This is a genomic window from Kitasatospora purpeofusca (assembly GCF_034043715.1).
Classification (GTDB): domain Bacteria; phylum Actinomycetota; class Actinomycetes; order Streptomycetales; family Streptomycetaceae; genus Kitasatospora; species Kitasatospora purpeofusca_A.
Genome location: NZ_JAXCLC010000025.1, coordinates 1 through 57,671, shown reverse-complemented (window position 1 = coordinate 57,671; position 57,671 = coordinate 1). Strand labels below are relative to the sequence as shown.

Sequence of the window (57,671 nt, the reverse complement as noted above, 5' to 3'; positions counted from 1 at the left end):
CGCCAGATGGGCGGTGATCACCAGGGTGCCCTCGTCCACCTCGTAGTCCAGCGGGGCCGCCAGCCGGCGCATGGTCGCGATCAGCCCGGTGTTGGACGACTGGGTGACCGCGTACACCGTCTCCACCCCGGCCTCCAGGGCCAGTGCGGACATCCGCCGCATGAGGTCCAGGCCCAGTCCGTGCCGCTGCCAGGCGTCCTCGACCAGCACCGCGACCTCGGCACCGTCGTCGTCCCACATCAGGTGCCCGAGGGCGACGATCCGCCCGTCCGCCGTCTCCACCGCCAGGGCCTGCCCGTGCCGGGCGTCCAGCAGGTGGTCCAGGTAGCGGTCGGCGTCCCGGACCGGCCCGTGGTAGCGCTTGCGCAGGGTCTCGGGGGAGCAGCGGTGGTGCATCGCCAGCGCCGCCGCCTTGTCGGCCGCGTCCGCGCGCCGCACGGTCAGCTCGGCGCCGGCCGGCACGCTCGGCCGGGCCCGGACGTCCGGCACCCGGGGGCCGAGCAGGGTGTCCAGCTCGACCAGGGCCTGCGCCCGGGCGAACTCGGTCGGGGTGAACGGCAGCTGCGGGCGGGTGAGCTCGATCAGGCCGCCCGAGGGCACGGGCAGCCGCATCACATGGCCGTCCACCCCGGCGGTGCCACGCGCGGCCGCCCCCGGGTACTGCCGGATGCTGCACTGCCCGAAGAGCCGGCGCAGCGCGATCGGCAGCTCCGCGGCGTCCAGCGCCGTCCGGGTGGCGAGCGCCAGCACATGGGTGGGCACGTCCACCAGGTCGTGCGCGTCGGCCGGGCCGGTCCAGATGTCGTGCCCGCCGGCCCCGGCCACCAGCGCGGTCAGGTCGGCCCGGGTGAGCGAGCGCGGCGCGCGGACGAAGAACTCGTCCACGGCGCCGGTCGGCAGCGGGTGGGACTGCATCGAGACGATGTTCACCTGCCGCCCGGCGAGGGCCGTGCAGACTCGGGCCAGGCTGCCGGGGGAGTCCTGCACGGTGGTGCGGATCCGCCACAGCGCGCTGCCCTCGAAGTCGTGCAGCGGCCCCCGCAGCGGCTCGGCGCCGGGCGCCCCCGGCGGCGCGGGCGCGTCCGGCGCCGGGGGGCCGTGCAACTGGTGGCGGTGTGCCCACCAGGTGTGGAACAGCGCGGTGGCGAGCAGCGCGACGGCGGACGCGGCCAGCACCACCGGTCCGTCCGGCCCGTGCACCACCAGCTTGGCCACCAGGTCGGCGGCGGTCACCGAGAGGAAGACGGCGGAGAGCTCCACCGCGTCGCGCCGCCAGCGGTGGCCGCGGACGCCGCGGCGCTGGGCACGGGAGGGGGTCGTGGTCGGATCGGTCGTGGGCGTCAGCTGCTCCGGGTGCTCCATGCCATCAATCTGCCGCTTCCGTGTTTCACGATCACGAATCCTCCGTGACCCCGCGGTTAATGGTGCCGTGACTCGATCACCGCGGCCGGTCACCCGGTGTGCTCGCGCCCGGCGGCCTTCACTTCGGCGAGGAGGACGGTGAGGTCCTCCTCGGTGGTGGCGGGGTTGAGGAGGCAGGCGCGGAGGATCTCGCGGCCGCCGAGGCGGGCGCCGGTGAGGAAGGCGCGGCCGCGGCGCTGGACGGCGGCGGGGAGCTCGCGGTTGAGGGCGTCGAGGGCGGCCTCGTCGGCCCGGCCGGTCTCGTCGACCGAGCCGGTCCTGCCGGCGGGGCGCAGGCGGAAGGCCACGATGGAGGTCTGCACCTCGGCGAGGAGTTCCAAGTCCGGGTCGGCGGTGACGAGTTCGCCGAGCCGGCGGGCCAGGGCGGTGGTCCGGGCGATGTCGGCGGCCAGCCCCTCCCGGCCCCGGTGGGCGATGGTCGCCCACACCTTGAGGGCGCGGAACGGGCGGGTCTGCTCGGTGCCGTACTCGGAGAACCAGCCGAGTTCGCCGGCCGCCTCGTCGCGCAGGTAGGAGGGCACCAGGCTGAAGGCGGCGCGCAGCTCGGCGGGGTCGCGCACCAGCGCGCAGCCGCAGTCGACCGGGACGCCGAGCCACTTGTGCGGGTCGAGGGCGAGCGAGTCGGCGCGGGCCAGCCCGGCGTAGCGGTGGGCGATCTCCGGGTCCAGGACGCCGAACGCCCCGTAGGCGCCGTCCACGTGCAGCCAGAGCCGCTCCTCGGCGCACAGGTCGGCGATCGGGTCGAAGGCGTCCACCGCCCCGGTGCCGACCGTGCCCGCCGAGGCCACCACCAGGAACGGCAGCAGTCCGGCGGCCCGGTCGCGGGCGATCGCGGCGCGCAGCCCGGCGGGGTCGAGGCGGCCGTCCGGTCCGGCGGCCACGGTGCGCAGGTGCTTGCTGCCGAGTCCCAGCAGCTCGGCGGCCTTGCGGACGCAGGAGTGGGTCTCGCCGGTGACGTAGCCCACCAGCGGCGGCATCCCGGCCAGGCCGTCCTCGCGGACGTCCCACCCGGCGGCGCGGGCCGCGCGGTCACGGGCGGCGGCGAGGCAGACGATGGTCGCCATCGAGGTGCCGGAGGTGAGCAGCCCGCCGCCGGGCGGGTGCGGGAAGCCGACCAGTTCGGCGATCCAGCGGACCACGGCCCGTTCCAGGTGGACGTCCGCGTGGTCGCCGCCGGCCGAGCTGGGGTTCATCGCGGCGGCGGCCAGGGTGGCGAGCACGCCGGCCGGGGCGGGCGCGGAGTTCACCCAGCCGAAGAAGCGCGGGTGGCCGTTGCCCATCGGGTACGGCAGGACGTCGCGGCCGACCGTGGCCAGCAGCTCGTCCAGCGGACGGCCGGCGGTGGGCAGCGGGGCGTCCAGCAGGGTGCGGCGGGCGGCGTCGCCCATCGGCTGCCAGACCGGGCCGGCGGCCAGCCCGGCGAGGTGGTCGGCGGCCAGGTCGGCGGCGGCGTGCGCGGCGGCGCGGAAGTCGTCGGAGGTCATGCGGCGGCTCCAGGTGGTGCGGGGCCCGGTGGCGCGGCGTCCTCGGCGCACCCGAACGCCGCGATCCTACGGAAGCGGGCCCGCGCCGTGCGGCGCGGGCCCGGTATCCGGGATGCCCCCGGCCGTCCCGGTGGAGGGAGCCGGTCGGGGAAGCCGGTGGAGGGAGCCGGTCGGGGAAGCCGGTCGAGGGAGTCAGTCGAGGGAGGCGGAGAGCCCGCCGGCGGAGCGGCAGTAGCCCTGCATCTCCTTGTCGGAGAACTTGGCGCAGAGCCGGCCGGCCGCGCCCGCGTCCGTGTAGTTGACCGTGTAGTAGCTGACCAGCCCCTCGGCGCAGGCCTTGCGCTGCCAGCCGTCCGCGGCGGTGGCGCACTGCTGGGCGGCCCAGTCCTCGCGGTCCAGGTTGTACTTCATGGTGCGCGAGCCGACGCCCCGGCTGCAGTCGACCGCCCCGCCGGACGCTTTGCCGTCGAGGCACCACTTCAGTGCCGCGGCGTACACCTCGGGGTGGTTCGGGTAGTCGTGCGAGGAGAGGTAGAAGGTCGGCGCGTAGAAGAAGCAGGCGGACTGGAACAGCGCCGGCTGGTCCTTGCACGGGTACAGCGGGTCCTGGGCGAGCTTGTCGGCGGGGAGGTTGGCCTTGGCCTTCTCGTCCTCCTCGTCCGGGCCGAAGAGCTGCATGAACAGGCCCTCGGAGCAGCGGATCCGGTTCTGGTCGGTGGTGAACTTGTTGCACAGCTCGCGCGCCTTGGCGACGTCCTGCTTGGCGACGAACATGGTGCCGTGGCCGACGCCGTGGATGCACGGGCCGCTGTTCTTGGGCGCGCAGAGCTTGACCAGGTCGGTCTCCGGCTGGGCGGAGGCGTTGAGCATCTCCTCCACCGCCCCGTGCAGATAGCCGGCCGCACAGGTCTCGTGCGGGAAGGAGATGACCTTCTGGAAGTCGGCGTTGAACCGCTTGACCGCCGCGTGCCCGAGCTCGTGGGCGATCGGGTGGCAGAACCGGACGGTGTACGGCAGCTGCTTGGTGATCCGGTCGAGGTCGGCCAGGGCCACGCCGGGGTCGCTGGCGTCCATCTCGGCCATCAGCTTGTTGCGCAGCGTCGAGCGGGTCCACACCGCCGGGTCCCCGGTCGCGGTGGCCGACGCGGCCGGCTGCCCGCTGCCGGTGGGCGCGGCGCCGGCCGGTCCGGTGCCGCCCTCGGTCCCCGGGACGGCCGCGGCGAGGGCCGCGCGGTCGGCGGCCTGCTGGGGCGTCCAGTCGGTGACGGCCACCGATCCCAGGCCCAGCACCCCGAGCAGCAGGGCGGTGAGAATCGCGAAGGCTCGCGGTTGCATGACGGAGATCCCCCGACGGATCGAGACGGACGGGACGTTCCCCATCCTGACGGCACGGGTCTCGGATTCCGTGTTTTCGGCCGCCATTCGGGAGGTGTCGGCGACGCTATCGCACGTCCCGACCGGTCAACGACGCGGGTTCGCGGCGGGTCACGCTCCCCCGGGTGGCGCAACGGCGCACCACCCGGGGCACCGGGGTCAGAGTTCCAGCGACACCTGGTACTCCGTCAGCCAGGCGTTCAGGTCCAGGGCCAGATCGGCCGCCAGCCGGACCGTCTGCGGGTCGGTGTCCGGGGCGAGCGCGTCGGCGAGCGCGCGGCGGTCGAGCAGGGCGAGGGCGGGGGAGCCGGGGTCGGCGGCCAGTGCGGCGAGTTCACGGCGGAGCAGCTCCGGGTAGCGCGGGTCCTGGACGATCGGGTACGGGCTCTTCATCCGGTCGGCGATCTCGGCCGGCAGCACGTCCCGGACGGCGGCGCGCAGCAGGCTCTTCTCCCGGCCGTCGAAGGACTTCATCGTCCACGGCGTGTTGAAGACGTACTGCACCAGCCGGTGGTCGCAGAACGGCACCCGCACCTCCAGCCCGTTGGCCATGCTCATCCGGTCCTTGCGGTCCAGCAGGATCCGGACGAAGCGGGTCAGGTTGAGGTACGACACCTCCCGCATCCGCCGCTCGAACGGGTCGGTGTCCGGCAGGTGCGGCACCTCGGTGAGCGCCTCCCGGTACCGGGCGCGCCGGTAGCCGGGGAGGTCGAGCTTGGCGAGCAGCTCCCGGTCCAGCAGCTGCTCGCGCGGGCCGGTGCCCGCGCCGCCGAAGCCGCTGATCGCGGCCGCCCACGGGAAGTCCTCGGCCTCGAGGGCCTTCGGGTCGTGGAACCAGCGGTAGCCGCCGAACAGCTCGTCCGCGGACTCGCCGGACAGGGCGACCGTCGAATGCTCGCGCACCCCGCGGAAGAGCAGCAGCAGCGAGGTGTCCATGTCGCCGACGCCGCCCGGCAGGTCCCGGGCGCGCAGGGTGGCGAGCCGCTGCGCCGGGTCGGTGAGGGCGGCGCTGTCCAGCTCGATCACCGAGTGGTCGGCGCCCACGTGCCGGGCGAGCAGCTCCGCGTACGGCCGGTCCGGGGTGGAGCGGATCGCGTCCGGGTGGAAGTGCTCGCTCTGCCCGGTGAAGTCGACCGCGAAGGAGCGGATCGGTCCGGCGCCCGCCGCGTCCAGGCTGCGGGCGGCCAGGGCGGTGACCGCGCTGGAGTCGAGGCCGCCGGAGAGCAGCGAGCAGAGCGGCACGTCCGCCTCCAACTGGCGGTGGACGATGTCCTCCAGCAGGGCCCGGACGGTGCCGATCGTGGTCGCGAGGTCCTGGGTGTGCCGGCGTGCCTCCAGCGCCCAGTAGCGGTGGACCGAGACGCCGCCGCGCCGCACCCGCACCAGGTGGCCGGGCTGCACCTCGGCGATGCCCCGGTACGGGGTGAGGCCCGGGGTGCGGGTCATGGCGATCAGCTCGCGCAGCCCGTCCAGGTCGACCACCGCGCGCACCGCGGGGTGGGCGAGCAGCGACTTGGGTTCCGAGCCGAAGACCACGCCGTCCGGAGTGGGGTGGTAGTGCAGCGGTTTGACGCCCATCCGGTCGCGGACCAGCAGCAGTTGCTCGCTGCGGGCGTCCCAGACCGCGAAGGCGAACATGCCGTTGAGCCGCTCGGCGACGCGCTCGCCCCACTCCAGGTAGCCGCGCAGGACCACCTCGGTGTCGCCGCGGGTGCGGAAGCGGTGGCCGGCCGCCACCAGCTCGGCGCGCAGCTCGTGGTGGTTGTAGACCTCGCCGTTGTAGCTGAGGGCGGCCAGCAGCCGGCCGTCGTGCTCGGCCGTCATCGGCTGGGCGCCGCCCTCGGGATCGAGCACGGCGAGGCGCCGGTGGCCGAGGGCGGCGTGCCGCTCCAGGTGGGCCCCGCCGTCGTCCGGCCCGCGGCAGAGCTGGGTGGCCGTCATGGCGTCGAGCACCTCGCGTTCGAGGGTCAGGTCGCGGTCGTAGGCGACCCATCCGGTGATCCCGCACATCAGCAAGCCTCCGGTTCTTCCGACACTCTTCCGATGCTCCCGCCCCCCTGGTCACCCCGTGGTCCCCCCGGTGTGTGAGCAGGTCATCACGCTACGTGGTGGCCCCGGTGCGGACAAGACCCCGAGGCTGCGCCGACTACCGCCGAATCCTGCCCGATTTCGGGCAGGATCTTTGATCTTTCCCGGAAAGGCCGCCTAGGCTCACCGACTGTGTCCAGCTCGACAGGTTCCTCGCACCCTCACGAAGACCTCCTCGCCCACCTCACCCGGACCAGCCCGCTCGGGCCCCGGGAGGCGGCGCGGGTGGTGGCGGAGGTGCTGGCGTACTTCTCCGAGACCACCGAGGAGTACGTCCGCCGTCGCCACGGCGAGCTGCAGGCGCGCGGCCTGACCAACGAGAAGATCTTCGCCCGGCTCGCCGAGGAGCTGCCCGCCCGCCGGGTCGCGGCTCCGGAGCTGTCGGCCCGCCAGCTCCGCCGGATCGTCTACGGCTGACCGGCCGCGGCCGGAACGCCCAGTAGCGGAACCAAGGAACCAAGGAACCAAGGAGTCCACCACCATGTGCGGAATCGTGGCCTACATCGGCCCCAAGGACGCGACCCCCTTCCTGCTGGAGGGCCTCGCCCGACTGGAGTACCGAGGCTACGACTCGGCCGGCGTCGCCGTCGCCGGACGCACCGGCGGCCTCAAGGTCCGCAAGGTCAAGGGCCGGGTCGCCGACCTCGCCGCCGCCGTCCCCGCCCGGTTCAAGGGCGCCACCGGCATCGGCCACACCCGCTGGGCCACCCACGGCGTCCCCAGCGACGCCAACGCCCACCCGCACCTCGACAACGCCGAGCGCATCGCCGTCGTCCACAACGGCATCATCGAGAACGCCGACGAACTGCGGGCCAAGCTCGCCGCCGACGGCGCGGTCTTCCGCTCCGAGACCGACACCGAGGTGCTCGGCCACCTGATCGCCGCCCACGCCGCCGAGGGGGTCGAGCTGGAGGAGGCCGTGCGCGCCGCCCTCGGCAAGGTCGTCGGCACCTACGGCATCGCCGTCCTCGACGCCGAGCAGCCCGACCGGATCGTGGTCGCCCGCAACGGCAGCCCGATCGTGCTCGGCATCGGCGAGAAGGAGATGTTCGTCGCCTCCGACGTCTCCGCCCTGGTCCGCTACACCCGCCAGGTGGTCCACCTGGAGGACGGCGAGCTGGCCACCGTCCGCTCCGACGGCTTCCGCACCTTCACCGAGGACGCCCGCACCACCCACCGCCAGCCGTCCACCGTGGACTGGGAGATCGACTCCTACGACACCGGCGGCTACGAGCACTTCCTGCTCAAGGAGATCCACGAGCAGCCCGGTTCGGTCGAGCGCACCCTCGGCGGGCGCCTCGACGAGCGGTTCGCCACCGCCCACCTCGGCGGCCTCAACCTGGACGCCCGCGAACTGCGCGAGATCCGCCGGGTCAAGATCCTCGGCTGCGGCTCCGCCTACTACGCCGGCGAGATGGGCGCCCAGCTGATCGAGGAGCTGGCCCGGATCCCCGCGCACAGCGAGCCCGCCTCGGAGTTCCGCTACCGCAACCCGGTGATCGAGGCCGACACCCTCTACATCGCGGTCAGCCAGTCCGGCGAGACCTACGACACGCTCGCCGCCGTCCAGGAGGTCAAGCGCAAGGGCGGCCGGGTGCTCGGTGTCGTCAACACCGTCGGCAGCGCGATCGCCCGGGAGTGCGACGGCGGCATCTACCTGCACGCCGGCCCGGAGATCTCGGTCGCCTCCACCAAGGCGTTCACCTCCACCGTCGTCGCCTTCGCGCTGATCGCCCTGCACTTCGGCCGGATCCACGACCTCTCGCCCGCCGACGGCCGCCGGATCGTCTCCGCGCTCAAGGCGCTGCCCGACCAGATCCGCGAAGTCCTCGCCCAGAGCGACGCCATCGCCGAACTCGCCGCCGAGTACGCCGGATCCGAGGGCATGATGTTCATCGGCCGGGTGCGCGGCTACCCCGTCGCCCGGGAGGGCGCGCAGAAGCTCAAGGAGATCTCCTACGTCCACGCCGAGGCCTATCCGGCGAGCGAGCTGAAGCACGGCCCGCTGGCGCTGATCAGCCCCGAGCTGCCCACCATCGCCCTCGTCCCGGACGACGAGCTGCTCGACAAGAACCTCACCACCCTCGGCGAGATCAAGGCCCGCTCCGGCCGCGTCCTCGCCGTCGCCCACCGCCGGCCCGAGGCCAAGCTCGCGGACCACTGCGTCCTGGTGCCCAAGAGCGAGCCCGAGCTGGACCCGCTGCTGCTCAACATCCCGCTCCAACTGCTCGCTTACCACGCGGCGGTGGCGCTGGGGCGCGACGTCGACAAGCCGCGCAACCTCGCCAAGAGCGTCACCGTCGAGTAGTCGCGGACGCCCCCCGGGACCGGCCGTGCTCCACGGCCGGTCCCGGGGCGCGTTCCGGGGCGCGTTCCGGGCGCCGTCGCGGGCGCCGTCGTGGGCCCGAAGGCCGGACGGTCAGCCGGCCGTCCCGCGCACCGCCCCGGCGGCGCGGACGACGGCCTCGGCCAGCCGGTGGTTCTCCGGGCCGAGCGGGAGGGAGCTGAACCGGCGCCGGGTGTACCCGTAGGCGACGCCGCTGCGCGGATCGGCGAAGGACTGCGCGCCCACCGCGCCGCTGTGACCGAAGGCCTCCGCCCCGAGGAACGGGAAGCGGGTGCTCTGCGCCTCGAAGCCGAGGCCGAAGTGGTCCACCTCGCCGGTCACCACGTCGGTGCCGTGCGTGCGGACCGGACCGAACTCGGCGATCGTGGCCGGTGCCAGGAACGGCGTCCGCCCGTCCAGCCCCTGCGCCGCCGCCGCGTACAGCGCCGCCAGGCCGCGGGCGTTGCCGAAGCTGCCGGTCGAGGCCGGGCCCTGCGCCTGCACCGAGCGGAGGTTGCCGAAGCCCGTCAGGTCGGTGGGCGGGGAGGCGTTCAGGTTGAAGGCGATCCCCGTCAGGCTGTCGGGTGCCGGCGGCTCGCCCTGCTGACCGGGGAGGGGGACCGGCGGAAGCACCGGCAGGTACCGCGACTCCAGCTCCGCGGGCAGGCCGAGGAAGAAGTCCAGCCCGTACGGGGCCCGGATCCGCTCCTCGAACAGCTCCTGCACCGTGCGGCCGGTCCGGCGGCGGACCACCTCGCCGGTCAGCGCGCCGATCACGTAGGCGTGGTAGCCGTAGGCCGTCCCGGGCTCCCAGTAGGGCTTCTGGCCGGCCAGCCGGTCCGCGATCCGCCGGTCGTCCGCCAGCTCCTCCGTCGTGAAGCCGCCGTCGACGCCGATCAGCCCCGCCCGGTGCTCCAGCAGCTGCCGAAAGGTGAGTGCGCCCTTGCCCTCGGCCGCGAACTCCGGCCAGTAGTGGGCCACTTCCTCGTCCAGGTCGAGCACGCCCTCCTGCACCAGCAGGGCCGTCACCAGGTGCGCCGCCCCCTTGGCGGAGGAGTAGAGCGCGAACAGCGACTCGCCGGAGACCCCCTCGCCGGCCCAGAGGTCCACCACCCGCCGCCCGTCCAGGTGCACGGCCAACTGCGCGCCACCGCCCGCCGGCTCCTCCGCCACCACGGCGGCGAACTCCTCCCGCACCGCCTCGAAGCCCGGTGCCACGCTTCCGCCGACGACGTCACTGCTGGACATGCTTCCCCCTGTATGCGCTCCTGCGGCCTTGATCACCGGCCTGCCGGGGCGTCAACCCGGCCCAGCGCCGGAGTATTCCGGCGCCGGGCGGGCAGTGGGCGGCAGTGGGCGGGGAGCGGGCGGGCCGGTGTCAGTAGTCCGCGCTGGGTGCGCGGGTGGTGGGGCCGAGGTCAGGCTCGTCGCGGATCTCCAGGGCCCCGGCGTGGCGGTCCAGTTCGAGCACCACGAGGGTGTTGCGGCCCGCCAGCCAGAGCGGCCCCGGCGCGTACAGGGTGCGCTGCGGCCCCTCGTCGGTGTAGCGGCCGAGCAGGAAGCCGTTGAGCCAGAGCAGGCCCCGGCCCCAGCCGGGGAGTGCGAGGAAGGCGTCCGCCGGTGCGTCGACCTCGGTCTCGAACCGGTGGAAGACGGGGTCGCCCTCGGCGGCGCCGACATCCTCGCGGAAGGCCAGGGCGGAGAGGTCGGCGAGCGGCAGCGGCCGGATCTCCCAGCCGTGCAGCCGCTGGCGCTCGTGCGAGACACCGCGCCGGATGCCCTTGCGATCGTCCAGCTGGGGGCCGTAGTTGGCGCGGCCCAGAGCCTCGACCAGGATGTCCAGGGTGACCCCGGCCGGGCCCACCGCCAGCGGCAGGGTGCCGCCCGGGGCGTTGCGGTCCAGCACGCCGAGCGGGCGGCCGTCCGCGAAGACCTGCGCGCGGTCCCCGATGCCGTCGATCCGCAGCGGCATCTCCGGGCGCGGCCCGGGGACATAGGTGCGGTAGTGGATCAGGCCGAGCGACTGGCCCACCCGCTCCATCGGCTCGGTGGTCGGCCGGTGGACGGGCGTCGACAGCGCGTCCAGGGAGTCCAGCAGCCGTGCCCGGCCGGTCGCCCGCTCCAGCCGGCGGGGCTCCAGCCGCGGCGGCCGGCCCGGGAGTTCGCCCTCGGGGAGGGGCACGTACTTGCCGATGACGGCCCGCAGGGCGTGGAACTTCTCGGTCAGCTCGCCCGCCTCGCCGATCGGCGCGTCGTAGTCGTAACTGGTCACGGTCGGCTCGTAGCCGGCCGTGTCGGGCCCGGTCCCCGAGTGGTTGGCACCCGCCCAGAAGCCGAAGTTGGTACCGCCGTGCGCCATGTAGAGGTTGACCGAGGCCCCGGTCGCGAGCAGCTCGTCGAGCGAGGCCGCCGCCTCCCCGGCGTCCCGGACGTGGTGCGGCTCGCCGATCCGGTCGAACCAGCCGATCCAGAACTCCATCGCCGCCAGCGGCCCCTTGGGCTGCTGCCGCCGCAGCACCTCGAAGCGCTCCGGCGCCCGCGAGCCGAAGGTGCCGGTGGCCAGCAGACCCGGGATCGCCCCGCCCTGCTGCATGAAGTCCTCGGAACCGTCGGTGGTGAACAGCAGGCAGTCCACGCCGCGCGCCACCAGCCCGTCCCGCAGATGCGCCAGGTAGGCGGCGTCGTTGCCGTAGCTCCCGTACTCGTTCTCCACCTGCACCGCCACCACTGGCCCGCCCCGGCTGCCCAGCAGCGGCAGCAGCTCCGGGACCACGGCGTCGAACCAGCCGTCCACCTCGGCGAGGAACGCCGGGTCCGAGCTGCGCAGCCCCATCCCGTCGGCGGCGAGCAGCCGGGCCGGCAGGCCGCCGGACTCCCACTCGGCGCAGATGTAGGGACCCGGGCGCAGGATGACGTCCAACCCGTGCCGCCCGGCGGTCCGGACGAACCGGGCGATGTCCCGCCAGCCGGTGAAGTCGGTCACACCGGAGGGGAGTTCGTGGAAGTTCCAGGGAATGTAGGTGTCGACGGTGTTGGCGCCCAGCGCGCGCAGCCGGCGAAGTCGGTCGTCCCACAGCTCCGGGTGCACCCGGAAGTAGTGCAGCGCGCCGGAGACGATCCGGTGCGGCGCGCCGTTGCGGCGGAAGCCGTCGTCGTCGAAGTCGAGCTCGATCATGCGGACCAGCTTTCGGTTGACGCGGTCGTCGGTCGGGTACTGCTGCGTCGGAACCGGCCCGGGGGTGTCGGCCCACCGGGCCTGCCCTCGTCCAGCCAGCGTATACGAGCTGTGTACGCGCCCCACCTACGTTTCGGCGGGCACGCAACACTCCGTAGGAAGGCGAGGTCGCCGACGCCCATGCGCCGGGATTCCCTCAGAAACAAGACGCGGTCCCTGGTGGCCGCGATGATCGCGGGGGTGATGGCGGTCCCCCTCGTGGGCGCCGTGTCACCGGCCGCCCACGCGGCGGAGGCGCCGCCGTACCTGCACCCCTGTTTCAACACCAACCGCGCTGTTCCCAAGGTGGTCTACCGGGGATCTTCGGAGTGGGTGATGCCCGCTCGGTTGATCCAGAAGGACGACGGTAAGTGGGAGTATCAGAAAGACAGGGACGGCAATGACATCGTCGGCACGAGGATTGAGAACCGGGGGATCGACCCGACCTTCGCCAACGGATTCTCTGCGGCCGGCGGCGACTACCACGTCCGAGCGCTGTTGGACCAACGGGGTGGTTGGCAGAGGACCGGCTATGTGAGCACCACGACCGACGAACTGGTGGCGCTGAAGTTCGCTTTCCAGAGCCCTTCGACGGTCAGGACGAACACGTCCAAGGAGATGGAGTACACCTTCGAGGGGACCATCTACTCGATCAGTGGCAACCCCAAGAACATGTTCTACGTGGACGACCAGCTGAGGACGGTCCCGCCGGATCCCTTGCACTCCTTCGAGCCGCAGAAGGAGTGGGCGGCGATCAAGAAGATCAATCCGAAGAGTGTCGTCTCCGCGCGGTCGTACACCTGGGTCATCTACCGGAAGCCGGGCAACCCGAAGGGCGAGTACTACACCCTCAATGGCACTCCGCTCAAGTACGCGGATGACGGCACGGAGTTCTATCCTGGCGCGCTTGCACTGAACTCCACCCGGATCACCATGCAGCAACTGCACGACTGGGGTATGACCACTGGTGAGACCACGACCAACCGCTTCAAGGAGGGAACGGACTACGACCCGGACTCCGACCCGACCTCGGGTTGGAGCAGGAACGTGCTTGTCGGTACTCGGGCCGACGTGCCCGCCGAACCGCAGAACTGCGGGCCGCAGGGCGAGGACCCCGGGAAGTTCCCGCTCTCCTGCGATCTGCCGCCGGCCACCACCACGGCCGCCGTCCGGCGCACGGTACTGGCCGCGCCGCCGGTGTCGACGGTTTCGGCCGCGGCGCAGCGGCCGGGCGACGGTGAGACGTACCAGTTGAGTGCGACCGCCTCCGTCGGCGGTGCGGTCCACGACCTCGATGTCCGTGGCGGGAAATCGACCGACGGCACGGTCGTCCAGTCCTATCCGCGCAACTGCACAGCGTCCCAGGACTGGACGCTGCGCGCGGCCGAGGGTGGGACCTTCGCGCTCGAGAGCGCCCTGGCCAAGGACAAGGTGCTGCAACAGGACATCTACTCCCATGCGACGATCCTCTGGCCGGTCCAGAAGGACGGCGCAGGCCGATCGGCCGCAGGCCCCGGTCAGCGCTGGACGCTGCGGGACAGCGGCGGCGGCACGTACAACCTGGTGAGCGCCGCCGACCAGCGCTGCCTCACCATGGCGGGCACCCCGTCCGCCGGACTCTCGGCCGAAGCCTGCGACGGCGGCACGGCCCAGCGATGGCAGTTGTCCGTTCCCTGCACGCCACGGTCGTCGGGCGCCAAGCAGGTGCCCGGATTCCCCGGCCTGACCTGGCCGACGCTGCCCCGCTACCCCGAGGTCGCCTGGCCGTCCGTCCCCGGTCGGCCGGACATCCCGTGGCCGAACATCCCCGGCCAGCCCGGAATCCCGTGGCCGGGGGCCGAGGGAGTTCCGACGATCCCGTGGGAGGGATATCCGAAGCTGCCCTCCGCTCCCGTCATGGCCGGGCACCCCGACCTTCCCTGGCCCCGTCTGCCCGGTGACGCCGGCATTCCCTGGCCGGCGATGCCGGGTGCGCCTGGGGTGCCGTGGCCGGTCCTGCCAGCCGAAGGGTCCGAGGCCCCCTCGGCCGTCGTGTCCGTACCCGGACTGCCGGTCATCACCTGGCCGGTCATCGGCAACCACCCGGAGACCCGGTGGCCTTCGGTTCCCGGACGTACTGACGTGCCGTGGCCCGCGCTTCCCAGTCACCCGAACATCCCTTGGCCGGGGCTGCCCGGTCTGCCGGATGCGCAGTGGCCGGGAGCCCCGGCGGTTCCGGCCTTCGACTGGCCCGTACTGCCGGGCGGCAAGGGCACTTGGCCGTCGGTCCCTGGACGTTCCGACATCCCGTGGCCGTCGCTGCCCGGATTCGACAGCGTGCCGTGGCCCTCGGTCGACGGCGTGCCGGGCACGCCCGCGCCGGAGCAGCCGCGGCCGGCCGACCGCTGCGGCGTGGACACGAAGCCGACTGACCCGGGTACCAACCCCACTGACCCGGGCACCAACCCGACCGACCCCGGTGGTGGCGACAACGGCGGGACCCCCGGCGGGCCCGTGCCCTCGCTGCCCGGGATCAGGCTGCCCAACTTCCCCTTCCGCCCCCTCCTCCCGCCGTGGGGCTGGCTGTTCTCCAGCGGACCCAGCGGACCCAGCGGGCCGAGTGGCCCCGGCAGCGGGCAGAAGCCCGATCCGGTGCAGGGCATCGGCCTGGTCTCGGCCGCGGACCCGCAGCTGGTGCCGGACGTCACCGGCGGGGTGCCCGCCAACGGGACGGCCGTGCAAGCGTGGACGCCGAACGAGACCGACTCGCAGCGGTGGGCGTTCTGGGACCGTGGCAACGGCAACTGGCTGATCGAGACCCGGCTGACCTACGGCGGTGCCGACCCCGGCGCCCGGCTCGTCCTCGGGCAGGACCTCGCCACGCACCGCACCGCGCTCCAGCCCGCTGCCGCCAACCGCACCGAGCAGCAGTGGCGGTTCGGCGACGCCGGTGACGGCCGGACGACGATCGCCAACGGCGACGGCGGCGGCTGTCTGACGCTCGCCGCCAAGGGCCAGCCGCTGACCGTCGCTCCTTGCGACGGTTCCGACCGGCAGAAGTGGCGGCTCAACGGTGTGTTGGCCGGCGGCGACGGCGACACCGGCGGTGCCTCCCTGTACTCGGCCTTCCCCGGCAGGTGCGCGGACGTCACCGGCGGCAACACAGCCGACCGCACCCCGATCGACCTCTACGACTGCAACGGGACGCCCTCCCAGCGCTGGACGGCGTCCGCGAGTACCGGCGTGTTCGCCCTGAAGGCGTTCGGCAAGTGCCTGGACGTCTCCGGTGGCCTCACCGCGCACGGCACCCGGGTCGGCCTCTACGCCTGCAACGACTCGCCGGCGCAGCGCTGGCAGAAGGGTCCGGACTCCTCGCTGGTCAACCCGAACTCCGGGCTGTGCCTGGACGTGACCGGTGGCGTCAACGTCAACGGGACCGTCCTGCAGATCTGGGACTGCAACGCCAGCGACTCCCAGCGCTGGGGCCTGGGCACCGTCCCGCCGCGTGCGCCGGTGACTCCGACCCCGACCCCGCCGCCGGGCACCGGAGCGGTGGTCAACCCGGGGATCGGCACCTCCCAGGTGTCCACGCTCGTCTCCGCGAACAACGGGATGGTGGCCGACCTGGACGGGTCGAGCACCGCCTCCGGCACGTCGGTCAAGGCGCTGGCGCCGAACGGCAACGACGCGCAGCGCTGGGCGTTCTGGACCACTGCGAACGGTCGGTGGATCATCGAGACGCTGCTCACGGACGGGAGGACGGCGTCCGGTCAGGGCATGGTCATGGACCACGACCCGGGCCCGCACCGCACCCACCTCATCCGCACCATGGACGGGAACGCCAATCAGCACTGGGCGTTCCGCGACGCGGGCGGCGGCTGGTTCTGGGTGACCAGTGACACCGACAACGGCTGTCTGACGGCCGACAACGCCGGTGAGGCCCTGGCGGTCTCCGCCTGCGACGGCGGCCAGCGGCAGAAGTGGCGGCTCGGTGACGTGACCGACGGCCCGGCGCAGCCCGGCCAGCCGCAGCCGAACCGGCCGGACCCGGCGACCAATCCGGCGGTCACCCCCGGCGGCGTCCGCAACAACCAGGTGGCGGTGCTGCGTTCCGCGAACAACGGGATGGTGGCGGACCTGGACCGGTCGAACACCGGCTCCGGCACGTCGATCAAGGCACTCGCTCCGAACGGCGGCGACGCGCAGCGCTGGGCGTTCTGGGACGCCGGCAACGGCCGGTGGATCCTGGAGACGCTGCTCACGGACGGGAGGACGGCGTCCGGTCAGGGCATGGTGATGGACCACGATCCGGGGACGCACCGGACGCATCTGATCCGGACCATGGACGGGAACGCCAATCAGCACTGGGCGTTCCGCGACGCGGGCGGCGGCTGGTTCTGGGTGACCAGTGACACCGACAACGGCTGCCTGACCGCCAACAGCGCCGGTGAGGCGCTCGCGGTCTCCGCCTGTGACGGCGGCGACCGGCAGAAGTGGCGGCTCGACGGTCTCACCCAGGGACCGAACCCGCCGAATCCGGCCACCGGCACGGTGGTCAACCCCGGGGTCGCGAACAACCGGGTCGCCACGCTGCGTTCCGCGAACAACGGGATGGTGGCCGACCTCGACGGTGGGACGACCAACTCCGGCACCTCGGTCAAGGCGCTGGCGCCGAACGGCAACGACGCGCAGAAGTGGGCGTTCTGGAGCACCGCGAACGGCCGGTGGATCCTGGAGACGCTGCTCACCGACGGCAAGGCCGTGGCCGGTCAGGGCATGGTGATGGACCACGATCCGGGGACGCACCGGACGCATCTGATCCGGACCATGGACGGGAACGCCAATCAGCACTGGGCGTTCCGGGACGCGGGCGGCGGCTGGTTCTGGGTGACCAGTGACACCGACAACGGCTGCCTGACCGCCAACAGCGCCGGTGAGGCGCTCGCCGTCTCCGCCTGCGACGGCAACGACCGGCAGAAGTGGCGGCTCGACAACGTCACGGACGGTCCGGCCGTCCCGCAGCAGCCCCAGCCGGGCAACGGCGGGTCCGGCGGCTCCGGCGGTTCGGGCGGCTCCGGCGGGTCAGGTGGCGGCGGCCCGGTCGTCCGTCCGGCCGTGGGGAACAGCCAGGTCGCGACCCTGCGGTCGAACAACAACGGCCTGGTCGCCGACCTCGATGCCGTCAGCACCGCCTCCGGCACCTCGATCAAGGCGCTCGGCGGCAACGGCAACCCCGCCCAGCGGTGGGCGTTCTGGGACGCCGGAAACGGCAGCTGGATCCTGGAGACCCTGCTCACGGACGGCAAGTCCGCCCCGGGCCAGGGCATGGTGATGGACCACAACCCGAGTGCGCACCGGACCCACCTGACGCAGAACCAGGCGGGCAACGCCAACCAGCGGTGGTCGTTCCGCGACGCCGGGAACGGCTGGTACTGGCTCGTCAGTGCCACCGACGGCGGCTGCCTGACCGCGAACAACGCAGGTGAGCAGCTCGGCGTCTGGCGCTGCGACGGCTCGGACAAGCAGCGCTGGCGGCTGGACAACGTCCAGACCGGCCCGACCCCGGGCGCCGGTTCCGGCGGCGGTGGGAACACCGGCGGCGGTGGCACAGGAGGTGGCGGCGGTAGCACTGGTGGCGGCGGTGGTGGCACCGGCGGTAGCACTGGTGGCGGTGGGGGCAGCTCCGGCGGCGATCGTATCCGGCCCAGTGGTGACGGCTGTGAGTTCCAGACGCCGGACGCCGAACACCGGGGCGGCTGGATCTGGAAGGGCTGGAACCTGTGCCGCAACACCGAGATCAGCGACTCCGACAGCGAGCAGTCGACCACGTTCCGGATGCGGGGCGACGGCACGCTGGAACTCGTCTACTCCTGGTTCAGCGACATCACCAGCCGGTGGAACACGGTCGTCAGCTGGACGGCTCCGAACAGCACCGGGTGCGGCCGCTGGGCGTCCATGCAGATGGACGGAAACTTCGTGGTCTACGGCGAGGGCTCCAAGGTCTGCTGGGCCAGCGGAACGGGCGGCCACGACTCGGCCTGGATGGAGGTCAACCGGAGCGGCACGCTGACGATCTGGTGGGTCGACGACAACGAGTTCCAGCGGGCACGCGCGCAGGCCGGCCGCCCCGGCCCGGGCCTCGGCGGCAGCTTTCTGGATGCGGTGATCGCGATCGCCTACCTGATCCCGCGCCGGGAGTGGGGGGTGGGAACGCAGCACCGGATCTCGACGCCGAACTGCGGGAAGATCCACTGCACCTGACGCGGTAGCGCTCCGCAGGACGGAGGACCGTCCGGGCACCCCGCCCGGGCGGTCCTTCCGCGTCCGGAACCCGGGGTGTTCCACGTGCCGCTCCGGCCCTAGACTGCTCAGCTCGCGCGGCATTACCGACGGGTAGGTACGTATCCGCGGGCGCCGCCACCGACTGGCAGGGATGGGGAGTCCGGATGGCCGACGAGCGGGTGCACGCGTACACGGACGACGCGCTGGGGGAGCACGACGCGGTGGCGCTGGCCGCCCTGGTGCGGGCCGGTGAGGTCGGCCCCGCCGAGCTGGCGGCAGCCGCGGCGGCGCGGGCCGAACGGGTCGACGCGGCGCTCGCCCCCGTCGCCTTCGCCGCGTACGGGCGGTCGCGCGGGGCGGAGGGCAGCGCCAAGGACGGCAGCGCGAAAGGCGGCGGCGCCGAGGACGCCCCGCTGTACGGCGTGCCCAGCTATCTGAAGGACAACACCGACCTGCGCGGGATGCCGACCGGCCAGGGCAGTTCGGCCTACCGGGCCAGGCCCGCCCGCCGCAGCGCGGGCTTCGCCGAGCAGTTCCTCGGCACCGGCCTGGGTGTCCTCGGCAAGACCAGGCTGCCGGAGTTCGGGCTCAACGCCTCCACCGAGTTCGCCTCCGCCCGCCCCGTCCGCAACCCCTGGCGGACCTCGCACTCCCCGGGCGCCTCCTCGGGCGGCGCGGCCGCCCTGGTCGCCTCGGGCGTCGTCCCGATCGCGCACGCCAACGACGGCGGCGGCTCGATCCGGATCCCGGCCGCCTGCTGCGGGCTGGTCGGGCTCAAGCCCACCCGGGGCCGGGTGGTGCCCAACGCCCAGGGCCGCCGGCTGCCGGTGGACCTGGTGACGGACGGCGTGCTGACCCGCTCCGTCCGCGACACCGCCGCGTTCTTCGCCGCCGCCGAACGCCACTACCGCAACCCCGCGCTGCCCCCGCTCGGCCTGGTCGAGGGCCCGGGCGCGCGCCGGCTGCGGATCGGCCTGGTGGTGGACTCGCCGGTCGCGCCCAGCGACGCGGCGACCCGGGCGGCGGTCGAGGAGACGGCCGCCCGGCTGGAGGCCCTGGGGCACGAGGTGACCCCGGCCGTGATGCCGTTCGGCGAGGAGTTCTCCCGGGACTTCGTCCTCTACTGGGGCTACATCGCCTTCCTGATCGCCACCACCGGCCGGCTGACCATCGACCCCGGCTTCCGGGCGAGCCGTCTCGACGGGCTGACCACCGGGCTGCGGCGGCTCTTCCACCAGGAGTTCCGGCGCGTACCGGGGGTGGTCGGGCGGCTGCGGCGCGCGGAGGAGACGTACGCGGCGATGTTCCGGACCCACGACGCGGTCCTGTCACCGGTGCTGGCGCACGTCACGCCGCCGATCGGGTACCTGAGCCCGAACATCGCCTTCGACGAGCTGATCGACCGGCTCACCCGGTATGTGGCGATCACACCGGTCAACAACGTCACCGGTGGCCCGGCGATCGCGCTGCCGACCGGTGCGAGCGCCGACGGCCTGCCGGTCGGCGTCCACCTGTCGGCGGCGCACGGGGAGGAGCGGGTGCTGCTGGAGCTGGCGTTCGCCCTGGAGGCGGACCGGCCCTGGCGGCGGATACAGGACTGAGGGCGGTCGCCAGGCTGCGGACCGGGGTGGTCGTTCAGCCGAGGACCGGGGAGGCGATGGCGCAGGCGGCCCGGACCTCGCTGCGCAGCGGGCCGAGCACGTCGGGGCCGCTCGCCCCGGTCGCCCCGGTCGCCCCGCTCGCCCCGGTCGCCCCGGCGTCCGTGGGCCGGCCGGCCGCGTCCCCGTCCGGCCTCGGCAGCGGAGTGCCGGTGCGCAGCGCCCCGGCCAGGGCGGACAGGTCCGCCGCGATGGCGGCGACCTCGCCCGGCGGCGGCGCCGGTTCCCCGTGCTCGACCCGGACCCGGGTGGCGGTGGTGGCCTCCACCACCCGTTCCACCGCGATCACCAGCGGCCACCACGCCGCCGCCCGCGGTCCGGTCGGCGGCGGTTCGGTGAGCGCGCGCTGGAATTCGGAGCGGACCGCCGAGAGGTCCCGGTAGAGGCGCCGGCGCCGGAGCGGCCGGGCCGGCCGGTCCTGGCCGGGGGCGCCGGCGAAGGCCAGCGCCACGTACGCGGAGGCGTCCGCCACGGCGTCGGCCAGCCGGTCGCCGATCCGGGTGTGCCAGGACTCCGGCCAGCACAGGTACCCGGCGACCAGGGCGATCCCGCAGCCGATCAGCGAATCGTAGAGCCGGGGCAGGACGAGTCCGAAGCCCTGGTGGTTGAGCAGGTCGGACAGCAGCAGGATGACCGGGGTGATGGCCGCCGTCTGGAACGCGTACCCCTTGGCGGAGAAGGCCGGGATCAGCGCGGCCAGCACCGCGACGGTCGGCACGTCCCACCAGCCGCGCGGCACCTCGGCGAGCACCGGCACGGCGAGCAGCAGCCCGCCGGCGGTGCCGAGGGCGCGCAGCACGGCCCGTGAGAACACCGAGCCGAAGTCCGGTTTGAGGACGAAGGTGACGGTCAGCGCGACCCAGTAGGAGCGGGGCACGGGCAGCACCGACACCACCACCTGCGCCAGGCCGATGCACAGCGCGAGCCGCAGGCCGTAGCGCCAGGACGCGCCGGAGACCAGCGCCGCCCTGGCCGCGCGCCGGGTCCGCACCCAGGGGGCGGCGGGGCGGCCGAGCCGGTCGGGGGCGGCGGCCTGCGCGTGGTCGGGCTCGGCGCCGACGGCGGCCGCGTAGCCCAGCGCCTGGTGCAGGGCGCGTTCCGAGGGCCCGGTCGGCGCGGGCAGGTCCAGCGCGGCGGTGCCGGTCCGGGAGCCGTCCTCGATGCTGTCGGCGAGTGCGAGGACGGCCGCCGGCCAGGCTTCCGGCAGTGGGCCGAGCCGGGCCGGGCGCAGTTTGGCGGCGGAGGCCGCCTCGACGATCGGGATCAGCGCGTTGAGCCGGGCGATCAGCCGGGTCAGCCCGGGGGAGCGGCCGTGCCGGCGGGTGCGGTGGGCGAGCAGCAGGTCGTACGAGGCGTTGAGCGACTGGGTGACGGCCTGTCGCCGTTCGTCGTGTTCGGAGGTGCCGGCGGCCCGGACGAACGCGGCGACCGAGCGGTAGGAGGCGGCGACCGCCGCCCGTTCGGGGACGCCGCCGCGCAGCGGCCAGCCGAACAGGGTGAGCAGCAGCACCACCGCCCCGCCGGCGGTGAGCAGCAGCGGCGCCGTCCACCACGGGCGGGGCATCGGCAGCCCGGCTCCGACGACGGCGTTGAGGAGGAGCAGGAGCCCGGAGACGGAGGCGACCGAGCCGATCGAGGAGATCATCCCGGAGACCAGCGCCACCAGGGTGAGGACGGCGACGGCGGTCCAGTCGCGGCCGTACACCAGGGTGCCGAGGGTGACGCCGACGGCGCCGAAGAGCTGGGGGACGGCGATGTTGAAGAACCGCATCCGGTAGGCGTCGGCGGTGTCGCCGATCACGCCGGACAGGGCGCCCATCGAGACCAGCGCGCCGTACGCGGGCCGCCCGGCGGCGAGGCCGACGGCCAGCGGCGCGGAGAGCGCGACCGAGGCGCGGGCCACCGCCGCCCACGGCACCGGCGCGGGTTGGGGCCGCAGCCCGGCCGTCAACCAGGTCGGCGGCGAGAGCCGGGCGCCGTGTGCGTGCTGTGCCATGGGCCCAACCTACGGCGCCCGCCGGTACGGCCCCTGGCGCGGCGCGCACGGGCGGGCCGGGCCGGGCCGAGCCGCAGGTGAGGGCAGGTCAGGCGGTCGCGGCGGTGGTGGTGCCGGGCGCGGGCGCCGGTGCCGGGTCGGCCGGGCGGCGGGCGGTGGGGAGGTCGCGGACCCGGCCCACGGGGGAGAGCAGGAGGACGAGCGCCGCCAGCGGCACCCCGGCCGTGGTGACCCACATCGCCGGGCGCAGGCCCACCGCGGTGCCGAGGACACCGGCGAGCAGGGCGCCCACCGGGATGGTGCCGAAGTTGAGGACGGCGGCACTCGCGGTGATCCGGCCGAGCAGCTCGGGCGGGCAGTAGTGCTGCTGGAAGCCGGACTTGATGACGTTCCCGGCCACCACCCCGGCCGAGACCCCGAACCCGCCGACGGCGTAGCAGAGCACGCCCGCGCCGGTCCCGGTGAGCGGGATCAGCAGGGCGAGCGCGGGCAGGCCCAGCACGAAGAGGATCAGAGCGCGCGCCGTGCCGACCCGGGCGGCGACCCGCCGGGCGGCGAACGCGCCGAGGACACCACCGCTGCCGGCCGCCGCTATCAGCCCGCCGACGGTGCCGGAGGCGAGTCCGACCTCGCGGACCAGGAAGGCGACCAGGATCGACTGGTAGCCCATCAGCGCCAGGTTGCAGGTGGCGCCGTAGAGGGTGAGGGAGCGCAGCCAGCGGTCCCGGGCGACCAGCCGCAGGCCCTCGCCGATCTCGCGCCGCAGCGCCCGGTCGGCGCGGCGCCCGCCGTGGTTCGTGCCGTTCCCGTGGTGGTTCGTGCCGCGCCCGTCGTGGTCGGTGCCGCGCCCACTGCGGCCGGTGGGCGTTTCGCGGTGCCGGATCCGGCCCAGGCAGAGCAGCGAGACCAGGAAGGTCGCGGCGTTGGCGAGCATGCCGTTGGCGGCCCCGGCGAGCTGGGCGACCAGGCCGCCGGAGCCGAGGCCGACGATCTGGGCGGCGGAGGCGCTGCCGTGCAGCTTGGCGTTGCCCTCGGGCTGGTCGGCGGGGGCGAGCAGGTCGGGCAGGTAGGCGGTGTACGCGGTCTGGAAGAACACGGCCGAGGTGCCGGTGAGCAGGGCGACCGCCAGCAGCAGACCGGTGCTCAGCCGCCCGGCCCAGGCGGCGGCGGGGACGGCGGTGAACAGGACGAGCGAGACGGCGGCGGCCACCAGCATCACGGTCCGGCGGGGTAAGCGGTCCACCCAGACGCCGGCCGGCAGGCCCATGACCAGCCAGGGTGCCCAGGAGGCGGCGCTGAGCAGGCCGACCTGGAAGGTGGAGGCGTGCAGCTCGGAGACGGCGATGAGCGGCATCGCGACGCCGGTCACGGAGGCGCCGAACTTGCCGGCGGTCTCGCCGCACCAGAGCAGCCGGAAGTCCCGGTGGCGGCGGAGCAGGCTGGGGCGGGGGTCGTCGCGCGTCACTCGGCGCTCCCGGGCGTGTCGGTGCGGGAGCGCCGCGGGAAGGACTGGAGCTGGACGACGATCGGCAGCGCCGCCGGGTCGGCCGCGGCGTCCGGGGCCGGGGTGTGGCGCTCGACGACGGCGAAGATCTCGTCGTTGAGCGCCTGGAGCTGGGCCGGGTTCAGCCGCAGCCGGCGCCAGTCCGAGATGGTGCCGACGTTGCGCCACTCGTCCGGCCAGTCCTCGGTGATGTAGTCGTTGACCCGGTTGAAGTACTGCTGGACCAGCTGGTGCAGGTAGAGCGAGACCGCGCCGCGGCTGTCCGGGTCGTGGCGGAAGTCGGCGGTGTCGAGCCGGTTGGACACCTCCACCCGCCGCCACCAGCGCTCCCGCTTGGTGCCGCGCCCGGTCTCCTCCTCGATGAACCCGTGCTCCGCGAGGTGGCGCAGGTGCCAGCTGACGGTGCCGGTGTTCTCGCCGAGCCGCTCGGCGAGCCGGGTCGCGGTCGCGGGTCCGTCGAGGTTGAGGAGCTCGAAGATCTCCATCCGCAGCGGGTGCGCGAGCCCGCGCAGGCTGCGGGCGTCGAGGCGGCGCTGCGGCGGTCCGGGCGGCCCGGGCGGCCCGGGCGCGGGTTCGGACGCGGCGGGTGGTTCGGGCGCGGTGGCGGCGTCGGGCGTGGCGGAGGTGTCGGGGCGCTCGGTGGTCATGCCGGCAGCCTAGATTGCAGAGGATCCTCTGCATAGACCTGTCTGCAGAGCATCCTCTGCATGTTCGCGTTGTCCCGAATCGCCTCCCGGAGGGTCCGATGATCTTCTAGAGTCGCGTCCGGTAGGACCGTACGACCGCACGGCGCGCCCCACCCGGCGCACCGGTCCCAGGGAGAGGCAGCACCATGACCGAGCCGCAGCCGAAGCCGTTCGAGCACGTCGACGAGGACTGGCAGAGCGCCCTCGTGGTCGTCGCCCACCCCGACGACATGGAGTACGGCGGGGCCGCCGCCGTCGCCCGCTGGACGGACCAGGGCAAGAAGGTCGTCTATGTGATGGCCACCAGCGGCGAGGCCGGGATCGACAGCATGGACCCGGAGCAGTGCGGCCCGCTGCGCGAGGCCGAGCAGATCGCCTCCGCCGCCGTGGTCGGCGTCGACACCGTCGAGTTCCTCGGCCACCCGGACGGCACCGTCGAGAACGGCCTGCCGTTGCGCCGGGACATCGCGCGCGCCGTCCGCCGCCACCGCCCGGACATCGTCATCACCATCAACTTCCACGACACCTGGGGTGGGGCGTTCCTCAACCAGGCCGACCACATCGCGGTCGGCCGGGCCCTGCTCGACGGGGTGCGGGACGCGGGCAACCGCTGGATCTTCCGCGAGCTGACGGCGGAGGGCCACGAGCCGTGGAACGGTGTGCGGGAGATCTGGGTCTCCGGCTCGCCGGAGGCCGGGCACGCGGTCGACATCACCGAGCACTTCGACCGGGGCGTGGCCTCGCTGGAGCAGCACAAGGCGTACCTGGCCGGCCTCGGCGGCGCGATGGCGGACGCGCGCGGCTTCCTGGAGGGCTTCGGCCGCGAGGCGGGCACCCGGCTCGGCACCCGCTTCGCCGTCCCGTTCGAGGTCTTCCCGCTCGGCTGAGGTCGTCCGGGCCCGTTTCCGGGCCCCGTTCCGGGGTCAGTTTCCGGGCCACCGGCGGGGGCGGCCTCCGAGACCGGGTCGGGGCGCCGTCCTCAGCCGTCCTCCGGCCGCCGCTCCCGTTCCTGGTCCCGTTCCCGTTCCGGGTCCCGCTTCCGCTCCGGTCCCCGCAGTCGACGACGGCGCAGCAGTTGCCGGACGGCGAGTGCGGCGGCCAGGACGCCGAGTGCGGCCAGCAGCCAGAGCTGGTAGCGCACCGCCGTCCGCCAGACCGCGCCGACGTTGGCGCCCGCGACATAGCCGAAGGTCGCCCACACCCCGACCCAGAGCGCCGCGCCGAGCACGTTGAACACCTGGAAGCGGGGCCAGGGCATGCCGGTCGTCCCGGCGATGATGCCGCTGGTCTGCCGCAGGCCGTCGACGAACCGGGCCACCGTCACCACCTTGCCGCCGTGCCGGGCGAAGAAGACCTCCGCGCGGGCCGCCCGTTCCGGGGTGAGCAGCACGTACCGGCCCCAGCGGTGGACGAAGGCCCGGCCTCCGGTGGAGCCGATCAGATGGCCGAGGGTGTTGCCGAGCACCGCCGCCGTGAAGGCGATCGCCACCACGGCGGCGAGGTTCAGGTGCCCGGTGCCCGCGTAGACGGCGGCCAGCACCAGCACGGTCTGGCCGGGCGCGGGGACGGCGCAGTTGTCGAGCAGTACGAACAGCGCCACCAGCGCGTAGCCGTACTGCTGCAGCAGCGGCGCGAGCGCGGCGAGCGGCCCCGGCAGTTCGGGCGCGGTCGCGGCGAGGAACCGCGCGGTCCAGGGTGCGGGGGACACGGCTCACCGCCCCGGGCCGAACGGGCGCGGGGCGGTGAGCGGTGGCGTCAGCGGGTCGCCTCGCGGGGTTCGATGTTGCAGTCCGGGCCCGGGTAGACCAGGCCCGTGTGGCCGTCCTCGAAGCGGACCACGTACGGCGGCGAGCCGTCCTGGCCGCGCACCTCGACGATCTCGCCCTTCTGGTCGACCATGCCCACCGCCCGGCTGTGGACGTGGAGCTGGTCACCTACCGCTGCGTGCATGGTCGTGCTCCTCGGGTGTGTGCGGACGTCGGCGGCCGACGGACCGCCCGGCTCCCCGTCCGCTGTCTCCACTCTGCTGCGGGCGCGCACCGCCCGCAACGGCGCGCCCGTGCGCCCGTGCGCCCGGCGGGAAGGAGGCGGCTCAGCGCGGCCCGAGCAGGTCGGCCAGGTAGCACCGGACCAGCCGCTTGCACTCGGTGATCATCGCCGGGTCGCCGTCCCGGTCGCCGCGGAAGGCGAGCTTGAGTACCGCGTCGGCCGCTTCCAGCGCCACCCGCAGGGCGAGGGTCAGCGCGCCGGGGTCGGTCGTGCCGAACAGGTCGCCGCCGAGGGCCTGGAGCCGCAGCGCGACCGCCGTGTTGTTGTCCAGCTCGGCGTCCAGCAGGTGCCGGTCGTCGTGGACGCGGCCCGGCGCGGCCGGTCCGGAGAGCCCGAAGTCCACCTGGCCGAAACCGGGGACGGTCCGCTTCATCGCGACGAACTCGTCCACCGCGAGATCGGTGAACCCGGCCGGCCCGCTGGGGGCCCCGGCGCGCAGCCGGTCGTCGAGCCGGTGCAGATAGCGGTCGAGGTTGCGGCCGGCCAGCGCGGCGAGCAGGTCCTCCTTGCCCGCGAAGAACTGGTACAGGGTGCCGATCGGCACCTGGGCGCGCTGGGCCACCTCCTTGGTGGTGAGCGCGGCGGGCCCGGCCTCGTCGAGCAGCGCGGCGCAGGCGTCCAGGATCCTTCCGTAGCGTTCCTGGCTGCGCTGCTGCACCGGCTGTCGCCGCCCGGGGCCCGTCCACCCCGCCGTTCGGTGACTCCTCGTGTCCGCGCTCATGTGGCCACTGTGCCGCATCCGCCGTTCGGCGGGCCAATCCCCGGAGGGACAGGCCGTAGGCTCTCTGCGCTGATCATCAGGGGCAGGAGAGGAAGCCATGGGGCAGAAGATCATCCGGTTCTCGGACCTGACCGGCAGGCACGCGGAGGACGAGGACCAGCTGGTGCGGGTCGTGGTCCGCGCCCACCCGGAACTCGCGGACGGACCGGTCGCGATCGAGGCGCTCGCCGGGGAGCTGGCCGAGGTGCGGGGGCTGGCGCTCGACCTGGTGACGATCGAGCTCCACCGCCCGGACGCGGAGGAGCCGGAGACCGTCGTCATGACCGCCGAGGCCTTCGACCGGCTGGCCACGGTGACGCCGATGGCCGAGGTGCTGCGCGGCGCCGAGCGGGTCGCGGCCCGGGCGGTGCCGGCGCAGGCCGCGACCGCCGGGGCGGGCCGGGAGCGGGTCAACTACGCGAGCCCGGAGCACGCCGGCCGTCCGCACAAGGGCCGCACCACCGACGCCGAGAAGCAGGTCGTCCGGCAGCACCTGGACGAGATCAACGAGCGGCTGGCCGCCGAGGGCGTCCGCACCGTCGACCTGGCCAACCCGGAGCACGTCGCCCGGTACGGCCTGGAGGAGCTGGCCGCCGAGCGCGGCGTCACCCTCGGCTGATCCGGCTGATCCGGCGGGGCCGTCCCCGGGAGCGCGGTGTCCGCGTTCCCGGGGCCGGGGTGGAAGGACAAGGCGCGAAGGGTTCTCGGCGCTTCGGATGGGTCTCAGCGGAACGCCGGTGCGGTGCGGGCGGCCCAGTCGGCGAAGGTGCGCGGTGCGCGGCCGAGGACGCGCTCGACGTCCGGGCCCGGCGTCCGCTCGGCGGGCAGCGGCAGGCCGAGGATGGCGAGGGTGCCCTCCACCACCGGCTCCGGCATGAACGCCAGCAGCTGGGCGCGCGCCTCGTCGCGGGTCTGCTCGACGAACCGCACCGGGCTGCCCAGTGCGGCGCCGATCGCCTCGGCCCGTTCGCGCGGGGTGACCGGGGCCGGGCCGGTGAGCTCGTACGTCCGGCCGGTGTGGCCGTCCTCGCGCAGGGTGGCGGCGGCGACCGCGGCGACGTCCGCCGGGTCGACGGTGGGCAGTCCGACCTCGCCGAACGGCGCGGCCGCCGTGCGGTCGGCGCGGATCGATTCGGCCCAGGCGAAGGCGTTCGAGTTCAGGCCGCCGGAGCGCAGCACCGTCCAGTCGAGGCCGGAGTCGCGAACGGCCTCCTCGAACCCGGCGGCGTGACGGTAGACCTCGGGCCGCGTCCCGACGCCCTGGGAGGAGAGCAGGACGACCCGGCGCACCCCGGCCGTCCGGGCCAGCCGGAGGATCTCCCGCGGTTCCTCGCCGGCCACCAGCAGGAACAGGGCCGTCGCGCCGTCGAGGGCGGGGCGCAGGCTCTCCGGGTCGGCGAGGTCCGCCGGTACGTGCCGGACGCCGGCCGGGAGCGGCCCCGGCCGACGGGAGACGGCGGTCACCTGCTCGCCGGCGTCGACCAGTGCCCGGACCAGCTCGCGGCCGACGTTCCCGGTCGCACCCGTGACAACAATCATCGTGAAACCCCCTGTGGGGAGCGGCGGTCGGCCGCCCCGATTGAGTTAGTCAGTTGGCTGACTGAGAAGGACAGTAGCCGATGCCTCGTCAGGCGTCTACTCTTAGTCAGGTGACTGACTCAAAGACCTCGAAGACCGCGAAGACCTCGAAGACCGTGACGACCTCGAAGGCTGTGAAAACCGAGAAGGCCGAGAAGGCGGCGAAGACCGTGAAGGGCACCGGCCGTGCCCCGGGCAAGCGCGAGCGGCTGGCCGCCGCAGCCGCGCGGGTCCTGCACGAGAAGGGCGTGGAGCAGACCACGCTCGCCGACATCGCGCAGGCGGCGGACGTCCCGGTCGGGAACGTCTACTACTACTTCAAGACCAAGAACGAGCTGGTCGAGGCCGCGATCCAGGCCCACGGAAGCGGGCTGGAGGAGCTGATCGGGCAGCTGGACGCGCTCCCCGCCCCCCAGGAACGGCTGAAGGCGCTGCTGGCCGGCTGGGTCGGGCAGCGCGAACTCACCGCCCGGTACGGCTGCCCCACCGGCAGCCTGGCCTCGGAGCTGGACAAGCGCGCCGACGGCCTCGACGTCGCCGTCGCGGAGGTCATGCGCAGGCTCCTCGACTGGGTCGAGGCGCAGTTCGCGGAGATGGGGCGCGAGGACTCCCGCGAGCTGGCCGTGGCACTGGTCGCCGCCTACCAGGGGATCTCGCTGCTCACCAACACCCTCCGCGAGCCCGGGCTGATGCTCGCCGAGGGGGACCGGCTGGAGCGCTGGATCGACTCGCTGGGCTGACGTCGGCCTCGACCGTCGGTGTCCGGAACGTGCCGGGGGCGGAACGGGGACGGGAGCGGACCGCCGGACTCCGCCGCCGAGTCGGTGCACGTCGTCCGCGAGGTCACGGGGGAGTTCGAACGGCCGGTGATCCTGTTCTCCGGCGGCGAGGACTTCATCGTCATGCTGCACCTGGCGCTGAGCGGAGGCGCACGGCTGGGACTTCCAGGACATGTCTCCCATCGGGCGGTGTCCATTTCAACTTTCTTTCGGCCAACCGTGCGAGAGGTCTGTTCGAGGCCGCAGCACCCCCCTAGAGTGGACCGCGCTCGTCCACAAGTGACCTTTCCGGCACAGCAGTTCACTGCTTCCTCGAACGTTCGGCGCAGCCTGTTCGCACCATCGAGCCGGAAGGGCGGGTCCGTGACGCAGGCGTTCCAGTCCCCGGGCTTCGCCGCACTCGCGGCGGGCCGCGCGGTCGAGACGCGGCTCGTCGAGGAGCGCTGGCAGGCGGTGGCCTGGGACCTCGGGACGGACCGGCGCCGGGTGGTCACCGACCGGCCCGGCGGCGTCCACCTGAGCGAGATCGAGCCGGACGGCGACGCCATCTGGTGGTTCGACGCCGACAGCGACGAGCGGGGCCGGTGGCGGCGGGAGCCGTTCGCCGGCGGGCCGGCCGGCGAGGCGCTGCGCGGGGTGCCGCCCGGGCGTCCGTACGGCGTCGCCTTCGACCGGACGGGCGCGCTCGCGGCGGTCGCCCTCGGCGTCGACGGGGCCTCGCACTGCTATGTCGGGCCGCCCGCGGGCGAGGCGCGGCTGGTCGGTTCCGCGCCGGGGTACCTGAGTCTGGCCGACCTGTCGCCGGACGGCCGGCTGCTCGCCCTCGGCGGGCGGCCCGACGGGGAGGACGCGGTGCTCCTGTGGCCGACGGACGGCCGCGCGGACGGCCGCGTGTACGGCCGCGCGGGCGCCCGCGCCGACGGCCCGGTGCTGCTCGCCGGGGGCGGCGGGCTGCGGCTCTGGCCGATCGAGTTCAACCCGCTCGCGGTCCTCGGCCCGGAACTGCTGCTGGTGGTCGAGGAGGACGAGCGGTACACCGTCGCGACCTGGCGGGCGGACACCGGGCTGCGCGGGTACCCGGGCCTTTCGTTCGACGCGCAGATATCGGCGGGCTGGTACCGGGGGCCGCGCGGGGTGCTGATCCAGCACGAGCGGGCCGGGCGGAGCCGACTGCTGCTCGCCGACCTCGACCCGTCGCCCGTCGTCCGGGAGCTCGGCACGCCCGGCGGCACCATCCACGACCTGTCCTGCGCCCCGGACGGCACCCTGCACTGCGTCTGGAGCCGGGAGTCCACCCCGCCCCGCCCGCTGGTCCTGCGCCCGGAGACGGCCGCCGCCGCGGGCCCGGAGGCCGCGGGAGCGGAGCACCCCGAACCGGGCCACCCCGAACCGGAGCACCCCGATCCGGACCACCCCGGCCTGGATCTGGACGGCACCTCCCGAGGCCGCCGCTGGACGCCCCGCCCGTACGGGCGGATCCACAGCTTCGTCAGCACCCCGCCCGGCCGGGGCCCCTGGCCGACGCTGTTCCTGGTGCACGGCGGCCCCGCCACCCACGACCGGGACTCCTACGACCCCCGGGTGAACATCCTGGTCGGCCACGGCTACGCGGTGGTGCGCACCAACTACCGGGGCTCCACCGGCTACGGCGCCCGCTGGCAGCACGAGTACGACCACCGGGTCGGGCTGGCCCAGATCGAGGACCTCGCCGCCGTCCGCGCGGAGCTGGTCGCCGACGGCACGGCGCTCGCGGAGCGCACCGGCCTCTGCGGGTTCTCCTGGGGCGGCTATCTGACCCTGCTGGCGATGGGCGCCCAGCCGGAGCTGTGGTCGCTCGGCATGGCCGCCCAGCCGATCGCGGACTACCCGGCCACCTACCGCGGCACCACCCCGGCCCTGCGCGAGCTCGACTGGCAGCTCTTCGGCGGCAGCCCCGACGAGGTGCCCGAGCGCTACCGCGCGGCCGACCCCCGCTCGTACGTGCACCGGGTCCGCTCGCCCGTCCTGCTGGTCGTCTCGCGGGACGACGAGCGGTGCCCGCCCGAGCAGGTGGCCCGCTACGCCGCGGACCTGCGCCGACTGGCGGTGCCGCACGAACTGCTCCGGGTGGACGGCGGCCACTACAGCCGCCGGACCGCCGACCACCGGTCCGTGCTGGCCGCGATGGTCCGGTTCGCCGGACAGGCCTGGCCGGCACCGCCCCACCGACCACCCCGGGGCGACCGCTCCGGGGGACCCACCGAGCCGATGGAAGGAGGTGAACAGCCATGAAGCGTCGCAGCATCCAGAACGACCCGATCGGTACCCCGGAGCGGGACCGGGGCGCGGTGATCGTCCAGAACTTCGCGCTCGACATCACCAAGGCCGCACCGGTCGCGCCTGCCCTCAAGGGGCAGCCGAAGCCGAAGGCGGAGTCCAAGGGCAAGTGATGCCCGGTCGCTCCGGGGCGCCTCGGCGCTCCGGAGCGACACCCCGTCCGCCGCCCGGGTCCACGGCCCCCGCCCACCGTCCGCGCACGACAGAAGTGGCCATCATGCGTATCGTCCTGCTGCACATGCCCTGGGGTGCGATCGACGTGCCGTCGCTGGCGCTCGGGATCCTGCACACCGCCGCCGCCCGCGCCGGCCACGAGGTCGAAGTGCGGTACGCCAACCTGGACTTCGTGGACTGGGCGGCCGAGACCGCCGGGTTCGGCGTGAACGACTACGAGTACTTCTCCGAGAAGTCCTACTTCCAGGGCGCGGGCGACTGGGCGTTCGCCGGCGCGCTGTACGGTGACGACGACCCGGCTTCCGGGGCCGGTGCCACGGGCGGCGCCGACTCCGAGCGCTACTTCGAGTACCTGGCCGCCAACGGCGCGAGCGAGCAGGAGATGGCCCTCACCCGGGCCACCCGCGCGATCGCCCCCGAGTTCATCGCGCGACTGGTCGGGGAACTCGCCGCCGACCCGCCGGACCTGGTCGGCTTCACCACCACCTTCCAGCAGAACACGGCGAGCCTCGCCGCCGCGCGGCTCCTCAAGCAGCGGTGCCCGCAGGTGCGCACGGTGTTCGGCGGCGCGAACTGCGACGGCCCGCAGGGTGCCGCGCTGCACCGCAACTTCCCCTTCCTGGACTACGTGGTGCGCGGCGAGGGCGAGGCGGCCTTCCCGGCGCTGCTGGCGGGCGGCGACCTCGCGGCCGTCCCCGGCCTGTGCTGGCGGGACGAGTCGGGGAAGTCGACGGCCAACGGGATGTCGACGCGCCCGCTGCCGCCCGCTGCGATCCTGACCCCACGCTACGACGGCTTCTACGAGCGGCTGGACGCCTCCGTCGCGGCCGGCTGGGTCGACCCCAAGCTCGTCCTCGAAGGCTCCCGGGGCTGCTGGTGGGGGGAGAAGCACCACTGCACCTTCTGCGGTCTCAACGGCTCCTCGATGGAGTTCCGCTCCAAGCCGCCGGCGGACTTCCTCGCCGAGGTGCTCACCCTCGCCGAGCGCCACCAGCTGCTGGACGTCTACGTGGTCGACAACATCCTGGACATGGGCTACTTCGACACCGTCCTGAAGTCGCTGGCGGAACTGCCCGTCGACCTGCGGCTGCACTTCGAGATCAAGGCGAATCTGCGCCGCCACCAGTTCCAGCTCCTCGGCGACTCCGGCGCGGCCCAGGTGCAGCCCGGCATCGAGAACCTGAGCACCCGGGTCCTGAAGATCATGGACAAGGGGGTGACGGGCTGCCAGAACGTCCGGGCGCTGCGCGACGCGCAGAGCGCGGGCGTCTCGGTGACCTGGAACTACCTCTACGGCTTCCCGGGCGAGCAGCCGGACGACTACGAGTCGGTGATCCGCCAACTGCCCGTGCTGCACCACCTGGACCCGCCGACCGGCGCCGGGCGGATCGCGATCGAGCGGTTCAGCCCGTACTTCGACCGCCCGGAACTGGGCTTCGCGATCACCCGCCCGGCCTTCCAGTACCGCGCGACCTACCGGCTGCCGGAGAGCGAACTCGCCGAACTGGCCTATGTCTTCACCGCGCCGCCGCGGGGGATCGGCGGGGAGGTCGCGGAGCGGCTGGGCGCGGCGGTGGACACCTGGCTCGCCCGGTTCCCCGACAGCCGGCTCACCTACCGGGAGGCGGGCGGGCGGATCGTGCTCGTCAACACCCGGCCCGGGTACGACTGGAGGGTGGTCGAGCTGACCGACCCGGTGGACATCGCGGCCTTCCGGCTGCTGGGCCAGCCCCGCTCGCCCGCCACGCTGGCCGCGAAGCTCCCCGGCGGTGCGGCGGCGGTCGAACCGGTGCTGGCACGGTTCACCGCGCTGGGCCTGCTGTTCCACGACGGGGACAGCTACCTCCAGGTCGCCGTCGAGTCCGACAACCAGGTGCTGATGCGGATGCGGCACCGGCACGGCCCCGCCGCCGTCCGTCCCCGCACCGCGACCGAGGAGGTGCTGGATGCCGTCCCGATCGGCTGAGCGGACCGACGCCGGGGTGTGGCGCGAGGCCGGCCCGGAGGCCGAGCTCTGGCTCGACTACGACCCCGCCGTCCGGGAGCTGCCGGGCATCGGGCTCGGCCGCCGGACCCTGACCGGACCGGCGGGGGCGGAGGTCACCGAGCTGCACCGGGCCGGGGTCCGCTGCCTGCGGCTGACCGAGCCGGTGCGGCTGTGCGCCGACGCGCCGGCGGCCTCGGCGCGGGCCCTGATGCTGCTGCGCGAGGCGACCGGGCAGGGGCTGGCCGTGCTCTGGCACGCGGTCTGCACCGACGGCTGCGCGCAGCGGCGTCGCTTCCACCACCTGTTCCCGCCGGAGGAGTTGACCGGCGCGGCGGCGGAGGTCGCCGCCGACTGGCGCGCGAGCTACTTCCCGAGCAAGTGCGTCTACCGGCGCGGCCCCGGCTTCGTCGAGGTGCGCGACCGCCGCTTCGGGACGCTGGAGCTGTTCACCATCGACGAGCCCGGCCACCTGGCCCGACTGGACGAGCTGGCCGAGGGCGTCGAGGTCGGGCTGCTCCCCGAGGCCGTCCACCGGGATCTGACCGAGGCCGGTCTGATCGCCGAACAGGCCGGGCGGGCCTGGTTCCTGCCCATGAGGGTGCGCCGCTGGCCCTTCCCGTCCCTGACCGTCTGACCGTCTTGACCGTCCGACCAGCCAGGCCGGCCCGACCCGGTCCGGCCTGTCCGACCCGCCCGACCCGCCCGACCCGTCCGAGGAGAGAAGCATGAGCACCGCGGTCGACGACGCCGCCGCGCGGATGTCCGCGTTCATCCGCGACCCCTACCCCACGCTGGCCCGGATCCGCGAGGCCGGCGCGGTCTCCGTCGTGGAGTTCGGCGAGGGCCTGCCGGTCTACCTGGTGACGCGGTACGAGGACGTCCGGACCGCGCTGATGGACCCGCGGTTCGGACAGGACGTCCGCCGCAGCCAGGCCATCGCGAGCGGACGGGGCGCCGGCCTGACCCTCGGTTCGGACGTCGTCCACATGCTCAACAGCGACCCGCCGGACCACACCAGGCTGCGCCGGCTGATCCAGGGCGTCTTCACCCGCCGTCGGGTGGACCTGATGCGGCCGCTGGTCGAGCGCATCTCCGGCGGACTGCTGGACGGGCTGCGCGGGCGGGGGACGGCCGACCTGGTGACGGACTTCGCCTTCCCGCTGCCGATCATGGTCATCTGCGAGCTGCTGGGCTTCCCCCCGGAGGACATGAAGGACTTCCGCACCTGGTCGACGGCGATCCTGACCCAGGGCGGCGAAATGACCTTCGACCAGGCCACCGGCGAACTCAACGACTACCTGCGGGAGTTGATGAAGGCCCGGCGCTCGTCCCCGCGCACCGACATCCTCACCGACCTGGTCCAGGCCAGCGACGCCGGTGAACTCACCGAGCGGGAGGTGTTCTCGATGGTCTTCCTGCTGCTGATCGGCGGCCACGAGACCACCGTCAACCTGCTCGGCACCGCCACCCTGGCCCTGCTCCACCACCCGGACCAACTGGCCTGGCTGCGCGCGAACCCGGCGGCGATGCCGGTCGCGATCGACGAGTTCCTGCGCTACGAGTCCCCGGTGAGCATGGCCACGATGCGGTTCACCAACGCCGAGGTGACGGTCGACGACGTGGAGATCCCGGCGGACGAGCTGGTCCTGCTCTCGCTGGGCGCGGCCAACCGGGACCCGGCCCGCTTCACCGACCCGGACCGGCTGGTCCTGGACCGGAACGACCCGGGTCACCTGGCCTTCGGCCAGGGCCTGCACCGGTGCCTCGGCTCGTTCCTCGGCAAGCTGGAGAGCGAGGTGGCGCTGACCGGCCTGCTGGAGCGCTTCACCCGGATCGAGCTGGCCGCCGCGGAGGAGACCCTGCCCTGGCGCAACACGATCATGCTGCGTGGTCTGGAGTCGCTCCCGGTCTCGCTCGATGGCTAGCAGCACGGGCACGGGCGGCAGCACGGGCACGGGCGGCGGCCCGAAGCCGGGCGGCGGTACCGGCACGGACAGCGCCCCGAAGCCGGGGGGACTGCTGCGCTTCCGCCCCCGGATCGGCCTCGCGCCGCTGCGCTCGCGCGGCTACCGGCTGCTGGTGATCGGCCAGGGCACCTCGGAGTTCGGCAACGCGTTCCAACTGGTCGCCCTGCCGCTGCTGGTCCACTCCCTCGGCGGCGGCGCCCGCCAGTTGAGCCTGGTGGTCGCCGCCTACGGCGCGGGACGGCTGGCCGCGACCCCGCTCGGCGGGATGTTCGCCGACCGGTTCGGCGCCTGGCGGGTGATGATGACCGCCGACCTCGGCCGGCTGCTCGCCACCGCCGGGCTGTGCGCGACCGCCGCCGGCGGTGCGGGGAACTTCTGGCTGATCGGCACGCTCGCGCTGCTGATCGGCCTCGGGGCGGGGGTGTTCCTGCCGGCCGCCTGGGCGGTCACCCCGACCCTGCTGCCCGCCGAGGACCTGCACGCGGGCAACGCGCTCAACAGCACGGTGACCTTCGGCGCCGGCCTGCTCGGTCCCGCGGCGGCCGGCCCCCTGGTCGCCTGGCTGAACCCGGCCGTCGCCCTGGGCCTGGACGCGGCGACCTTCGCCGTGTCGGCGGTGACGCTGCTGCTGATCGGTCGCGGCAGCCTGGTCGCAGCACCCCGCCCGATCTCCGAACGGGCCTCCGTGCCGAGGAACTTCCGCGCCCTGCTGCGGGAGTCGCCGCTGCTGCGCGCGGTGCTGACGGTGACGGTGATCGCGAACCTGACGGTCGGCGGCGCCACCAGGGTCGCCCTGCCGACCCTGGCCACCGACGGCTTCGCCGCCGGAGCCGTCGGCCTCGGTCTGCTGCTGGCCGCCTTCACCGGCGGGGCGCTGGTCGGCGGCCTGTTCGCGGCCGGTCTCACGGCGGTGCGCTCGCGAGGCCGCACGGCCATGCTCTCCGGCCTGGTGATGGGCGCGGCGATCGGCCTGGTGCCGTTCACCGGACTCGTCGGCGCGGTGCTGCTGCTCGTCGTCGCCGGGGGCGCCGGCACGGTGACCAACGTCCTGGTCGTCACCGGCATTCAGAAGAGCACCCCGCCCGTCCTCCTGGCCCGGGTGATGGCGGCGGTCACCTTCTGCGGGCTGGGCGTCTTCCCGGTCTCCGTGATCGCGGCCGGTGCGGCGGTCGACGCCTTCGGGAGCAGCGGCGTCCTCGCCACCACCGGCCTCTGCCTGCTCGGTGCCTTCGGCTACGCCCTGACCCGGCCCGAGATCCGCGATCTGTGAGCCCGGCCCACCGCCCTCAGCAGGCGCAGGAGACGCCCGGGCGCGGGGCCGTCAGGTCGTCGACCGGCCGCCGCTCGGTGCCGTCGGCCGTCTCGAAGCCGAAGCCGAAGCCGAAGCCGAAGGCGAAGCCGGGCACGGTGCCGAAGCACCGTGCCCGGCTGTCTCCGCCTCCGCCGCGGCGGGGCCAGGATCCGGTGCGGTCGGGTCAGGATCCGGCGCGGCGCTTGTTGTAGACGTCGAAGCCGACGGCCGCGAGCAGCACCAGGCCCTTGATCACCTGCTGGTAGTCGGTGCCGACGCCGACCAGCGACATGCCGTTGTTCAGCACGCCCAGGACCAGGCCGCCGATGATCGCGCCGAGGACGGTGCCCACCCCGCCGCTGGCGGAGGCGCCGCCGATGAACGCGGCGGCGATCGCCTCCAGTTCGAAGTTGATGCCGGCCTGCGGTGTGCCGGCGTTGAGGCGCGCGGCGAAGACCATGCCCGCGAGCGCCGCGAGGACGCCCATGTTGGTGAAGGCGAGGAAGACCACCCGCTTGCTCTTCACCCCGGACAGCTTGGCCGCCGGCTCGTTCCCGCCGACGGCGTAGGTGTGCCGTCCGATGATCGAGTTGCGCATCAGGTAGCCGAAGCCGACCAGCAGGGCGCCGAGGATCAGCAGCACGATCGGCACGCCGCGGTAGCTGGCCAGCAGCAGGGTGAAGACCAGCACGGCCGCGGTGATCACGGCGAGCTTGGCCAGGAACAGCCCGAGCGGGAGCAGCTCCAGCCCGTACGAGGCGGCCTGCCGCCGGCCGCGCACCTCCTGGAGCACCGCGACGGCCAGCACCGCGAGGCCCAGCAGCAGGGTGAGGTTGTGGTAGTCGGTGTGCGGTCCGACCTCGGGGAGGAAGCCGCTGCTGATGCTCTGGAAGCCCTTGGGGAACGGGGCCACCGACTGGCCCTGGAGGATGATCTGGGTGCCGCCGCGGAACAGCAGCATGCCCGCCAGGGTGACGATGAACGACGGGATCCCCAGGTAGGCGATCCAGAAGCCCTGCCAGGCGCCGGCGAGGGCGCCGATCACCAGCGCGACCGCCATGGCCACGGGCCACGACACCTGGTGGTCGACCATCATCACCGCGGCGGCGGCCCCGACGAAGGCGGCCAGGGAGCCGACCGAGAGGTCGATGTGCCCGGCGATGATGACGATCATCATGCCGATCGCCAGGATGAGGATGTAGCCGTTCTGCTGGATCAGGTTGGTGATGTTGAGCGGCTGGAGCAGGATGCCGTCCGTCCAGACCTGGAACAGCAGGACGATCAGCGCGAGCGCGATCAGCATGCCGTACTGGCGCACGTTGCCGCGCAGCGCGCGGGCCAGCACGCCGCCGACGGAGGGGCTCGGGCCGGCCTGCGGTGCCTTGGTGGACGAATCCGGGATGATCTCGGTCGGGGCCATGCCTCACACCTGCTCGTTGCTGGATGCGGTGCTCATGGTCATGAGCCGCATGAGGGATTCCTGGGTGGCGTCGGCGCGGGCCACCTCGCCGCTGATCCGGCCTTCGGCCATGGTGTAGATCCGGTCGCACAGGCCCAGGAGCTCGGGGAGTTCGGACGAGATGACGAGCACGGCGCGGCCCTGGGCGGCGAGTTCGGCGATGACGGTGTAGATCTCCGCCTTCGCGCCGATGTCGATGCCGCGGGTGGGCTCGTCGAGGATCAGCACCTCCGGCTCGGCGAAGATCCACTTGCTCAGGACGACCTTCTGCTGGTTGCCGCCGCTGAGCGTGCCGGTCCGGGTGAACACCGTAGGGGCCTTGATGTTCATGGTCCGCCTGAACGACTCGGCGACCCGGGTCTCCTCGTGCCGGTCGACCCGGCCGTACCGGGCGACCTTGCCGAGCGCGCTCAGCGAGATGTTCCGGCTGATGTCGTCGAGGAGGTTGAGGCCGAGCCGCTTGCGGTCCTCGGTGACGTACGCGATGCCGTGCCCGATCGTCTCCGGCACCGTCCGGGTGCGGATCTCCCGGCCGTGCAGCAGTACCCGGCCGGCGGTCCGGCGCCCGTAGGAGCGGCCGAAGACGCTCATCGCCAGCTCGGTGCGCCCGGCCCCCATCAGTCCGGCGATGCCGACGATCTCGCCGCGCCGTACGTTCAGCGAGGCCCCGTCCACCACCGTGCGCTGCTGGTCGACGGGGTGCCGGACGGTCCAGTCCTGGATCTCGAAGGCGACCTCGCCGATGTCCCGGGTGCGCTCCGGGTAGCGGTGCTCCAGGTCGCGGCCGACCATGCAGCGGATGATCCGGTCCTCGGAGATGCCCTCGGAGCCGATCGCGATGGTCTCGATGGTCCGCCCGTCGCGCAGGATGGTGACGGAGTCGGCGACCCGGGCGATCTCGTTCAGCTTGTGGGAGATGATGATGCAGGCGATGCCCTGCGCCTTGAGTTCGAGGATCAGGTCGAGCAGCTTGCGGCTGTCCTCGTCGTTCAGCGCGGCGGTCGGCTCGTCCAGGATGAGCAGCTTCACCTTCTTGGCGAGCGCTTTGGCGATCTCGACCAACTGCTGCTTGCCCACGCCGAGGTCGACGACCCTCGTGTGCGGGCTCTCGTCGAGGCCGACCTGGCGGAGCAGCTCGGCGGCGTGGGTGAGCGTCCGGTGCCAGCTGATGACGCCCCGGACGGCGTGCTCGTTGCCGAGGAAGATGTTCTCGGCGATGGACAGGTACGGCACCAGCGCCAGTTCCTGGTGGATGATGACGATTCCGCGCTGCTCGCTGGCCCGGATGTCCTTGAACCGGCAGGGCTCGCCCTCGAAGAGGATCTCGCCCTCGTAGCCGCCGTGCGGGTGGACCCCGCTGAGCACCTTCATCAGGGTGGACTTGCCGGCGCCGTTCTCGCCGCAGACGGCGTGCACCTCGCCGGCGGCGACGGTCAGGTTCACGGCGGAGAGCGCCTTGACGCCGGGGAACGACTTGCTGATCGACCGCATTTCGAGCACGGGTCCAGCCATGGGTTGCGCGTCCGTATCGTTCGGGGCGGTGCGGTGCGGGAGCCGCGGGCTCCCGGGCCCTCGTCGGAGGAACCCGGCCGCCGCACCGCCGGTTCGGCACAGGGCCCGCCGAGCGGGCCCCGCGGGCTACTTGAGCTGGTCCGCGGTGTACTGGCCGCCGTCGACCAGGACCGTCCGGTAGTTGTCCTTGTCGACGCTGACCGGCTGGAGCAGCTGCGCCGGGACGGTCTTGACGCCGTTGTCGTACTGGGTGGTGTCGTTGACCTCGGGCTTGCCCCCGGTCAGCAGCGCGTCGCCCATCTGGACCGTGACCTTGGCCAGTTGGCGGGTGTCCTTGTAGACGGTCTGGGTCTGCTCGCCCGCGATGACGGACTTCACCGAGGCCAGCTCCGCGTCCTGGCCGGTGACGACGGGAAGCGACTTCCCGCTGCCGTAGCCGACGCCCTTCAACGAGGAGATGATGCCGATCGAGATGCCGTCGTACGGCGAGAGGACGGCGTCGAGGTGCGCGGAGGTGTAGGACTTGCTCGACAGGTTGTCCATCCGGGACTGGGCGACCCCGCCGTCCCAGCGCAGGGTCGCGACCTGGTTGAACTCGGTCTGGCCGCTCTGCACGACCAGCTTCTTCTCGTCGAGGTACGGCTTGAGGACGCTCATCGTGCCCTTGAAGAAGAAGGTGGCGTTGTTGTCGTCCGGCGAGCCGGCGAACAGCTCGATGTTGAACGGGCCCTTGCCGTCCTTGAGGCCGAGCTTGTCGACGATGTAGCCGCCCTGGAGGACGCCGACCTTGTAGTTGTCGAAGGTCGCGTAGTAGTCCACGTTGGCCGTGCCGCGGATCAGCCGGTCGTAGGAGATCACCGGGATGTGGGCGTCGGCGGCCTTCTGCAGCACGTTGGTGAGGGAGGAGCCGTCGATGGCGGCGATCACCAGCAGCCTGGCGCCCTTGGTGATCATGTTCTCCAGCTGGGAGACCTGGTTCTCCACCACGTTGTCGCCGTACTGCAGGTCGGTCCGGTAGCCCTTGGCCCGGAACTCCTTGACCATGTTGTCGCCGTCGTTGATCCAGCGCTCCGACGCCTTGGTCGGCATGGCGATGCCGATCAGGCCGCCCTTGGCGTCCCCCTTGGCCGCGCCGTACCCGACGCCGTTGGCACTCTGGCCGCAGGCCGCCAACGAGAGCACCAGGCCCGCGCCGACAAGGCCGGCCGAAATCTTCCGCACAGTTCCTCCAGTGATGTTCCGCGACCGGTACAGAGCGCCTCCTGACTGGGCGACTGGGAGCGGTCGGGCGGGGCCGGCCGGGAGTGGTCCCTCGAACTGCGGAAAGTCGGGGCGGCGAGGCTCCGGCCTGGCGTGACAAGAGTGTTAACGCTCACAATCGAACCGTCAAGAGCCTTGGACCACGGTTCGGTGCCCGATCTGCCGAAGTCTCGGCGGGCGAGCGGTTCCCGGTCGGATCCCGTGGGCCGCGCTCCGGTTCGGAGCCGGTCGCGTACTGTGGCCCAAAATCAAGGAGGGAGCTTCTCGTGGGAACCGAGGACACCGGGACGGAGCAGCGCCAGCCCGTCATGGCGGACGTGGCCAAACTGGCGGGGGTGTCCCACCAGACGGTGTCCCGGGTGCTCAACGGCGCCCCGCACGTGCGGCCCGACACCCGGGACCGGGTGCTGGCCGCCATACGGGAACTCGACTACCGGCCCAACTCCGCCGCCCGCGCCCTGGTCACCCGCCGGTCGCAGACCCTGGGGGTGGTGAGCTTCGACTCGACCCTCTACGGTCCCGCCGCGATGCTGGACGGCATCGAGCGGGCCGCGCGCGGCGCCGGGTACTTCGTCAGCGTGACCAGCCTGCGCTCGCTCGACGGCCGTTCGGTCCAGGAGGCCGTCGACCGGCTGCGCGACCAGGGGGTGGACGGCATCGTCGTGATCGCGCCGCAGACCTCCGCCGTCAGCGCGGTGGCCCGGATCTCCAGCTCCGTGCCGCTGGTCGCGGTCGGCTCGGGCAACCAGGCCCAGGTGCCCATGGTCTCGGTGGGCAACCGCTCGGGCGCCGAGGCCGCCGCCCGGCACCTGCTGGACCTGGGGCACCGCACCGTGCACCACCTGGCGGGCCCGGCCAACTGGCTGGAGAGCCAGGACCGGGAGGAGGGCTGGCGCCGCACGCTGGAGCAGGCGGGAGCCCCGGTGCCGAGCGTCGAGCGGGGTGACTGGAGCGCACGGTCCGGCTACCGGGCGGGCCTGCGGATCGCGGAGCTGAGCGACGTCACGGCCGTGTTCTGCGCGAACGACCAGATGGCCCTCGGCCTGCTGTGCGCGCTCCACGAGACCGGCCGCCCGATCCCCGGTGACATCAGCGTGGTCGGGTTCGACGACATCCCCGAGGCCGCCTACTTCACCCCGCCGCTGACCACGGTGCGGCAGGACTTCGGCGAGCTCGGCCGCCGCGCCCTGGAGCTGCTCGTCGAGGAGTTGGGGGGCCTCGCGCACGCCGGCACCCACGACTTCATCGCGCCGGAACTGGTGCTGCGCCGCAGCTCGGGTCCGGCCGTCCGCCGCTGAGCCGACGCCACGTCACGCCGGACCTGATCCGGCGCGGACGATTCCTTGACAGGTCGATTGTTAGCGCTAACAATTCCTGTGAGCGTTGACAGGACGCCTCCCGCTCCGTCGGCGGGCGCGGGCACCCGCTTCTCCGCGCCCGCCGGCGGCCACTCGTTCCGACCTCTTGAGGGAGAGGCGAGGAACGGCCCCCGCCGCCGGTGCGCTCCACCCGCCCGGACCGGATCCGCACCGGCGGCGGGCGACCACGCCGCCCCACGAACGATGAGGAAACGACCGTGATCCCTGCCGCCCCGGACCCGGAGTCCGCGAGATACGTCGTCGGCGTCGACTTCGGCACCCTCTCCGGCCGCGCCGTGGTCGTCCGCGTGCGCGACGGCGAGGAGGTCGGCACCGCCGTCCACCACTACCCGCACGCGGTCATCGAGCGCGAACTGCCCGGCACCGGCCGCCCGCTCCCGCCCGACTGGGCGCTGCAGCACCCCGCCGACTGGCGCGAGGTGCTGCGCACCGCCGTCCCGGCCGCGCTCGCCGCATCCGGCGTCGACCCCGCCGACGTCATCGGCATCGCCACCGACTTCACCGCCTGCACCGTCCTGCCGACACTCGCCGACGGAACCCCGCTCGCGGAGACGGCCGCGTGGGCCGAACGCCCGCACGCCTGGCCCAAGCTCTGGAAGCACCACGCCGCCCAGGGCCAGGCGGACCGGATCAACGCCCTCGCGCACGCCCGGGGCGAGAAGTGGATCGCCCGGTACGGCGGCCGGATCTCCGCCGAGTGGCAGTACGCCAAGGCGCTCCAGGTCCTGGAGGAGGACCCGGCCGCGTACGCCGCGTGCGAACGCTGGATCGAGGCCGCCGACTGGATCGTCTGGCAGCTCACCGGCACCGAGAGCCGCAACACGTGCACCGCCGGGTACAAGGGCATCCACCAGGACGGCGGGTATCCGAGCGAGGACTACCTCGCCGCGCTCCACCCGGACTTCGCCGACTTCGCCCGCACCCGTCTGGAGCACCCGCTCTCCCCGCTCGGCTCCCGGGTCGGCTCGCTCACCGCGCGCGCGGCGGAGTGGACCGGACTCCCCGAGGGCATCGCCGTGGCCGCCGGCAACGTCGACGCCCACGTCGCCGCGCCCGCCGCCCAGGCCGTCGAGAACGGCCGGCTCCTCGCCATCATGGGCACCTCCACCTGCCACGTCGTCAACGGCGCCACCCTCGCCGACGTCCCCGGCATCTGCGGCGTGGTCGAGGACGGCATCGTCGCCGGCGCCTACGGCTACGAGGCCGGTCAGAGCGCCGTCGGCGACATCTTCGCCTGGTGGCTGCGCCAGGGCGTGCCCGCCGACTACCTGGCCGAGGCCGAGGCGAACGGCGAGGACCTGCACCAGCTGCTCAGCCGCAAGAGCGCCGACCAACCCGTCGGCGCGCACGGCCTCGTGGCACTCGACTGGATGAACGGCAACCGCTCCACCCTGGTCGACCACCACCTCTCCGGCGTGATCGTCGGCCTCACCCTCGCCACCCGCCCCGAGGAGGTCTACCGCGCCCTGCTGGAGGCCACCGCCTTCGGCACCCGCGTCATCGTCGAGGCCCTGGAGCAGGGCGGCGTCCCCGTCACCGAGTTCGTCGTCACCGGCGGACTCAAGAAGAACGCCCTGCTGATGCGGATCCACGCCGACGTGCTGCGCCGCCCGGTCTCGGTCGCCGAGTCCGAGCAGGGCCCGGCGCTCGGCTCGGCGATCCACGCCGCCGTCGCCGCCGGCGCGTACCCGGACGTGCGGACCGCGTCCGCCGCGATGGGCCGGGTGGACCGGGGCGCCTACCAGCCGGACCCGGCCGCCGCCGACGCGTACGACCGGCTCTTCGCCGAGTACCGCGCACTGCACGACCACTTCGGCCTCGGCGCCGACAAGCTCCTGCACCGCCTGCGCGACCTCCGCAACGCCGCCCTGACCACGACCAGTGAGGCCCCGTGAACGCCACCACCGACCGGATCCGCCGCCAGGTCAGCGACCTGCACCACCAACTCGTCCGCTACGGGCTGGTGGTGTGGACCGCGGGCAACGTCTCCGGCCGCGTCCCCGGCGAGGAGCTGTTCGTGATCAAGCCGAGCGGCGTCCCCTACGACGAGCTGACGCCCGGGAACATGATCCTCTGCGATCTGGACGGGAACGTGGTGGAGGGCGAACACGCGCCCTCCTCCGACACCGCCGCGCACGCGTACGTCTACCGCCACCTGCCCGAGGTCGGGGGAGTGGTCCACACCCACTCCACCTACGCCTGCGCCTGGGCGGCCCGCGGCGAGGCCGTACCCTGCGTCCTCACCGCGATGGCCGACGAGTTCGGCGCCGAGATCCCGGTCGGCCCCTTCGCCCTGATCGGCGACGACTCGATCGGCCGGGGCATCGTGGAGACCCTCCGGGGGCACCGCTCGCCCGCCGTGCTGATGCAGAGCCACGGCGTCTTCACCATCGGCAGGGACGCCGAGGCCGCGGTCAAGGCCGCCGTGATGTGCGAGGACGTGGCCCGCACCGTCCACCTCTCCCGCCAGCTCGGCGAGCCGCTGCCGATCGCCCAGGCCGACATCGACCGCCTGAACCACCGCTACCAGAACGTCTACGGCCAGAAGTCCGTGGACCGGTAAAGGAGTCACCCCATGATCACGCCGCCGCTCCCGGGACGTGCAGTCTGGTTCCTGACGGGCAGTCAGGCCCTCTACGGCGAGGACACCCTGCGCCAGGTCGCCGACCAGTCCCGGCAGATCGCCGAGGCGATCGACGCGGCCGGCCCGGTCCCGGTCGCGGTGGCCTGGAAGCCGGTGCTCACGGACGCCGACGCGATCCGCCGGATCTGCCTGGAGGCCAACGCCGACGACCGCTGCATCGGCCTGATCGCCTGGATGCACACCTTCTCCCCGGCGAAGATGTGGATCGCCGGCCTGGACGCCCTGCAGAAGCCGCTGCTCCACCTGCACACCCAGGCCAACGTCGGACTGCCCTGGCAGACCATCGACATGGACTTCATGAACCTCAACCAGGCCGCCCACGGCGACCGCGAGTTCGGCTACATCCAGTCCCGCCTCGGTGTCGCCCGCAAGACCGTCGCCGGGCACGTCACCGACCCGGCCGTGGCCGAACGGATCGCCTCCTGGGCCCGCGCCGCCGCCGCCCGCGCCGAACTGCGGGGCCTCAGGCTGGCGCGCTTCGGCGACAACATGCGCGACGTCGCCGTCACCGAGGGCGACAAGGTCGAGGCCCAGCGCCGCTTCGGCGTCTCCGTCAACACCTACGGGGTCAACGACCTCGTCGCCGCCGTGGACGCCACCGCCGACGGCGACGTCACCGAGCTGGTCGAGGAGTACGAGGACAGCTACCGCCTCGCGCCCGAGCTGCGGGCCGACGGGGAACTCCACGCCTCGCTGCGCTACGCGGCACGGATCGAACTCGGCCTGCGCGGCTTCCTGGAGCAGGGCGGGTTCGGCGCCTTCACCACCAACTTCGAGGACCTCGGCGGCCTGCGCCAGCTGCCCGGCCTGGCCGTCCAGCGGCTGATGGCCGACGGCTACGGCTTCGGCGGCGAGGGCGACTGGAAGACCGCCACCCTGCTGCGCACGCTCAAGGTGGCCGCCACCGGCCTGGCCGGCGGCACCTCCTTCATGGAGGACTACACCTACCACCTGGAGCCCGGCCGCGAGCTGATCCTGGGCGCGCACATGCTGGAAGTCTGCCCGAGCATCGCGGCCGGCACCCCGTCCTGCGAGATCCACCCCCTGGGCATCGGCGGCCGGGAGGACCCGGTCCGCCTGGTCTTCGACGCCGAACCCGGCCCGGCGGTGGTGGTCGGGCTCGCGGACATGGGCGACCGCTTCCGGCTGGTCGCCAACGAGATCGACGTGGTCGCGCCCCCGGCCCCGCTGCCCCGCCTGCCCGTCGCCCGCGCCGTCTGGAAGCCGCGCCCGGACCTGCGCACCTCCACCGAGGCCTGGCTGACCGCCGGTGCGCCGCACCACACGGTGCTCTCCAGTGCCGTCGGCGCCGGGGAACTCGACGACCTCGCCGAGATGCTCGGTGTGGAACTCCTGCTGATCGACGCCGACACGACCGTCCGCCGGTTCACCAAGGAGCTGCGCTGGAACCAGGCCTACTACCGGCTGGCCCAGTCGCTGTGACCCCGGACCCATGACGCTCACTCCACGGTGGGCGTCGCCCGGTGTACCGCTTCGGCGCGGAGTAGTGAAGCAGGGGGCGGCGGTCCGGCGGGTCCGCCGCCCCCGTCGTCCCTCGTGCGGTAGCCGCCGGTCGGACGCGCGGCGGACGCGAGGCGGGCAGGCGGCGGCGGGCACGCGTCGGAACGCGGGCGGCCGAAAGCTCTCGAAACTTTCGGTCCGCCCCCGCTGGCCCTTTCGGGCCCCGAAACCGGTCCGACGGTCCGTCAACCAGTCGCGGGCGGAGCGGTGCTGCCGCGCTCCACCAGGCTGGTGGCCAGGTCCACCCGCAGATTGCCGGGCCGCCCCCCGCGGGCCAGGTCGATCACCAGGCGGGCCGCGGTCTCGGCCATCTCGGTCAGCGGCTGGCGCACGGTGGTCAGCGGCGGGCCCACCCAGCGGGCCAGCGGGAGGTCGTCGAACCCGACCACGCTGAGGTCCTCGGGGATGCGCAGCCCCAGCTCACGCGCGGCCTCGTACAGCCCGAGCGCCTGGAGGTCGTTCCCGGCGAAGACGGCGGTCGGCCGGTCGGGCAGGGTCAGCAGCTCCAGGCCGGCCCGGCGCCCGGACTCGTGGTGGAAGTCGCCCGCCCGCACCAGCTCCGGGTCGTACGGGACACCCGCGATGTCGAGCGCCGCCCGGTAGCCGTCGGTCCGGGCCCGGCTGCACATCATCCGGGCGGGGCCGCCGATCAGGCCGATCCGGCGGTGGCCGAGGTCGAGCAGGTGCCGGGTGGCGGCCAGGCCGCCGTCCCAGTTGGTGGTGCCGACCGCGGGTACGTCCCGGCCGGGGTCGCCGGCCGGGTCCATCACCACGAACGGGATGCCCCGGCCGGCCAGTTGCTCCCGCTGGGAACGGTCCAGGCCGGACAGGACCAGCACCACGCCGGTCGGGCGACGGGCGAGCACCCCGTCCACCCAGGACTGGCCGGGGCTGAGCCGCCCGGCGGACTCGGAGAGCACGATGCTCAGACCCTCCTCGCGCGCGGCGTTCTCGACACCGCGGATCACCTCCACCGCCCAGGCGCTCTCCAGTTCGTGGAAGACCAGCTCCAGCAGCGGACTCACCCGGCCGCCGCCGCGCCGCCGGTAGCCGTGCCGGAGCAGCAGCCCCTCCACCCGCTCCCGGGTGGCCGGGGCGACATCGGCCCGTCCGTTCAGGACCTTCGAAACCGTCGGCGCGGAGACCCCGGCCTCCTGCGCGATCTCGGCGAGCGTCGCCGCTCTGGTCACGACTTCCTCCTGCACTGCCCCTGCTGGGCGAGTTCCGTCGCGGTGGTCACAAAAGGCCGTCCTACGCACGGATGCTAGCCCGCCGACGGGCCGGATCCGATCCCGCCGGAACACTTGACGGAACGTCAGGACGGCTCTACGTTTCCCAACAACATTCGGCAACTCGCTCGAAACATTCGAGAGTCGAGGGCAGGACATGCGAATGAGATTCACCGAAAGGAAAGTGAACGACCGCCGGAACAACGACCGCCGGAACACCGACCGCCGGAACACCGCGCCCCTGCCCGCCTGGCGGGACACCGCGCTCACCCCGGAGGCCAGGGCGGACGCCCTGATCGCGGCGATGACCCTGCGGGAGAAGACCGCCCAACTGGTCGGCCTCTGGGTGGGCGCCGACGCCGGGGGCGGCGAAGTCACCCCGCACCAGCAGGAGATGGCGCAGGCCCCGGACCTCGACACCCTCCTGCCGCACGGGCTCGGCCAGCTGACCCGCCCGTTCGGCACCGCCCCGGTCGACCCGGCGCTCGGCGCGCTGTCCCTGCTGCGCACCCAACGGCGGATCGCCGCCGCCAACCGCTTCGGCATCCCGGCCCTGGCCCACGAGGAGTGCCTCGCCGGATTCACCGCCTGGGGCGCCACCGCCTACCCCGTGCCGCTCTCCTGGGGCGCCGCCTTCAACCCCGGGCTGGTACGGACGATGGCCGCCGCCATCGGGCGCGACCTGCGGGCCGTCGGTGTGCACCAGGGCCTCGCGCCCGTGCTCGACGTGGTCCGCGACGCCCGCTGGGGCCGGGTCGAGGAGACCATCGGCGAGGACCCGTACCTGGTCGGCACCATCGCCACCGCCTACGTCCAGGGCCTGGAGTCGGCCGGGATCGTCGCCACCCTCAAGCACTTCGCCGGGTACTCGGCGTCCCGTGCCGGACGCAACCTCGCCCCCGTCTCCATGGGCCCGCGCGAGCGCGCCGACGTCATCCTGCCGCCGTTCGAGATGGCCGTCCGTGAAGGCCGCCCCCGCTCGGTCATGCCCGCCTACACCGACACCGACGGCCTGCCCTCCGCCGCCGACGGGGACCTGCTCGACGGACTGCTCCGGGACACCTGGGGATTCGCCGGCACAGTCGTCGCCGACTACTTCGGCATCGCCTTCCTCGCGACCCTGCACGGCGTCGCCGAGGACTGGTCCGACGCCGCCCGACTGGCTCTGGCCAGCGGCGTCGACGTCGAGCTGCCGACCGTGAAGACCTTCGGGCAGCCGCTGCTCGACGCGGTCGAGGCGGGCACCGTCCCGGGCGGGCTGGTCGACCGGGCACTGCGCCGCGTCCTGGTGCAGAAGGCCCAACTGGGGCTGCTGGACCCGGACTGGAGCCCGGTGCCCGCCGCCCTCGCCGGCACCGGCCCGGGCGAACCCGACGCACTGCGCGGCCTGGTCGACCTCGACCGGCCCGCCAACCGCGCGCTCGCCGCCGAACTCGCCGAACAGGCGGTGGTGCTGCTGCGCAACGACGGCCTGCTGCCGCTGCGCGCCCCCGCCAGGATCGCGCTGATCGGCCCGAACGCCGACGAACCCACGGCCGTGCTCGGCTGCTACTCGTTCCCCGTGCACGTCGGCACCCGGCACCCGGCGGCCCCGGTCGGGATCGAACTCCCCACCCTGCGCGAGGCGCTGGCCGCCGAGTTCCCCGGCAGCGAGCTGTGCACGGTGCGCGGCGTGACGGTCGACGGCGAGGACACCGGCGGCATCGCCGAAGCGGTCCGGGCCGCCCGGCGGGCCGACGTCGTGGTGCTCGCCCTCGGTGACCGGGCCGGACTCTTCGGGCGCGGCACCAGCGGCGAGGGCTGCGATGCGGCGACGCTGGAACTGCCGGGCAAGCAGCGGGAGTTGTTGGATGCACTGCTGGACGCCGGGACGCCGGTGGTGCTCACCCTGCTGGCCGGACGACCCTACGCGCTCGGCCGCGCGACCACCGGGGCGGCGGGGATCGTCCAGTGCTTCTTCCCCGGCGAGGAGGGCACCCGGGCGCTCGCGGGCGTGCTCAGCGGGCGGGTCGCACCGTCCGGGCGGCTGCCCGTCTCCGTCCCCGCACACCCGGGCGTCCAGCCGTCCACGTACCTGGCCGCCCGGCCGGCCCGGGCCGGAGACGTCTCCGGCACCGACCCGACACCCGCCTACGGCTTCGGACACGGGCTCGGCTACACCGAGTTCGGGTGGTCCGGCCTCGCGGTGGAGGTGGCCGAGACCGGGACCGACGGCGAGTTCCGGCTCGCCTTCGACCTGCACAACACCGGTGCGCTGGCGGGCACCGAGGTCGTGCAGCTCTACCTGCACGACCCGGTGGCCACCGTGGTCCAGCCCGTTCAGCGGCTGGTCGGCTACCGGCGGATCCCGCTGGCCGCCGGATCCGGCCGCAGGGTGGGGCTGACCCTCCCCGCCGACCTGGCCTCGTTCACCGGCCGGGACGGCCACCGGATCGTCGAACCCGGCGCGCTGGAACTGCGGATCTCCGCCTCCAGCACCGACGCCCGCCTCACCGTGCCGCTGCGCCTCACCGGCCCCGTCCGCCCGCTCGACCACACCCGCCGACTGCACCCCACCTTCACCGTCCAGGAACTCCCGCCCACACCCACCCCCACCCCGTAGCGGAGGAATCCCCCATGCGTCGATCGAGCCGCCGGCTGTCCCTGCTCATGGCACCCGCGCTGACCGCCCTCCTGGTCGCGGTCCACCCCGGGACCGCCCACGCCGCCGACCCCACCCTCATGACCAACGGCTTCTACACCGACCCCGACTCCAGTGCGCGGCAGTGGGCCGACGCCAACCCCGGCGACGGCCGCGCCCCCGCGATCCGGGCCTCGATCGCCGACGTGCCGACGGCGCGCTGGTTCGGCAACTGGAGCGGGGCCGTCGGCACGGCGACCCGGGCCTACACCGGCGCGGCGGCGGCCGGCGGCAAACTGCCGATCCTGGTGGCGTACAACATCCCCGACCGGGACATCTGCGCCGGTCACTCCGGCGGAGGGGCGGGCAGCGCCGCCGAGTACCGGGCCTGGATCTCCGACTTCGCCGGCGGCATCGGCAACCGGCCGGCGGTGGTCGTCCTCGAACCCGACTCGCTCGGCCACGAGAGCTGCATGACCCCGGCCCAGGTGGCCGAGCGCAACGCGCTGCTGAGCGACGCGATCGCGCGGTTCAACGCCAAGGCGCCGAACACCTGGGTCTACCTGGACGCCGGCAACCCCGCCTGGCTGGGCGCCGACACCATGGCCCGGCTCCTGGCGACCGCCGGGGTGGCCGGCGCCCACGGCTTCTCCCTGAACGTGTCGAACTACACCACCACCGCGGAGAACACCGCCTACGGCAACGCCGTCAACGCGGCCCTGAGGTCGACGAAGGGCTTCACCAAGCCGTTCGTCGTCGACACCAGCCGCAACGGCAACGGATCCAACGGCGCCTGGTGCAACCCGGCCGGGCGCCGGATCGGGACCACGACCCAGTGGGGCGGCGGCGCCGAGATGCTGCTGTGGATCAAGGTGCCCGGCGAGTCCGACGGAAACTGCGGTGTCGGTGCCGGGTCGAGCGCCGGGCAGTTCCTGCCCGAGGTCGCGTACAAGATGATCTACGGCTACTGACCGTGGAGCGGTGAGCGGACGGCCCCCGCCGCGGGCCCCGGCCGAGCCGGGAGCGTGCGCCGGGGGCCGTCCCGCCGGGGGGCCGCCGCCACTGACGACGGGCCCTACGGGCCGACCGGCGGGTGCAGCTCGCCGGTACGGGCCACCCGTGCGTACCAGCGGGCGCTGGACTTCGGGGTGCGGGTCAGCGTGGAGTGGTCGACGTGGACCAGGCCGAAGCGCTTGGCGTAGCCGTAGGCCCACTCGAAGTTGTCCAGCAGCGACCAGGCGAAGTAGCCGCGTACGTCGGCGCCGTCGGCGGCGGCCCGGTGGACCGCCGCCAGGTGGGCATGGAGGTAGGCGGCGCGCTCCGGGTCGTGGACCGTGCCGTCGGCACCGGGTTCGTCCGTGTACGCCGCGCCGTTCTCGGTGACCACCAGCGGCAGGCCCGGACAGCGCTTCGCCAGCCCGGTCAGCAGCTGGTGCAGACCGGAGGCGTCGACCGCCCACCCCATCGCGGTCCGCTCGCCCGGTGCCGGATGGAAGCCGACCCGGTCCGCTCCCGGCCAGGGCGAGGCCGTACCGCCGCCGTGGCCGTCCTCGCGGGCGGGGACGGCGCCCTCGGCGGTCGCGGAGACGACCGTCGGCGTGTAGTAGTTGACGCCCAGGGAGTCCAGCGGCTGGTGGATCTCCTTCGGGTCACCGGCCCGGACGAAGGCCCAGTCGGTGAGGTGGGCCGTGTCGGCCAGCAGGTCCGCCGGGTAGCCGCCGTCCAGCATCGGGCCGAGGAAGACCCGGTTGCCGACGGCGTCGATGCGGCGTACGGCCTCCTGGTCGGCGGCGGACGGGGTGAGCGGGCGCAGCGCGTGCAGATTGAGCGAGACCGACAGCCGGGCGCCGGCGGGCAGCACGCCGCGCAGCGCCGAGACGGCCAGGCCGTGGCCGAGGTTCAGGTGGTGGGCGGCCCGCAGGGCGGCCACCGGGTCGCTGCGGCCGGGGGCGTGGACACCGGAGCCGTAGCCGAGGAAGGCGCTGCACCAGGGCTCGTTGAGGGTGGTCCAGTGGCCGATCCGGTCGCCGAGCGCCTCGCCCACCAGCGCGGCGTACTCGGCGAACCGCTCGGCGGTCGAACGCTCGGGCCAGCCGCCGGCGGACTCCAGCTCCTGCGGGAGGTCCCAGTGGTAGAGCGTGGCGACGGGGGTGATCCCCGCGGCGAGCAGTTCGTCGGCGAGGCGGCGGTAGAAGTCCAGGCCCTGCTGGACGACCGGGCCGCGGCCGGTGGGCCGGACGCGCGGCCAGGAGACGGAGAAGCGGTAGGCGGTCAGGCCGAGTTCGGCCATCAGCCGCACGTCCTCGCGGAAGCGGTGGTAGTGGTCCACCGCGACCTCGCCGGTGTGGCCCTGGAAGACCTTGCCCGGGGTGCGGCAGAAGGTGTCCCAGATCGAGGCGGTGCGGCCGTTCTCGGCGGCGGCGCCCTCCACCTGGTAGGCGGAGGTGGCCGCGCCCCAGAGGAATCCGGCCGGGAACCGGGGCAGGGGGTCGGCAGGGGTGAGGGCCATGTGCGGCTCCCAACGGTGAGGGGTTCGGGTATCGGAGGGTGGTTCAGTTCTTGACGGCGCCGGCGGTGATGCCGCCCACGATGTGCTTGCCCAGCAGCGCGAAGACCAGCAGCAGCGGCACCGTGGAGATGAGCGCGCCGGTCAGCACGATCGCCTGGTCGACGCTGTGATTGCCCGACCCGAGGCCGGCGAGGGCGACCTGGAGGGTGGGGTTGCCGTCCGGGGTGAGCGCGATGAAGGGCCAGAAGAAGTCGTTCCAGGCCTGGACGAAGACCAGCATGCCGAGCACGGCCATCGCCGGCCGCGCCACCGGGAACACCACGTGCCAGATGATCCGCAGACTGTGCGCGCCGTCCACCCGGGCGGCCTCCACCAGCTCCACCGGCAGGGCTTCGACCAGGTACTGCCGCATGAAGAAGACCCCGAACGCGGCGACCAGGGAGGGCAGCACCACCGACTGCAGCTGGTCCACCCAGCCCAGGTCCGTGATGATCCGGTAGAGCGGGATGACGCTGAGCTGCGGCGGGACGGCCATGGTGGCGACGACCACGGCGAGCAGCGCGTTGCGGCCCCGGAAGGGCAGTTTGGCGAAGGCGAAGCCGGCCAGGGTCGAGAACAGCACGGTGGACAGCGCCACCAGGCCGGCCACCACCGCGGTGTTGACCAGCGCCCGGCCCATGTCGACCTGGTTCCACGCGAAGGCCAGGTTGTCGAACAGGCGCGGGCCCGGCAGCAGGGGCGCGGGCGCCTCGACCACCCGTTCGCCCGTGTGCGAGGCGGCGACCAGGTTCCAGTACAGCGGGAAGAGCGAGACCAGGGCGGCGAGCGCGAGCAGGACGTAGGTCAGCGGGCCGGCGTGGTGCTGGCGTCCGGCGGACGGACGCCACCGGCTGCCGGGCGGGGATGCGGTGCTGCTCATGGGTCAGGGCCTCCTGCGGCGGCGGACACGGACAACGAGGGTCTGTACGGCACCGGCCGAGAGCAGGAGCAGCAGCATCACCCAGGCGATCGCGGAGGCCTGACCGAGCGCGCCGGTCACCCAGCCCTTCTCGTACATGAGCAGGCTGAGCGTCTGGAACTGGTTCCCGCTGCCGCCGCTGACTCCCAGGCTGCCGCCGAACAGCATGGGCTCGCCGAAGAGCTGGGTGGCGCCGATGGTGGACACCACGATCGTGAACAGGATGGTCGGGCGGATCGAGGGGATGGTGACGCTGAGGAACTGCCGGGCCCGGGAGGCTCCGTCGATGGCCGCCGCCTCGTACAGGTCCGGCGGGACCGCCTGCATCGCGGCGAGGTAGATCAGTGCGTTGTAGCCCGTCCAGCGCCAGGTGACGATCGCCGAGATGGCGATCTGCGCGGGCCATTTGGAGGACTCCCAGTCCACCGGGTGGAAGCCCGCCCAGCCGAGCGCGGTGTTGATCAGCCCGTAGTCGCTGTTGAACAGCTGGGCGAAGACCAGCGTGGCGGCGGCGATCGAGGTCGCGTACGGTGCGAGCACCGCGACCCGCAGGAAACCCCGGCCGCGCATCCGGTAGTTGAGCAGGTGGGCCAGGCCCAGGGCGAGCAGCAGCTGCGGGACGGTGGAGATCACGCCGATGGTGAAGGTGTTGCCGAGGGCGTTCCAGAAGAAGTCGCTGTCCCACAGACCGGTGTAGTTGCGCAGGCCGAGCCAGCGGGCCCCGCCGCCGAGTTCGACCCGGTGCAGCGAGAGCCAGCCGGTGTAGACCAGCGGGAAGAGACCGAAGGCGGCGAAGCAGAGGAAGAACGGCGCGACGAAGGCGTACGGCGCCGCCTTCATGTCCCACCGGTGCAGCCGGCGGCGCCAACCGCGGCCCGGTGGCGGGCTGGTGGAGGGGTGGGTGGCGGACGGGAGCGGGGCGCCGTCGGCCGCCACCCGGGTGGGGGTGGACACGGGCAGTCCTTCCGCTACTTCTGGATCTTGTCGTTGATCAGCTTCCCGACGTTGGCCCAGGCCTGCGCGGGATCGGTGCCGCGCTGCTCGATGTCGAGGATGCCGTTGTCGGTGAGGAAGGTCTTGGCCTGGCCGTCCCAGCGGCTGATCGGGACGGCCTTGATGCCGGCGGCGGCCTCCGAGTAGATCCGGCCGACCGGGGTGTCGCCGAAGAACGGCAGGGTGGCGTTCTTGACGGCGGGGGAGGAGAGGGCCTCCTTCGTGGAGGGGATGTTGCCGTTGACGGCGAAGACCTTGGCGTGCTGCGCCGGAGCGGTCAGCCAGGCCGCGAGTTCGGCGGCCTCCTTGACGTGCGCGCCGGACTTCGGGACGGCGAGGAAGGAGCCGCCCCAGTTGCCCGCGACCGGTGCCGGGGCGATGTCCCACTTGCCCTGGTTCTCCGGACCGGCCTGGTCCTTGATGACCCCGGTCATCCAGCTCGGGCAGGCGACGGTCGCGAACCGGTTGTTCTTGAAGCCCGCGTTCCAGGTGCCCTTCTCGTCGAACTGCCGCAGCTTGGCGGTGATTCCGCCGGTGGCCGCGGCGGTGGCGATGTCCCAGGCCTTCTTGACGCCGGGGCTGTTCGCGTAGTCCAGCTCGCCCTTGGCGTCGGCGTACTGGATCGGCTCGCCGGACACGACGGCGTTGAAGAGCCCGCTGGCGGAGTCGTGGAAGGCGGTGCCCTCGGGCGCCTTCGCCAGGTAGGCGCGACCGGTCTCCAGGAACTTGTCCCAGCCGCCGGCCCAGAGCGCGCCGACCTGGGCGCGGTCGGTGGGCAGCCCGGCCCCGGCGAAGAGTTCCTTGTTGTAGCAGATCGCCATCGGGCCGATGTCGGTCCCGAGGCCGATCACCTTGCCGTCCGGCGCGGTGGCCTGCTTGACCTTCCAGTCCAGGAAGGTGCCGAGGTCCGCCCCGCCGGTCGTGCCGAGGTCCGTCCACTTGCCCGCGAGGCCGGGCCCGGTGGCCTCGGCGATGTAGCCGACCTCGACGGCCTGGATGTCGGCGAGGCCGCTGTCCCGGGAGAGCCGCAGCTTGAGCGTGTCCCAGTACTTCTGTCCGTCGGCCACGTTGGACTCGGTGATCCTGATGCCGGGGTGCAGCTTCTCGTACTCGGCGTAGAGCTTGGCGCCGGTCTCGTTGTCGTAGCCGAAGGAGCCGTAGGTGCCGATCCGCAGGGTGACGGTGCCGCTAGCGCCGTCGGCCTTCGGGCCGCCGCCGCCACTGCTGCAGCCGGCCAGCAGGGCGGTGCTCGCGGCCAGCGCGGCGAGCGCGGTGAGGCGTCGACGTCTGGTGGTGACGGTGCTGGTGCTGTGCATTCCGCTCTCCTCCGCAGGGGGGTGGTGCGGGGGCCCGCCGTGGCGGCCCGCCGGTGCATGGGAGCGCTCCCAAGTCACAGCCGGAAGGTTCCTGCGCGGCCGCGCAGAAGTCAATAGATGAAGCCGAATCACCCTCAGGAGCCCTGCAGTTCGCAGATCGCCGCCACTTCCTGAATGCGACGGACCGTGGCGGTGCCGGGCCCCGGTCCTCTACGATGCGCGCCAGGCGGGGCGAGACCGGTGGCGGCGACGGAAGGCGCGTGGGCAGTGGGCGGACGGCAGACCGGCAGGCCGACCCTCGAGGAGGTCGCGGCCCGGGCCGGGGTCGGGCGCGGCACGGTGTCGCGGGTGATCAACGGCTCGTCGCAGGTGAGCGAGCAGGCGAAGGAGGCGGTGGACCGGGCCGTCGCGGAGCTCGGCTACGTACCCAACCGGGCGGCCAGGGCGCTGGCGGGCAGCAGGACGGACGCGATCGCCCTGGTCGTGCCCGAGACCGAGGCCCGGGTCTTCGCGGAACCGTACTTCCTGGACATCATCCGCGGCGTGAGCGCCGAACTCGGCGCGGCGGACAAGCAGTTGCTGCTCACGCTGATCCGCACCGACCAGGAGCGCCAGCGCTTCGAGCAGTACCTCGCCGCGCAGCGGGTGGACGGCGTGCTGCTGGTCTCCGTCCACCGGGACGACCCGCTGCCGGACCAGGTGCGCGCGCTGGGCCTGCCGGCCGTGCTGAACGGCCGGCGCTCGCCGGACGAACCGGTGGCCTACGTCGACTCCGACAACGTGGGGGCCGGCCGCTCGGCCGTGGCACACCTGGCCGGGCGCGGGCGGCGCCGCATCGCCACCATCACCGGACCGCTGGACATGGACGCCGCGCAGGGCCGGTTGACCGGCTACCGCCAGGGCCTGGCGAACGCCGGACTGCCGGGGGACGGACACCTCGTCGCCACCGGGGACTTCACGGAGGACGGCGGGCGCAGGGCGATGATCGCCCTGCTGGAGCGCTGCCCCGATCTGGACGCGGTGTTCGCCGCCTCCGACGTGATGGCGGTCGGGGCCCTCGCCGTCCTGCGGGCCCGCGGCCTGGACGTGCCCGGGGACGTCGCGCTGGTGGGCGTCGACGACTCGCCGGTGGCGCGCCACCTCGACCCGCCGCTGACCAGCGTCCGGCAGCCGATCGAGGAGATGGGCCGCACCATGGCCAGGCTCCTGCTGCGGCAGATCGGCGGTGAGGGCGCGGAGCCGTCCCGCCTGGTGCTGCCGACCGAGCTGGTGGTCCGGCAGTCCTCCTGAGGACCCGTCGGGGGGGGGGGGGGGGGGGGGGGGGGGGGCGGGGGGGGGGGGGGGGGGGGGGGGGGGG

Annotated in this window: 41 protein-coding genes (1 of these 41 running past the window's edge); 20 read left to right on the top strand and 21 right to left on the bottom strand. The window is 73.5% G+C overall.

Features of this window, described 5'->3' with window-relative positions:
* The 4 genes from SM793_RS15245 to asnB form a co-directional block, all read right to left on the bottom strand.
* Window positions 1-1,362 carry the 5' portion of a GNAT family N-acetyltransferase gene (locus SM793_RS15245; protein ID WP_320438718.1) on the bottom strand. The gene continues 51 nt to the left of window position 1, outside the view, so 1,362 of the gene's 1,413 nt are visible here — the first part of the coding sequence; the start codon lies at window positions 1,360-1,362; its stop codon lies off the left edge, out of view.
* 89 nt (window positions 1,363-1,451) lie between these two features.
* Window positions 1,452-2,906, bottom strand: coding sequence for a pyridoxal phosphate-dependent decarboxylase family protein (locus SM793_RS15240; RefSeq protein ID WP_320438717.1), 1,455 nt, complete (start codon window positions 2,904-2,906; stop codon window positions 1,452-1,454).
* A gap of 192 nt (window positions 2,907-3,098) precedes the next feature.
* Window positions 3,099-4,241: a hypothetical protein gene (locus SM793_RS15235; RefSeq protein ID WP_320438716.1), complete on the bottom strand. Its 1,143-nt coding sequence runs from the start codon at window positions 4,239-4,241 to the stop codon at window positions 3,099-3,101.
* Window positions 4,242-4,439: 198 nt separating this feature from the next.
* A complete protein-coding gene (asnB, locus tag SM793_RS15230) occupies window positions 4,440-6,290 on the bottom strand; it encodes an asparagine synthase (glutamine-hydrolyzing) (RefSeq protein WP_320438715.1) in 1,851 nt (616 codons plus the stop codon).
* 210 nt (window positions 6,291-6,500) lie between these two features.
* Between asnB and SM793_RS15225 the strand changes: the two genes are divergently transcribed.
* Together SM793_RS15225 and glmS are read left to right on the top strand one after the other, a co-directional pair.
* Window positions 6,501-6,785, top strand: coding sequence for a hypothetical protein (locus SM793_RS15225; protein WP_030396260.1), 285 nt, complete (start codon window positions 6,501-6,503; stop codon window positions 6,783-6,785).
* Between the two features lie 64 nt (window positions 6,786-6,849).
* Window positions 6,850-8,676 (top strand): glutamine--fructose-6-phosphate transaminase (isomerizing), encoded by a 1,827-nt coding sequence (gene glmS / locus SM793_RS15220; protein ID WP_320438714.1) that lies wholly within the window; start codon window positions 6,850-6,852, stop codon window positions 8,674-8,676.
* Between the two features lie 111 nt (window positions 8,677-8,787).
* Here the strand turns inward: glmS and SM793_RS15215 are convergent, their stop codons facing one another.
* Together SM793_RS15215 and SM793_RS15210 are read right to left on the bottom strand one after the other, a co-directional pair.
* Window positions 8,788-9,942 carry a serine hydrolase domain-containing protein gene (locus SM793_RS15215; RefSeq protein WP_320438713.1) on the bottom strand — a complete coding sequence of 385 codons (1,155 nt, stop codon included), beginning with the start codon at window positions 9,940-9,942 and terminating at the stop codon, window positions 8,788-8,790.
* Window positions 9,943-10,072: 130 nt separating this feature from the next.
* A complete protein-coding gene (locus SM793_RS15210; RefSeq protein WP_320438712.1) occupies window positions 10,073-11,869 on the bottom strand; it encodes a glycoside hydrolase family 35 protein in 1,797 nt (598 codons plus the stop codon).
* Window positions 11,870-12,442: 573 nt separating this feature from the next.
* Between SM793_RS15210 and SM793_RS15205 the strand changes: the two genes are divergently transcribed.
* Window positions 12,443-18,148 (top strand): RICIN domain-containing protein, encoded by a 5,706-nt coding sequence (locus SM793_RS15205; protein WP_320438711.1) that lies wholly within the window; start codon window positions 12,443-12,445, stop codon window positions 18,146-18,148.
* Between the two features lie 185 nt (window positions 18,149-18,333).
* Window positions 18,334-19,770 (top strand): amidase, encoded by a 1,437-nt coding sequence (locus SM793_RS15200; RefSeq protein ID WP_320438710.1) that lies wholly within the window; start codon window positions 18,334-18,336, stop codon window positions 19,768-19,770.
* 34 nt (window positions 19,771-19,804) lie between these two features.
* Here SM793_RS15200 and SM793_RS15195 read toward each other — a convergent pair whose 3' ends face one another.
* The 3 genes from SM793_RS15195 to SM793_RS15185 form a co-directional block, all read right to left on the bottom strand.
* On the bottom strand, window positions 19,805-21,823 hold the full coding sequence (locus SM793_RS15195) for an FUSC family protein (protein ID WP_320438709.1): 2,019 nt from the start codon (window positions 21,821-21,823) through the stop codon (window positions 19,805-19,807).
* Between the two features lie 88 nt (window positions 21,824-21,911).
* The gene (locus tag SM793_RS15190) at window positions 21,912-23,288 is read right to left on the bottom strand and encodes an MFS transporter (protein WP_320438708.1); all 1,377 of its coding nucleotides are present in this window, start codon (window positions 23,286-23,288) and stop codon (window positions 21,912-21,914) included.
* A complete protein-coding gene (locus SM793_RS15185) occupies window positions 23,285-23,974 on the bottom strand; it encodes a helix-turn-helix domain-containing protein (RefSeq protein WP_320438707.1) in 690 nt (229 codons plus the stop codon). Before SM793_RS15185 ends, SM793_RS15190 begins: the two co-directional genes overlap by 4 nt.
* Before the next feature lie 185 nt (window positions 23,975-24,159).
* Between SM793_RS15185 and SM793_RS15180 the strand changes: the two genes are divergently transcribed.
* The gene (locus tag SM793_RS15180; protein ID WP_320438706.1) at window positions 24,160-24,900 is read left to right on the top strand and encodes a PIG-L deacetylase family protein; all 741 of its coding nucleotides are present in this window, start codon (window positions 24,160-24,162) and stop codon (window positions 24,898-24,900) included.
* 92 nt (window positions 24,901-24,992) lie between these two features.
* On the opposite strand, the gene SM793_RS15175 is transcribed toward SM793_RS15180, so the two are convergent.
* The 3 genes from SM793_RS15175 to SM793_RS15165 all read right to left on the bottom strand — a co-directional run bounded on the left by SM793_RS15175 (window position 24,993) and on the right by SM793_RS15165 (window position 26,783).
* On the bottom strand, window positions 24,993-25,721 hold the full coding sequence (locus SM793_RS15175) for a DedA family protein (RefSeq protein WP_320438705.1): 729 nt from the start codon (window positions 25,719-25,721) through the stop codon (window positions 24,993-24,995).
* Window positions 25,722-25,768: 47 nt separating this feature from the next.
* Window positions 25,769-25,963, bottom strand: coding sequence for a DUF1918 domain-containing protein (locus SM793_RS15170; protein WP_320438704.1), 195 nt, complete (start codon window positions 25,961-25,963; stop codon window positions 25,769-25,771).
* 142 nt (window positions 25,964-26,105) lie between these two features.
* Complete coding sequence (locus SM793_RS15165; RefSeq protein ID WP_320438703.1) at window positions 26,106-26,783, bottom strand: TetR/AcrR family transcriptional regulator; 678 nt, start codon at window positions 26,781-26,783, stop codon at window positions 26,106-26,108.
* 97 nt (window positions 26,784-26,880) lie between these two features.
* Here SM793_RS15165 and SM793_RS15160 point away from each other — a divergent pair, with 97 nt between their 5' ends.
* The gene (locus SM793_RS15160) at window positions 26,881-27,441 is read left to right on the top strand and encodes a hypothetical protein (protein ID WP_320438702.1); all 561 of its coding nucleotides are present in this window, start codon (window positions 26,881-26,883) and stop codon (window positions 27,439-27,441) included.
* A 104-nt stretch (window positions 27,442-27,545) separates the two neighbouring features.
* Here the strand turns inward: SM793_RS15160 and SM793_RS15155 are convergent, their stop codons facing one another.
* A complete protein-coding gene (locus tag SM793_RS15155; protein ID WP_320438701.1) occupies window positions 27,546-28,361 on the bottom strand; it encodes an SDR family oxidoreductase in 816 nt (271 codons plus the stop codon).
* 209 nt (window positions 28,362-28,570) lie between these two features.
* Here SM793_RS15155 and SM793_RS15150 point away from each other — a divergent pair, with 209 nt between their 5' ends.
* The 7 genes from SM793_RS15150 (at window position 28,571) to SM793_RS15120 (ending at window position 36,893) form a co-directional block, all read left to right on the top strand.
* Window positions 28,571-29,140: a TetR/AcrR family transcriptional regulator gene (locus tag SM793_RS15150; RefSeq protein WP_320438764.1), complete on the top strand. Its 570-nt coding sequence runs from the start codon at window positions 28,571-28,573 to the stop codon at window positions 29,138-29,140.
* A gap of 402 nt (window positions 29,141-29,542) precedes the next feature.
* A complete protein-coding gene (locus tag SM793_RS15145; RefSeq protein WP_320438700.1) occupies window positions 29,543-31,450 on the top strand; it encodes an alpha/beta hydrolase family protein in 1,908 nt (635 codons plus the stop codon).
* Window positions 31,447-31,608, top strand: a complete 162-nt coding sequence (locus SM793_RS15140; RefSeq protein ID WP_320438699.1) for a hypothetical protein — start codon at window positions 31,447-31,449, stop codon at window positions 31,606-31,608. Before SM793_RS15145 ends, SM793_RS15140 begins: the two co-directional genes overlap by 4 nt.
* 104 nt (window positions 31,609-31,712) lie before the next feature.
* Window positions 31,713-33,635: a RiPP maturation radical SAM C-methyltransferase gene (locus SM793_RS15135; protein ID WP_320438698.1), complete on the top strand. Its 1,923-nt coding sequence runs from the start codon at window positions 31,713-31,715 to the stop codon at window positions 33,633-33,635.
* Window positions 33,616-34,290, top strand: a complete 675-nt coding sequence (locus SM793_RS15130; protein WP_320438697.1) for a DUF5825 family protein — start codon at window positions 33,616-33,618, stop codon at window positions 34,288-34,290. Before SM793_RS15135 ends, SM793_RS15130 begins: the two co-directional genes overlap by 20 nt.
* 91 nt (window positions 34,291-34,381) lie before the next feature.
* Window positions 34,382-35,581 carry a cytochrome P450 gene (locus SM793_RS15125; RefSeq protein ID WP_320438696.1) on the top strand — a complete coding sequence of 400 codons (1,200 nt, stop codon included), beginning with the start codon at window positions 34,382-34,384 and terminating at the stop codon, window positions 35,579-35,581.
* The gene (locus SM793_RS15120) at window positions 35,574-36,893 is read left to right on the top strand and encodes an MFS transporter (protein WP_320438695.1); all 1,320 of its coding nucleotides are present in this window, start codon (window positions 35,574-35,576) and stop codon (window positions 36,891-36,893) included. The genes SM793_RS15125 and SM793_RS15120 overlap by 8 nt, the downstream gene beginning before the upstream one ends.
* 205 nt (window positions 36,894-37,098) lie before the next feature.
* On the opposite strand, the gene mmsB is transcribed toward SM793_RS15120, so the two are convergent.
* The 3 genes from mmsB to chvE form a co-directional block, all read right to left on the bottom strand.
* On the bottom strand, window positions 37,099-38,334 hold the full coding sequence (gene mmsB, locus SM793_RS15115; RefSeq protein WP_320438694.1) for a multiple monosaccharide ABC transporter permease: 1,236 nt from the start codon (window positions 38,332-38,334) through the stop codon (window positions 37,099-37,101).
* Between the two features lie 3 nt (window positions 38,335-38,337).
* On the bottom strand, window positions 38,338-39,885 hold the full coding sequence (gene mmsA / locus SM793_RS15110) for a multiple monosaccharide ABC transporter ATP-binding protein (protein WP_320438693.1): 1,548 nt from the start codon (window positions 39,883-39,885) through the stop codon (window positions 38,338-38,340).
* A gap of 126 nt (window positions 39,886-40,011) precedes the next feature.
* Window positions 40,012-41,106: a multiple monosaccharide ABC transporter substrate-binding protein gene (gene chvE / locus SM793_RS15105; protein WP_320438692.1), complete on the bottom strand. Its 1,095-nt coding sequence runs from the start codon at window positions 41,104-41,106 to the stop codon at window positions 40,012-40,014.
* 305 nt (window positions 41,107-41,411) lie between these two features.
* Between chvE and SM793_RS15100 the strand changes: the two genes are divergently transcribed.
* The 4 genes from SM793_RS15100 to araA all read left to right on the top strand — a co-directional run bounded on the left by SM793_RS15100 (window position 41,412) and on the right by araA (window position 46,611).
* The gene (locus tag SM793_RS15100; RefSeq protein ID WP_320438691.1) at window positions 41,412-42,443 is read left to right on the top strand and encodes a LacI family DNA-binding transcriptional regulator; all 1,032 of its coding nucleotides are present in this window, start codon (window positions 41,412-41,414) and stop codon (window positions 42,441-42,443) included.
* Window positions 42,444-42,721: 278 nt separating this feature from the next.
* The gene (locus tag SM793_RS15095; RefSeq protein ID WP_320438690.1) at window positions 42,722-44,419 is read left to right on the top strand and encodes a ribulokinase; all 1,698 of its coding nucleotides are present in this window, start codon (window positions 42,722-42,724) and stop codon (window positions 44,417-44,419) included.
* Entirely contained in the window at window positions 44,416-45,087 is a 672-nt protein-coding gene (locus SM793_RS15090) for an L-ribulose-5-phosphate 4-epimerase (protein WP_320438689.1), read from the top strand. Before SM793_RS15095 ends, SM793_RS15090 begins: the two co-directional genes overlap by 4 nt.
* Window positions 45,088-45,099: 12 nt before the next feature.
* Window positions 45,100-46,611, top strand: coding sequence for an L-arabinose isomerase (gene araA, locus SM793_RS15085; RefSeq protein WP_413815968.1), 1,512 nt, complete (start codon window positions 45,100-45,102; stop codon window positions 46,609-46,611).
* Window positions 46,612-46,874: 263 nt separating this feature from the next.
* Here the strand turns inward: araA and SM793_RS15080 are convergent, their stop codons facing one another.
* Window positions 46,875-47,894 (bottom strand): LacI family DNA-binding transcriptional regulator, encoded by a 1,020-nt coding sequence (locus SM793_RS15080; RefSeq protein WP_413815967.1) that lies wholly within the window; start codon window positions 47,892-47,894, stop codon window positions 46,875-46,877.
* A 328-nt stretch (window positions 47,895-48,222) separates the two neighbouring features.
* On the opposite strand from SM793_RS15080, the gene SM793_RS15075 reads away from it, so the two are divergent.
* Both SM793_RS15075 and SM793_RS15070 read left to right on the top strand, forming a co-directional pair.
* Entirely contained in the window at window positions 48,223-50,520 is a 2,298-nt protein-coding gene (locus SM793_RS15075; protein ID WP_320438762.1) for a beta-glucosidase family protein, read from the top strand.
* 14 nt (window positions 50,521-50,534) lie between these two features.
* A complete protein-coding gene (locus SM793_RS15070) occupies window positions 50,535-51,509 on the top strand; it encodes a glycoside hydrolase family 6 protein (protein ID WP_413815966.1) in 975 nt (324 codons plus the stop codon).
* Between the two features lie 104 nt (window positions 51,510-51,613).
* Here SM793_RS15070 and SM793_RS15065 read toward each other — a convergent pair whose 3' ends face one another.
* From SM793_RS15065 to SM793_RS15050, 4 genes are read right to left on the bottom strand one after another with little or no spacing between them, the layout of a single operon-like run.
* Window positions 51,614-53,047, bottom strand: a complete 1,434-nt coding sequence (locus SM793_RS15065) for a GH1 family beta-glucosidase (protein WP_320438687.1) — start codon at window positions 53,045-53,047, stop codon at window positions 51,614-51,616.
* A gap of 43 nt (window positions 53,048-53,090) precedes the next feature.
* Window positions 53,091-53,966 carry a carbohydrate ABC transporter permease gene (locus SM793_RS15060; protein WP_320438686.1) on the bottom strand — a complete coding sequence of 292 codons (876 nt, stop codon included), beginning with the start codon at window positions 53,964-53,966 and terminating at the stop codon, window positions 53,091-53,093.
* A gap of 3 nt (window positions 53,967-53,969) precedes the next feature.
* Window positions 53,970-54,959: a sugar ABC transporter permease gene (locus SM793_RS15055; protein WP_320438685.1), complete on the bottom strand. Its 990-nt coding sequence runs from the start codon at window positions 54,957-54,959 to the stop codon at window positions 53,970-53,972.
* A 14-nt stretch (window positions 54,960-54,973) separates the two neighbouring features.
* The gene (locus SM793_RS15050; RefSeq protein WP_320438684.1) at window positions 54,974-56,314 is read right to left on the bottom strand and encodes an ABC transporter substrate-binding protein; all 1,341 of its coding nucleotides are present in this window, start codon (window positions 56,312-56,314) and stop codon (window positions 54,974-54,976) included.
* Between the two features lie 267 nt (window positions 56,315-56,581).
* Here SM793_RS15050 and SM793_RS15045 point away from each other — a divergent pair, with 267 nt between their 5' ends.
* Complete coding sequence (locus SM793_RS15045; protein WP_320438683.1) at window positions 56,582-57,604, top strand: LacI family DNA-binding transcriptional regulator; 1,023 nt, start codon at window positions 56,582-56,584, stop codon at window positions 57,602-57,604.
* Window positions 57,605-57,671: the final 67 nt, after the last annotated feature.

What these genes read in the sequence shown, in the direction of transcription:
- SM793_RS15240 (WP_320438717.1), bottom strand. Translation starts at nt 2,906, where the DNA reads ATGACCTCCGACGACTTCCGCGCCGCCGCGCACGCCGCCGCCGACCTG.
- SM793_RS15235 (WP_320438716.1), bottom strand. Translation starts at nt 4,241, where the DNA reads ATGCAACCGCGAGCCTTCGCGATTCTCACCGCCCTGCTGCTCGGGGTG.
- asnB (WP_320438715.1), bottom strand. Translation starts at nt 6,290, where the DNA reads ATGTGCGGGATCACCGGATGGGTCGCCTACGACCGCGACCTGACCCTC.
- glmS (WP_320438714.1), top strand. Translation starts at nt 6,850, where the DNA reads ATGTGCGGAATCGTGGCCTACATCGGCCCCAAGGACGCGACCCCCTTC.
- SM793_RS15215 (WP_320438713.1), bottom strand. Translation starts at nt 9,942, where the DNA reads ATGTCCAGCAGTGACGTCGTCGGCGGAAGCGTGGCACCGGGCTTCGAG.
- SM793_RS15210 (WP_320438712.1), bottom strand. Translation starts at nt 11,869, where the DNA reads ATGATCGAGCTCGACTTCGACGACGACGGCTTCCGCCGCAACGGCGCG.
- SM793_RS15200 (WP_320438710.1), top strand. Translation starts at nt 18,334, where the DNA reads ATGGCCGACGAGCGGGTGCACGCGTACACGGACGACGCGCTGGGGGAG.
- SM793_RS15195 (WP_320438709.1), bottom strand. Translation starts at nt 21,823, where the DNA reads ATGGCACAGCACGCACACGGCGCCCGGCTCTCGCCGCCGACCTGGTTG.
- SM793_RS15185 (WP_320438707.1), bottom strand. Translation starts at nt 23,974, where the DNA reads ATGACCACCGAGCGCCCCGACACCTCCGCCACGCCCGACGCCGCCACC.
- SM793_RS15180 (WP_320438706.1), top strand. Translation starts at nt 24,160, where the DNA reads ATGACCGAGCCGCAGCCGAAGCCGTTCGAGCACGTCGACGAGGACTGG.
- SM793_RS15170 (WP_320438704.1), bottom strand. Translation starts at nt 25,963, where the DNA reads ATGCACGCAGCGGTAGGTGACCAGCTCCACGTCCACAGCCGGGCGGTG.
- SM793_RS15165 (WP_320438703.1), bottom strand. Translation starts at nt 26,783, where the DNA reads ATGAGCGCGGACACGAGGAGTCACCGAACGGCGGGGTGGACGGGCCCC.
- SM793_RS15160 (WP_320438702.1), top strand. Translation starts at nt 26,881, where the DNA reads ATGGGGCAGAAGATCATCCGGTTCTCGGACCTGACCGGCAGGCACGCG.
- SM793_RS15155 (WP_320438701.1), bottom strand. Translation starts at nt 28,361, where the DNA reads ATGATTGTTGTCACGGGTGCGACCGGGAACGTCGGCCGCGAGCTGGTC.
- SM793_RS15140 (WP_320438699.1), top strand. Translation starts at nt 31,447, where the DNA reads ATGAAGCGTCGCAGCATCCAGAACGACCCGATCGGTACCCCGGAGCGG.
- SM793_RS15135 (WP_320438698.1), top strand. Translation starts at nt 31,713, where the DNA reads ATGCGTATCGTCCTGCTGCACATGCCCTGGGGTGCGATCGACGTGCCG.
- SM793_RS15130 (WP_320438697.1), top strand. Translation starts at nt 33,616, where the DNA reads ATGCCGTCCCGATCGGCTGAGCGGACCGACGCCGGGGTGTGGCGCGAG.
- SM793_RS15125 (WP_320438696.1), top strand. Translation starts at nt 34,382, where the DNA reads ATGAGCACCGCGGTCGACGACGCCGCCGCGCGGATGTCCGCGTTCATC.
- SM793_RS15120 (WP_320438695.1), top strand. Translation starts at nt 35,574, where the DNA reads ATGGCTAGCAGCACGGGCACGGGCGGCAGCACGGGCACGGGCGGCGGC.
- mmsB (WP_320438694.1), bottom strand. Translation starts at nt 38,334, where the DNA reads ATGGCCCCGACCGAGATCATCCCGGATTCGTCCACCAAGGCACCGCAG.
- mmsA (WP_320438693.1), bottom strand. Translation starts at nt 39,885, where the DNA reads ATGGCTGGACCCGTGCTCGAAATGCGGTCGATCAGCAAGTCGTTCCCC.
- araA (WP_413815968.1), top strand. Translation starts at nt 45,100, where the DNA reads ATGATCACGCCGCCGCTCCCGGGACGTGCAGTCTGGTTCCTGACGGGC.
- SM793_RS15075 (WP_320438762.1), top strand. Translation starts at nt 48,223, where the DNA reads ATGACCCTGCGGGAGAAGACCGCCCAACTGGTCGGCCTCTGGGTGGGC.
- SM793_RS15070 (WP_413815966.1), top strand. Translation starts at nt 50,535, where the DNA reads ATGCGTCGATCGAGCCGCCGGCTGTCCCTGCTCATGGCACCCGCGCTG.
- SM793_RS15065 (WP_320438687.1), bottom strand. Translation starts at nt 53,047, where the DNA reads ATGGCCCTCACCCCTGCCGACCCCCTGCCCCGGTTCCCGGCCGGATTC.
- SM793_RS15060 (WP_320438686.1), bottom strand. Translation starts at nt 53,966, where the DNA reads ATGAGCAGCACCGCATCCCCGCCCGGCAGCCGGTGGCGTCCGTCCGCC.
- SM793_RS15050 (WP_320438684.1), bottom strand. Translation starts at nt 56,314, where the DNA reads ATGCACAGCACCAGCACCGTCACCACCAGACGTCGACGCCTCACCGCG.